54 protein-coding genes and 1 tRNA gene (1 of these 55 running past the window's edge) are annotated in these 57,397 nt (G+C 49.1%); 19 read left to right on the top strand and 36 right to left on the bottom strand.

Annotated features, from left to right (window positions below; all coding sequences use genetic code 11):
• Window positions 1-195 precede the first annotated feature (195 nt).
• On the bottom strand, window positions 196-1,707 hold the full coding sequence (amrB, locus tag JXO48_01720) for an AmmeMemoRadiSam system protein B (protein MBN2282587.1): 1,512 nt from the start codon (window positions 1,705-1,707) through the stop codon (window positions 196-198).
• 263 nt (window positions 1,708-1,970) lie between these two features.
• On the opposite strand from amrB, the gene gap reads away from it, so the two are divergent.
• The 4 genes from gap to JXO48_01700 all read left to right on the top strand — a co-directional run bounded on the left by gap (window position 1,971) and on the right by JXO48_01700 (window position 4,290).
• On the top strand, window positions 1,971-2,984 hold the full coding sequence (gene gap / locus JXO48_01715; GenBank protein MBN2282586.1) for a type I glyceraldehyde-3-phosphate dehydrogenase: 1,014 nt from the start codon (window positions 1,971-1,973) through the stop codon (window positions 2,982-2,984).
• A gap of 1 nt (window position 2,985) precedes the next feature.
• Entirely contained in the window at window positions 2,986-3,744 is a 759-nt protein-coding gene (locus JXO48_01710; GenBank protein ID MBN2282585.1) for a triose-phosphate isomerase, read from the top strand.
• A 23-nt stretch (window positions 3,745-3,767) separates the two neighbouring features.
• A complete protein-coding gene (gene secG / locus JXO48_01705) occupies window positions 3,768-4,124 on the top strand; it encodes a preprotein translocase subunit SecG (GenBank protein ID MBN2282584.1) in 357 nt (118 codons plus the stop codon).
• A 79-nt stretch (window positions 4,125-4,203) separates the two neighbouring features.
• Window positions 4,204-4,290, top strand: a tRNA-Leu gene (locus JXO48_01700).
• Between the two features lie 263 nt (window positions 4,291-4,553).
• Here the strand turns inward: JXO48_01700 and JXO48_01695 are convergent.
• The 18 genes from JXO48_01695 to JXO48_01610 all read right to left on the bottom strand — a co-directional run bounded on the left by JXO48_01695 (window position 4,554) and on the right by JXO48_01610 (window position 26,203).
• Window positions 4,554-5,903: an MmgE/PrpD family protein gene (locus JXO48_01695; protein ID MBN2282583.1), complete on the bottom strand. Its 1,350-nt coding sequence runs from the start codon at window positions 5,901-5,903 to the stop codon at window positions 4,554-4,556.
• Window positions 5,904-5,915: 12 nt separating this feature from the next.
• Entirely contained in the window at window positions 5,916-7,874 is a 1,959-nt protein-coding gene (locus JXO48_01690) for an FAD-dependent oxidoreductase (GenBank protein ID MBN2282582.1), read from the bottom strand.
• Between the two features lie 16 nt (window positions 7,875-7,890).
• A complete protein-coding gene (locus JXO48_01685; protein ID MBN2282581.1) occupies window positions 7,891-9,255 on the bottom strand; it encodes an MmgE/PrpD family protein in 1,365 nt (454 codons plus the stop codon).
• A gap of 686 nt (window positions 9,256-9,941) precedes the next feature.
• Complete coding sequence (dctP, locus tag JXO48_01680) at window positions 9,942-10,973, bottom strand: TRAP transporter substrate-binding protein DctP (protein ID MBN2282580.1); 1,032 nt, start codon at window positions 10,971-10,973, stop codon at window positions 9,942-9,944.
• Window positions 10,974-11,345: 372 nt separating this feature from the next.
• Window positions 11,346-12,338, bottom strand: a complete 993-nt coding sequence (locus tag JXO48_01675; GenBank protein ID MBN2282579.1) for an electron transfer flavoprotein subunit alpha/FixB family protein — start codon at window positions 12,336-12,338, stop codon at window positions 11,346-11,348.
• Between the two features lie 12 nt (window positions 12,339-12,350).
• Window positions 12,351-13,148 carry an electron transfer flavoprotein subunit beta/FixA family protein gene (locus JXO48_01670; protein MBN2282578.1) on the bottom strand — a complete coding sequence of 266 codons (798 nt, stop codon included), beginning with the start codon at window positions 13,146-13,148 and terminating at the stop codon, window positions 12,351-12,353.
• 13 nt (window positions 13,149-13,161) lie between these two features.
• Entirely contained in the window at window positions 13,162-13,431 is a 270-nt protein-coding gene (locus tag JXO48_01665) for a 4Fe-4S dicluster domain-containing protein (GenBank protein MBN2282577.1), read from the bottom strand.
• On the bottom strand, window positions 13,428-14,714 hold the full coding sequence (locus JXO48_01660) for an FAD-binding protein (protein ID MBN2282576.1): 1,287 nt from the start codon (window positions 14,712-14,714) through the stop codon (window positions 13,428-13,430). The genes JXO48_01665 and JXO48_01660 overlap by 4 nt, the downstream gene beginning before the upstream one ends.
• Window positions 14,715-14,845: 131 nt before the next feature.
• Window positions 14,846-16,003: an acyl-CoA dehydrogenase family protein gene (locus tag JXO48_01655; GenBank protein ID MBN2282575.1), complete on the bottom strand. Its 1,158-nt coding sequence runs from the start codon at window positions 16,001-16,003 to the stop codon at window positions 14,846-14,848.
• A gap of 89 nt (window positions 16,004-16,092) precedes the next feature.
• Window positions 16,093-16,506: a methylmalonyl-CoA epimerase gene (gene mce / locus JXO48_01650; GenBank protein ID MBN2282574.1), complete on the bottom strand. Its 414-nt coding sequence runs from the start codon at window positions 16,504-16,506 to the stop codon at window positions 16,093-16,095.
• Between the two features lie 108 nt (window positions 16,507-16,614).
• Entirely contained in the window at window positions 16,615-17,334 is a 720-nt protein-coding gene (locus tag JXO48_01645) for an enoyl-CoA hydratase/isomerase family protein (protein MBN2282573.1), read from the bottom strand.
• Between the two features lie 30 nt (window positions 17,335-17,364).
• Complete coding sequence (locus JXO48_01640; protein MBN2282572.1) at window positions 17,365-18,858, bottom strand: TRAP transporter large permease; 1,494 nt, start codon at window positions 18,856-18,858, stop codon at window positions 17,365-17,367.
• A gap of 602 nt (window positions 18,859-19,460) precedes the next feature.
• Complete coding sequence (gene dctP, locus JXO48_01635; GenBank protein MBN2282571.1) at window positions 19,461-20,471, bottom strand: TRAP transporter substrate-binding protein DctP; 1,011 nt, start codon at window positions 20,469-20,471, stop codon at window positions 19,461-19,463.
• 175 nt (window positions 20,472-20,646) lie between these two features.
• Window positions 20,647-22,146, bottom strand: coding sequence for a hypothetical protein (locus JXO48_01630; protein ID MBN2282570.1), 1,500 nt, complete (start codon window positions 22,144-22,146; stop codon window positions 20,647-20,649).
• A 21-nt stretch (window positions 22,147-22,167) separates the two neighbouring features.
• Window positions 22,168-23,520, bottom strand: a complete 1,353-nt coding sequence (locus JXO48_01625; protein MBN2282569.1) for an MmgE/PrpD family protein — start codon at window positions 23,518-23,520, stop codon at window positions 22,168-22,170.
• A 15-nt stretch (window positions 23,521-23,535) separates the two neighbouring features.
• Complete coding sequence (locus tag JXO48_01620; protein MBN2282568.1) at window positions 23,536-24,000, bottom strand: L-2-amino-thiazoline-4-carboxylic acid hydrolase; 465 nt, start codon at window positions 23,998-24,000, stop codon at window positions 23,536-23,538.
• 47 nt (window positions 24,001-24,047) lie between these two features.
• Window positions 24,048-24,476, bottom strand: a complete 429-nt coding sequence (locus JXO48_01615; protein ID MBN2282567.1) for a cobalamin B12-binding domain-containing protein — start codon at window positions 24,474-24,476, stop codon at window positions 24,048-24,050.
• A gap of 32 nt (window positions 24,477-24,508) precedes the next feature.
• A complete protein-coding gene (locus JXO48_01610) occupies window positions 24,509-26,203 on the bottom strand; it encodes a methylmalonyl-CoA mutase (protein MBN2282566.1) in 1,695 nt (564 codons plus the stop codon).
• A gap of 359 nt (window positions 26,204-26,562) precedes the next feature.
• Between JXO48_01610 and JXO48_01605 the strand changes: the two genes are divergently transcribed.
• The 11 genes from JXO48_01605 (at window position 26,563) to cobO (ending at window position 38,832) form a co-directional block, all read left to right on the top strand.
• A complete protein-coding gene (locus JXO48_01605) occupies window positions 26,563-27,954 on the top strand; it encodes a sigma 54-interacting transcriptional regulator (protein ID MBN2282565.1) in 1,392 nt (463 codons plus the stop codon).
• Entirely contained in the window at window positions 27,944-28,990 is a 1,047-nt protein-coding gene (meaB, locus tag JXO48_01600) for a methylmalonyl Co-A mutase-associated GTPase MeaB (protein MBN2282564.1), read from the top strand. Before JXO48_01605 ends, meaB begins: the two co-directional genes overlap by 11 nt.
• Before the next feature lie 241 nt (window positions 28,991-29,231).
• Complete coding sequence (locus JXO48_01595) at window positions 29,232-30,488, top strand: MFS transporter (GenBank protein MBN2282563.1); 1,257 nt, start codon at window positions 29,232-29,234, stop codon at window positions 30,486-30,488.
• Between the two features lie 335 nt (window positions 30,489-30,823).
• On the top strand, window positions 30,824-31,942 hold the full coding sequence (locus tag JXO48_01590; GenBank protein ID MBN2282562.1) for an acetate--CoA ligase family protein: 1,119 nt from the start codon (window positions 30,824-30,826) through the stop codon (window positions 31,940-31,942).
• Between the two features lie 7 nt (window positions 31,943-31,949).
• Complete coding sequence (gene sucD / locus JXO48_01585; GenBank protein ID MBN2282561.1) at window positions 31,950-32,822, top strand: succinate--CoA ligase subunit alpha; 873 nt, start codon at window positions 31,950-31,952, stop codon at window positions 32,820-32,822.
• A 136-nt stretch (window positions 32,823-32,958) separates the two neighbouring features.
• Window positions 32,959-34,146 carry an acetyl-CoA C-acetyltransferase gene (locus JXO48_01580; GenBank protein ID MBN2282560.1) on the top strand — a complete coding sequence of 396 codons (1,188 nt, stop codon included), beginning with the start codon at window positions 32,959-32,961 and terminating at the stop codon, window positions 34,144-34,146.
• Between the two features lie 8 nt (window positions 34,147-34,154).
• The gene (locus JXO48_01575) at window positions 34,155-34,706 is read left to right on the top strand and encodes a cupin domain-containing protein (protein MBN2282559.1); all 552 of its coding nucleotides are present in this window, start codon (window positions 34,155-34,157) and stop codon (window positions 34,704-34,706) included.
• 39 nt (window positions 34,707-34,745) lie between these two features.
• Window positions 34,746-35,849 carry an acyl-CoA dehydrogenase family protein gene (locus tag JXO48_01570; GenBank protein ID MBN2282558.1) on the top strand — a complete coding sequence of 368 codons (1,104 nt, stop codon included), beginning with the start codon at window positions 34,746-34,748 and terminating at the stop codon, window positions 35,847-35,849.
• 80 nt (window positions 35,850-35,929) lie between these two features.
• On the top strand, window positions 35,930-37,615 hold the full coding sequence (locus JXO48_01565) for a methylmalonyl-CoA mutase family protein (GenBank protein ID MBN2282557.1): 1,686 nt from the start codon (window positions 35,930-35,932) through the stop codon (window positions 37,613-37,615).
• Between the two features lie 25 nt (window positions 37,616-37,640).
• Window positions 37,641-38,054: a cobalamin B12-binding domain-containing protein gene (locus tag JXO48_01560; protein MBN2282556.1), complete on the top strand. Its 414-nt coding sequence runs from the start codon at window positions 37,641-37,643 to the stop codon at window positions 38,052-38,054.
• Between the two features lie 220 nt (window positions 38,055-38,274).
• Window positions 38,275-38,832: a cob(I)yrinic acid a,c-diamide adenosyltransferase gene (cobO, locus tag JXO48_01555; protein ID MBN2282555.1), complete on the top strand. Its 558-nt coding sequence runs from the start codon at window positions 38,275-38,277 to the stop codon at window positions 38,830-38,832.
• A 119-nt stretch (window positions 38,833-38,951) separates the two neighbouring features.
• On the opposite strand, the gene JXO48_01550 is transcribed toward cobO, so the two are convergent.
• Window positions 38,952-39,470, bottom strand: a complete 519-nt coding sequence (locus JXO48_01550) for a universal stress protein (protein ID MBN2282554.1) — start codon at window positions 39,468-39,470, stop codon at window positions 38,952-38,954.
• A 179-nt stretch (window positions 39,471-39,649) separates the two neighbouring features.
• Between JXO48_01550 and JXO48_01545 the strand changes: the two genes are divergently transcribed.
• Window positions 39,650-40,459, top strand: a complete 810-nt coding sequence (locus tag JXO48_01545) for an N-acyl homoserine lactonase family protein (GenBank protein ID MBN2282553.1) — start codon at window positions 39,650-39,652, stop codon at window positions 40,457-40,459.
• 391 nt (window positions 40,460-40,850) lie between these two features.
• On the opposite strand, the gene JXO48_01540 is transcribed toward JXO48_01545, so the two are convergent.
• The 10 genes from JXO48_01540 to JXO48_01495 form a co-directional block, all read right to left on the bottom strand.
• Window positions 40,851-41,870, bottom strand: a complete 1,020-nt coding sequence (locus tag JXO48_01540) for a hypothetical protein (GenBank protein ID MBN2282552.1) — start codon at window positions 41,868-41,870, stop codon at window positions 40,851-40,853.
• A 30-nt stretch (window positions 41,871-41,900) separates the two neighbouring features.
• Window positions 41,901-43,247, bottom strand: coding sequence for a hypothetical protein (locus JXO48_01535; protein MBN2282551.1), 1,347 nt, complete (start codon window positions 43,245-43,247; stop codon window positions 41,901-41,903).
• Between the two features lie 27 nt (window positions 43,248-43,274).
• Window positions 43,275-43,904 (bottom strand): penicillin-binding protein activator LpoB, encoded by a 630-nt coding sequence (locus JXO48_01530; protein MBN2282550.1) that lies wholly within the window; start codon window positions 43,902-43,904, stop codon window positions 43,275-43,277.
• A gap of 28 nt (window positions 43,905-43,932) precedes the next feature.
• Entirely contained in the window at window positions 43,933-45,099 is a 1,167-nt protein-coding gene (locus JXO48_01525; GenBank protein ID MBN2282549.1) for a DUF3393 domain-containing protein, read from the bottom strand.
• A gap of 151 nt (window positions 45,100-45,250) precedes the next feature.
• Complete coding sequence (locus JXO48_01520) at window positions 45,251-45,826, bottom strand: LPP20 family lipoprotein (GenBank protein MBN2282548.1); 576 nt, start codon at window positions 45,824-45,826, stop codon at window positions 45,251-45,253.
• Window positions 45,827-45,944: 118 nt separating this feature from the next.
• A complete protein-coding gene (locus tag JXO48_01515; GenBank protein MBN2282547.1) occupies window positions 45,945-46,217 on the bottom strand; it encodes a DUF3862 domain-containing protein in 273 nt (90 codons plus the stop codon).
• 151 nt (window positions 46,218-46,368) lie between these two features.
• On the bottom strand, window positions 46,369-46,809 hold the full coding sequence (locus JXO48_01510) for a hypothetical protein (GenBank protein ID MBN2282546.1): 441 nt from the start codon (window positions 46,807-46,809) through the stop codon (window positions 46,369-46,371).
• Between the two features lie 149 nt (window positions 46,810-46,958).
• Window positions 46,959-47,465 carry an ankyrin repeat domain-containing protein gene (locus JXO48_01505; GenBank protein MBN2282545.1) on the bottom strand — a complete coding sequence of 169 codons (507 nt, stop codon included), beginning with the start codon at window positions 47,463-47,465 and terminating at the stop codon, window positions 46,959-46,961.
• The gene (locus tag JXO48_01500; GenBank protein MBN2282544.1) at window positions 47,462-47,770 is read right to left on the bottom strand and encodes a hypothetical protein; all 309 of its coding nucleotides are present in this window, start codon (window positions 47,768-47,770) and stop codon (window positions 47,462-47,464) included. The genes JXO48_01505 and JXO48_01500 overlap by 4 nt, the downstream gene beginning before the upstream one ends.
• A gap of 44 nt (window positions 47,771-47,814) precedes the next feature.
• Window positions 47,815-48,198, bottom strand: coding sequence for a carboxymuconolactone decarboxylase family protein (locus JXO48_01495; GenBank protein MBN2282543.1), 384 nt, complete (start codon window positions 48,196-48,198; stop codon window positions 47,815-47,817).
• Window positions 48,199-48,647: 449 nt separating this feature from the next.
• Here JXO48_01495 and JXO48_01490 point away from each other — a divergent pair, with 449 nt between their 5' ends.
• From JXO48_01490 to JXO48_01480, 3 genes are read left to right on the top strand one after another with little or no spacing between them, the layout of a single operon-like run.
• On the top strand, window positions 48,648-49,583 hold the full coding sequence (locus tag JXO48_01490) for a fructose-1,6-bisphosphatase (GenBank protein ID MBN2282542.1): 936 nt from the start codon (window positions 48,648-48,650) through the stop codon (window positions 49,581-49,583).
• 27 nt (window positions 49,584-49,610) lie between these two features.
• A complete protein-coding gene (locus tag JXO48_01485) occupies window positions 49,611-50,999 on the top strand; it encodes a class II fructose-bisphosphate aldolase (GenBank protein ID MBN2282541.1) in 1,389 nt (462 codons plus the stop codon).
• Window positions 51,000-51,022: 23 nt separating this feature from the next.
• On the top strand, window positions 51,023-51,841 hold the full coding sequence (locus JXO48_01480) for a cytidylate kinase family protein (protein ID MBN2282540.1): 819 nt from the start codon (window positions 51,023-51,025) through the stop codon (window positions 51,839-51,841).
• Between the two features lie 221 nt (window positions 51,842-52,062).
• Here the strand turns inward: JXO48_01480 and metG are convergent, their stop codons facing one another.
• The 6 genes from metG to JXO48_01450 all read right to left on the bottom strand — a co-directional run.
• Window positions 52,063-53,955, bottom strand: a complete 1,893-nt coding sequence (metG, locus tag JXO48_01475; GenBank protein ID MBN2282539.1) for a methionine--tRNA ligase — start codon at window positions 53,953-53,955, stop codon at window positions 52,063-52,065.
• A gap of 57 nt (window positions 53,956-54,012) precedes the next feature.
• Entirely contained in the window at window positions 54,013-54,834 is an 822-nt protein-coding gene (locus JXO48_01470) for a stage 0 sporulation family protein (GenBank protein ID MBN2282538.1), read from the bottom strand.
• A 37-nt stretch (window positions 54,835-54,871) separates the two neighbouring features.
• A complete protein-coding gene (holB, locus tag JXO48_01465; GenBank protein MBN2282537.1) occupies window positions 54,872-55,849 on the bottom strand; it encodes a DNA polymerase III subunit delta' in 978 nt (325 codons plus the stop codon).
• Window positions 55,850-55,853: 4 nt separating this feature from the next.
• Window positions 55,854-56,489 carry a dTMP kinase gene (locus tag JXO48_01460; protein MBN2282536.1) on the bottom strand — a complete coding sequence of 212 codons (636 nt, stop codon included), beginning with the start codon at window positions 56,487-56,489 and terminating at the stop codon, window positions 55,854-55,856.
• A gap of 116 nt (window positions 56,490-56,605) precedes the next feature.
• The gene (locus tag JXO48_01455; GenBank protein ID MBN2282535.1) at window positions 56,606-56,779 is read right to left on the bottom strand and encodes a 4Fe-4S binding protein; all 174 of its coding nucleotides are present in this window, start codon (window positions 56,777-56,779) and stop codon (window positions 56,606-56,608) included.
• A gap of 141 nt (window positions 56,780-56,920) precedes the next feature.
• Window positions 56,921-57,397: the 3' portion of a hypothetical protein gene (locus JXO48_01450; GenBank protein MBN2282534.1), read on the bottom strand. 111 nt of this gene lie beyond the right edge of the window; only the last 477 of its 588 coding nucleotides appear in the window; its start codon lies beyond the right edge, outside the window — the gene reads right to left on this strand; it ends in the stop codon at window positions 56,921-56,923.

Genomic DNA, 57,397 nt, shown 5'->3' with positions numbered 1-57,397 from the left:
CTCGAACCCGCAACCTGCTGATTACAAATCAGCTGCTCTACCGATTGAGCTACGCCAGCAACCGAAACCATGTATATTCACGTACTTTTCAACCGGCACGAAAGCGCAAATATATTCCGAGCCAACAAATGGGAAAATCTAAATGCATTGCCCGCATTTGTCAAGGACTTTTTTCCCTTTTCAATAAAACGTGAATTATTCCTCTTCCCCGAAGATGTCGGCCGAAAAGATAAATATCTTCGATTCCTTATCTTTCCAGGCATCGGATGGAAGGCCTGCCTTGTGGCAGGTTTCCTGTAAAAATTTTATTCTGTCCCAATGATGTTCGGTGGCTACCTGGGGAAGAAGGAGTCCGGACCGAAATCCCTTAACGATATAGATACCGTGCGTTCCCACGGTAATTTCATTGGCGTCCTTTATCTGACGCAGCGGCGTCAGCGCCGAGATCTCTATGGTCAGTTCATCCAGTTCCTCCCGGGAAACGGGACGGAACCGGGGATCCTGGAACGCCGCCGCCCGGGCCATTTCCTTCACCGTCTCGAGCAGTGGTTTCCTTCCTTCGATAAAGCCGATGCAGCCCCGCAGCTGCCCGTGCTTTTTGAGGGTGACGAAGGCACCCATGTTCTGTTTCAGGATCTCCGAATCCACCGTGCAGGCGGGAACATCGCCGCCGGTGAACTTTGTTTCGATACTTTTGCGCGCCAGGTCAAGGAGCAGGTCCTTGTCGGTCTCGCTCAGTCCCATATCGACGCCGACACCGCGTTCCGGCTCATCCTCTTTTTCTCCCGCATCGGGCAGGTAAAAGGCGACGGAGCCGTAGCCGACGACACCGCTTTTGTCTCCCGTCACATCACCGGAGTTGGCGTAGTGCAGGATCCTGGCCCGGGCACCCAGCTTTTCCGCTACCATCATGGCCACGATGACGGGGCCGGCCCCGCAGGCCTCGCAGCTGCCGGTGGAGACGCAGCGGGTAAAGCCCTCGATGTCCATGGTCTCAATATTTTCCAGGGCCAGGGAGTCGAGCTTCATGGCCGCGTCGTAACCGTGGTAATGGGACAGATCGGTACTGGCGACCAGCAGCACCCGCCTGCCTGCCGTCGCCGCGAGTATGGCGTCGGCCAGCATCCGGCAGGTACTCATGTCCTGGCTCCCCATCATGACGGGAACGAAGGGAAGCCCCTCAAGGGCCACCTGCAGAAAGGGGACCTGTATCTCTATGGAGTTTTCAGGCGCCGGATCCTTTTGACTGAAAAAGAGCCGGTTGCCGCCGTGATCGATGATCTGTTCCGCCAGGCCCCGGTCGATCTTCGCCACGCCAAGCGGCGTTTCATAACCCCCACCGTCGTAAAGGGCCGCGCCGTTGAAACGGGCCCGGTGACTGATCCCGACGACGATGACGGCATCGTAGTCATTTCTTTCGACAGCCTCGAACCCATAGGCCGCCACCTGGCCCGAGTAAACGATCCCCGCGTGCGGGGAGATCAGCGCGATGACCTTTCCCGGCAGAACGACGGGAGGAACGTTTTCCAGAAAGGATACTATGTCGGACCGCAGAGCGGTCGCGGTGCCCGGATACCAGGCGCCGGCGAGAACGGGTTTACGGATATTTTCATTCATATCGGCACATTCCCCCTTCCCGGAAAACACAAAGAGGGCCAGACAGGCACAGAAGCAGGCGATCCATTCTTTGCCCCGAAATGCTGTCATAACCGCCGGTCCCCCTTGATAATTTTGTGACTGTATAAATGTTTCCCGTTTCTGTCAAGACAGGATTTGCAACGGGGCCTTTGCACGCGGGTCCCTTCCGTTATCTCTCGGCCGTCACCCATCGGGGTGATCCTCTGTATGGAAGAAATGCAAAAAACCGGTTGACTAATACCCGTGATAATACTATCCAACGCCCATATGGGGAAATACCGGCACGGCTCGGTATCTCACCAATGTTAATGTTCTGATCCTGGAGGTTTATGATGACTGTTCGTGCAGCGATCAACGGATTCGGGCGAGTGGGCCGGTATATCATCCGGGCCGCTCTCGGCAGGGGCGATATCGAGATCGTGGCCGTCAACACACGAGCGGCGGCGGAAACGCTTCTCCACCTCCTGAAATACGACTCCGTCCACGGGAAACTCCCCGTTACGGCCTCCACCGACGGGACGGCCCTCATCGTGGACGGCAAAAGGATCCGGATCACCAATGAGACCGGCGATCTCTCGGCCCTTCCCTGGAAAGACCTGGGTGTGGACATCGTCATGGAGTCGACGGGCAAGTTCAGGAAGCGGGACCAGTGCGTGGGGCACCTCGAAGCAGGGGCGAAGAAGGTCATTATCGCCGCGCCCGGCAAGGGCGTGGACGGCACCTTTGTCATGGGCGTGAACGAGGACACCTACGACCCGGCGAAACACCACATCATCTCGAACGCCTCCTGCACCACGAACTGCCTGGCGCCGGTGGTGAAGGTCCTGCATGACAACTTTTCCATCGTCAAGGGGCTCATGACGACGGTCCACTCCTACACCATGGACCAGCGCCTTCTCGACGGCTCGCACAAGGACCTCAGGCGTGCCCGGGCGGCGGCCATGTCCATCGTCCCCACATCGACGGGCGCGGCGAAGGCCGTCACCGAGGTCATCCCCGCGCTGAAGGGAAAACTCGACGGCATAGCCCTCCGGGTCCCCACCCCCAACGTGTCGCTCGTCGACCTGGCCGTTGAAGTGGGAAAACCGGTCACCGAGAAAGACGTCAACGGCGCCCTGAAAGCCGCCGCGGAAGGACCGCTGCGGGGGATCATGGCCTACTGCGAGGAAGAACTGGTCTCCGTGGATTTCACGAGCGATCCCCATTCCTCCATCGTGGACGCCCCCCTGACGAAGGTCATCGACGGCAATTTCGTCAAGGTCTTCTCCTGGTACGACAACGAGAGTGGCTATGCCTGCCGCATGGTGGATCTCGCCGTCTACCTGGGAAGCAAAGAGGAGAAATGACATGGTACACCCCATGATCGCCGCCAACTGGAAGATGCATAAAACCATTCCCGAAGCGGTCGATTTCGCCCGGGCGCTGAAGGCCGAATTTCCGGAAACGGCGGACCGGGATATCGTGCTCGCGCCGCCCTACACGGCACTGTCGGCCGTCGCGGCCGTTCTGAAGGACTCCCCCATCCATCTCGGGGCGCAGAACGTCCACTGGGAAGAAAAGGGCGCCTTCACCGGTGAGATATCGGCCGCCATGCTCGCCGACGCAGGCTGCCGGTATGTCATCGTGGGCCACTCGGAGCGGAGGACCCTCTTCGGGGAAACGAACGAAACGGTGAACAGAAAGCTGCGGTCCGTGCTCGACCATAACCTGCTGCCGATCCTCTGTATCGGGGAAACCCTTGAAGAACGTGAGGAAGAACGAACATTTAGCGTCATCGAAGAGCAGGTAAAAGAAGCGTTGAATAATATGTCGGCAAGTGATATAAGACGGTTCACTTTTGCCTATGAACCCGTGTGGGCGATAGGAACGGGCAAGACGGCAACGGCCGGGCAGGCGCAGGAAGTACATGCTTTTATTAGAAAACTGCTCGGCGATGCGTACGGCGGTGAGAGCGCGGCGGCCATCGCGATCCTCTACGGCGGAAGCGTCAAGGCGGACAATATCGCTTCGCTCATGGCCGAAGCCGACATCAACGGCGCCCTGGTAGGCGGGGCGAGCCTCGATGCGGCGGTTTTCGGCTCCATCGTGCGGTACGACAGACAATAACAGTACAAGGAGACAAATCAACCTTGCATATCCTGGTTACCATCTTACATGTCGTGATCTGCATCATTCTTATCCTCGTCGTCCTTCTCCAGACCGGAAAGGGAGCCGACATGGGTGCGGCCTTCGGCGGGTCGAGCCAGACCATCTTCGGGAGCAGCGGGCCGGGCACGTTTCTGGGGAAAATGACCACCGTTTTCGCCATCGTGTTCATGCTCACCTCCCTGTGGCTGGCTTATTTCGCCACCCACAAGGCACCGTCCGTCGTGGAAGTACCTCCCGCGTCGGGTGTTGAAGAAACGCTCCCAGCGGGACAGACGGTCCCACCGGCGCTCCCCGCCGAGCAGTCATCGGCACCGGAAGCACCGCCGGCTGCTGAGTAGGAAATGCCCGCAAACACCGGGACGAGGGCAATTTTTTATTGACATTGATGGAAGAAGGAAATAACGTAGTCACGCTCTTGCCGAAGTGGTGGAATTTGGTAGACACGCTATCTTGAGGGGGTAGTGGGCCACGCCCGTCCGGGTTCAAGTCCCGGCTTCGGCACCATGAATATATGAAAGGGTCAGCAGGCAATTGCTGACCCTTTTTTCGTTGAGGGGGGAGGGTGGTCAAGGTGTGATCAACGTTTTAATGAGAAGTGATTTTGTTACTCGAAATTGCGAACATTCTCTTACACCAACCCCGTTGATAATGCTGAAAATCCGATACCTCGAGTAAAAAAACCCGCGGGATCCAAGGACAAGGGGGGGGGAAGTGATGAGGGGATGCCCGCGGGTTTCATGCTTCAGCACAACAATGTGCCCGTATGGCTAAAACAGTTCGGCAAGCGAACGGATGGACCGTGTTGTTTCCAGCGTATCTATGGTGCTGACTATTTTGTTTGCCTTGGTTTTACTGACAGTGTTGGATGCCAACAGGATAAACTTCTCTTTTATTTCCTCATCCGTCATGGGATTTTTAACAGAGCCCTTCGGATATAAGGACTTCAATTCGAAGTGCCTTCCTTTCTTGTCCGTAATCTCAACGACAGCCGGCATATCGGGTTTGAATGTATCCAATTCGGGGTCTGGATAAATCGTTATTTTCCCCATGAGTTCCCTTATCCGGGGATCATGAATTTTCTCCATCTCAAAATACTCTAGCTGAACCGCCCTATCAATTATGGCCAGGGCAACGCAATAGGGTATGCTCAACCTCGCGGCCATTGGCGTATCGGGATTATAATTACATCCCTGTCCCTTTGGCAGCGTTACCATTTTAACAACGATCTTTTCGATATCCGACGCTTGAAGATGATTTTCCTCAACTAATTTCAGAGTTGCCTGTACCGGTGTGTGACTGCACAGAATTGTTGGAAATCCCTTGATGTCATTGATCATGATTTCATAGGGAGAGCCCAGATTCTCCGTCATCATATTAATATGCGGTTCATCGGAATACACGTTGCAATACCCTTTATCGTAGTCAAAGAAATCCTTTGGCCCGATGCTCCCTCTTTGAATCAAAAGCCCGGCAAGCATGCCGTTAAAGGCTGCCATCCCCGGGTGCAGACTTTTTGTGAAATCTCCGTAGTCCAGGCAATACCGGCTCCCTGCGGCCTGATCGGCAGCCATACCCAGGGTCATCTCCGTCTTCTCGCTGTTAAATTTCAACAGATTCGCCACAGTTGCCGCTGCAGCGATGACGCCATTTGTTGCAGTGCTGTGCCAGTAGCTATAATGGCTCGGCATGACACTCCGTGCCACCTTGCTCGCCGCTTCAAAACCCGCCACAACAGCCGCTATGATCTCCGCGCCACCGGCATCTATCTTTTCACCCAGGGCAATGGCCGCGGGTACCGTGCAGCATCCGAAATGTGCGAGCGATGGCACATGAGTATCATCATAATCAATGGTATGTGTCATCGAACTGTTGACCAGCGCGGCATTGAGGCAGGATGTCCGGTTGCCGGACCCGATAATTGTTGCTTCCGGTCGCCCGCCGGATTCCATAATCAGATGTAAAAGGGGCGATATCTCATCGGAAGCCAGGGTAAAACCGGCAATTGCACAACCAAGTGTATCAAGAATGGTGGCCTTGGTCTTCTGCACAACTTCCTCGGAGAGAGTCTCATACCGAATTGAAGAAACATGATCCGCCAATATTTTTGTCGCACTCACCCGGTTATCTCCTTATATGCTCGCTGCAAAGTTGAACCCATTCTCGACTGCATTCATGATATCACCCACACTCCCACAATTGCCGAGCATAATGATCACAGAGGCGGCATCTTTGGTCAGGGATTGTATATCGGATCGGTCCGGCGGCCTATAACCGGCAGCGATAACCACGGTATCCGCAGGAATGAGTTTCTTTTTCCCCAACTGTTCTATCACCACGCCCTTGTCATTTATGCTCACAGGGGTTGCCAGCGTCAGGATTTTCACTTTGTGATTTTCAAGATTGAACATAAGAGGCATCCTTGTCTGTGAAGGCATAGTGGCTCCCACCGTACTCGTCATTTCGACGATTGTGACCTTCTTGCCTTTGAGACCAAGGAATTCGCCCGTCTCCAGGCCTAATTCGCCACCACCGATTATCAGTACACGGTTCCCCACATCGACGGTTTCTCTCAGCACATCCTGCGCCTTTACCACGTTCCCGTTATTCACACCCGGTATCTCCGGAATGATCGGCTGGGCGCCAACCGCCATTATTAAAATGTCCGGTCTTACCTTTTTGATGATTTCATTCGTGACGACCGTGTTTAATGTAATCGCGACTCCAGCTTTGGTAACCTGTCTGATCAGGTAATCCGTGAATTTCTTGATTTCCTTTTTAAACGGCAGGAGCGCCGCATCCTTCATCTGTCCTCCCAGGCTCCCACTTTGTTCATACAGCACCACAGTATTCCCTCTTTGCGCACTGATAAGGGCTGTTTCAAGACCGGCCGGTCCACCGCCGACGATCATTACCTTCCTGGGGGGGTCGGCAGGCTCAATGATCTTTTCCCCTTCTCTCCCGACCAGGGGATTCACGGTACATTTCATGGGAAGATCGGCTAATACTCTGTTGATACAACCCTGACAGCAGGATATACAGGGTCGCACATCATCGTACCGTCCCTCTTTCGATTTTTTGGGGAATTCAGGATCAGCAACCAGCGTTCTGCCCATCGCTATCAGATCAGCCTTCCCCTCCTGCAGTATCTGTTCCGCAAACCTGGCGTCTCGTATTTTATTCACTGCAATGACCGGAATGGAAACGCCATCTTTCACATTCTTCGCGAGATGAATTATTGGCCCGTCGGGAAAACGCATCGAGGGGATGGAAGGAATAAACTCCGGGTCTTTGATCGTGGCGGCAAACCCGACCGACACATGGATTGCGTCAACACCTGCCTTTTCCAGCGCCTGCGCAATCCTGCGTATATCTGCCAGGCTGTTGCCTCCTCTGGGTTCCTGTCCATTGATTCTCACAATAATGGGATGATCTTCCCCGGCTTCAGCCCGTATCCGCTCAATCACCTCCAATACGAATCTGAGCCGTCCCTTCAATCCTCTTCCATACTCATCCTTCCTCTTATTCGCCCATGGCGATAGAAATTCCCCACAGAGGTACATATGGGCACAATGGAGTGCAATAAAATCAAAACCGGCTTTTACCGCTCTTCTCGCTCCCTGTCCGAACTGTTCAATTATCTCCCGTATCTCATCTCTGGACAATTCATGAGGCACCACATACCCGGAAACGGGGTGCGCCAGCGCAGACGGAGCGACAGGGATTTTCCCCCTCGTCACTTCCAGGCACCCTGATTTGGCTACCCGACCCGCCCGTCTGCCGGCATGAGCCAACTGCATGACTGTCTTTACATCGTATTGATGTATCGTATCATTCAGCTTTTTCAACATGGGAATGTATTTATCATCACTGATGGCCACGGGGGATTTGACATTGTTTGCAAGAGGATAATCAACAATGCCATCCTCAACGGTGATGAGTCCCACTCCTCCCTCCGCACGTGCCTTGTAAAAGTGTATCGCCTCTTCAGTAACGAACCCGTTATCCGTCATATTGTTTGACATAGGCGCCAGGACCAATCGATTCTTTAACTCAATAGTGCCTATTTTACATGGCTCGAATAATTTCATTTTTCCATCCTTCCCCTTATTTCCGCAGGACTTTCAGCAAGTCCGACAGATCTTCAAGCATGGGAAAATCGCTCAGCATTTCAATTGATCGTTCGATTTTGCCGTCTGGCAAGACCCCCTCCGCACAATGTGTATATTTTTCAAACACCTCAGCTTCGGAAAGAGGGTTCTCCGGAGAACCTTTGGCGTGATCGACCTTGAGCACATACTCATCACCATTGAAAAGGGAAACTTTCAACAGTGTGTTAAACGTCCCTCGATAGCCATACTGTGCCAGTTCGGGAGCAACGGTGAACGTCGTTTTATTCATCAGATCACTGATGGTGGGATTATTGATCCATGGATCATGAAAATGCTCGAGAGTTACCTTCTTTTCCGCCAGTGCCACCGCCAGGCAAAAATGCATGCTGAACTTACCCTCTAAACCATTTCTGGGTACTTCGTATATCAGGACGTCTTTCGCGATTGGAACCGAACCACACTCTATGCTCTTGACGGAATCAGTCAGAATGGCGTTGTCTTCCGCCAGACTGATCATGGCGTCAATACCATTGGAAGTAGCTCCGCATGACGGATACTTCTTAATAGAGAGCCCGGGTGATACCAACTCGTATGGATTACCCAGCGTTTTCAAAGTTTCTTCAATGTCATAGTGGTCGCATGTAGCCCGTAAGAATCCGGCATCGCCCTCAAAGGCCCTGTCCGATGAGTTGAATCCCGTCCTAGCCAGCATGGCTGACAGAAAGCCCTTGGCAGACGCTCTTCCCGCGTGAAACGGTTTTGTCATCGTCCCGAAGTTTTCCCGTATGCCAGAAGCCTCGCTTGCCGCTATGCCAAAGGCATGGGCCAGTTCCGCTTCGCTCACTCCAAGCAGCTTGCCCGCGGCTGCAGTTGCTCCGAAGATACCCAGTGACGTTGTCGGGTGCCAACCCTGCTGATAGTGGCCTGGATTCATAAGCCTTCCCAATGCGCAGGCAACCTCGACACCCAGTACGTAAGCTTCCAACGCCTTTCTGGCACTGATTTTCTGATACTCCCCCAGGGCAAGAATCGTTGGCAGGATAACGGTCGTGGGATGACCGATCAACGAGCTGCTCATGTCATCGAAATCAAGGGCGTGGCCGAGAGTTCCATTGATCATGGCCGCATTATAGATCGATGTTTGTGTTTCGCTACCAAGGATGGAGGCTTGCGGCCTGCCCCCAACTGTGTCTATGTATGTTCCCAGGATACCGGCAAGTGGCTCTCTGGTGCCGGCCAGCATGCAGCCGAGGCAATCGATGATATGGTGCTTCGCTCGCTGCAGGGCCGTCTGTGGAACACTGTCATAATCCGTTTCCAAAACGAAGTTAGCGAGTTGCCGGGATAGCGACATCACCATTCCTCCTATAATTATATTTCTGCTTTGATATGGAACGTTCTCCTTTCGGTTTAGTGAATTCACTGAGAAGAGCGAACTATCCATCTGAACATCGCAGAAAACATGAACAAACTTTCAACATCGAACCCTTTCTCATTAGTTGCGGAGAATGATCATTGAATGTGTGAAAGTGGCAGTTGATTTCGTCACTTACAAGAGCTTGTTTTACAAGAGACGCCAGCAGTATCGGATTTTTCTGGCGTTTAACTTGCATTTTTATAATCGTTAAGTGGCTGGCCAATCTTAATAATGAGAACGGTTCAGCTAGAACATAATCATACAGTTTCATGAACGAGCAATAATGGAGTCGACACCTGAGTCCGTCACCGTTTTTCACCAAGAACACAAGACATTCAGCATGTCCACCCTGTTAACATATTCTTAAACAGCATAATCCTTCAAAATACATGGGCTCAGCGAGAAACTGTTACGCTAAAACCATTAATGAGTCGTTTACTCTTGTACGCTTAAAACAGAGGTCATATATTGCGATTCCACGGCACACAATTACATCAAGCATTTTTTAAGTATAAAAAACATATCACAAGGCAATTCCTTACCGGATTTTGTCTCTTTTGATTATGGACACACACAACCCTTAAAAAAGGCTACCTGGCTGTGTGTGTCCACATTTGGGTGTGATATTTCTATTTATGCTTTTCTAATGCATCGAACATTATATCCACTTTGTCGCTATCATAATTTTCCTTCAAACGCGCTTTCATAACGGGTAAGGTCCTTGCTTTCCAATTGGCAAGTTGTTCATCAGAAATCTTCAGGAACGTTACACCATTATCAAGTAATATCTGACGGCTTTTTACCGTAGCTTCTTTTGCCCGCTCTCTAGTAAAATTTTCTATTTCTAAAGCACCATCATCCAATATTTTCTGAATATCTTTAGGAAGGTTATTGTAGAAATCTAAATTTGCAACAGTACCAAATGCACCAGCGTTGTATGATAGCGTTACATCCGGCACGTACTTTGCCACTTCATATAATTTACGAGAAACGAATGAGGTTAATCCTGACATTGCTAAATCTATGGTTCCCTTTTGCAATGCCTGATACATTTCACTCGAACTCATCATTGTAGGTGCCATCCCAAGTGCCTCCAAAAAATATTGGCACATCTGGCCATAGGCACGTACACGCTTCCCCTTAAAATCCTCAAGAGTAGCATAAGGTTCTTTACTTATAATATCGGCCGTACCATACTGAATCCATCCCAATGTTTTACAGTTAACTTTAAGAAACTCGCCATTTATGATATCTCCGGCTTCTCCATGAGCAACTGCGTAGAAGTGATCCTCACTATCGAAGATGAGTGGCATTGTAAGAAAGCTAACTGAAGGATTTAGACCAGCCCACATGTCTAGGTTTGCAATTGCCATATCAACGGCACCCCTAGGCAGTACACTTACTAAATCTTTGTCATTATAAAGTTGTTGAGCTGGAAAAATCTCTACGATAACTCTTCCTTGTGATTTTTCTTCAACATACTTTTTATAAAGGTTTAAAGCATCGGTCAGGTGATGCCCAACAGGAAGGGTTCCTACCATTCTAATCTTGATAACATCTTTACCTTGGGAGGCGGCATTTGAGTCTTGAAAAGAAATGAGAACTGTCAACAGTGACACCGCAACAATAATGGCAAATAATTTGTTCTTTTTTTCAAACATTATTTTACCCTCCTTATTCCATTTTAAAGTTGAAACAATTAAATTCCAAAAAGTTTGGTTGGATTACTACTACTTACACATCATATTTTTAACCTCCTGCTCATTTTATCTCTTTTTTCAACCAGTTTCTAACTCTCAGTTTTAGATTTCATTGATAATAAGTATTTTCTTACATATATCGTAATCGGCTTTTTAACGGCATTCAGCACCTCATGACAAAACGCTTAGCCACTTGATCATTTTTATGTCTGTGGCAATTTTCTCTCACGATGGTTAAGGTTATAAAAACACCTTTGTGGAGCAAGTTTTTGGTTCAAGAAAACACCATCTTAGAATTATCTATCCTTATTTATAGTAAAGTCCATTTAGCGACTATCTCTCTTGAAATTTTTCTATTAACACGGGCAGAACATCCCGGTAATCACCAACAAGCCCGATATCGGAAATCTTAAAGATGTTTGCATCAGGATCTTTGTTGATTGACACTATTGTTTTTGAATTCAGGCACCCGGTAATGTGCTGTGCTGCCCCGGAAATACCAATGGCAATATACAGTTCCGGATTGACGATCTTTCCCGTCTGACCTATTTCCATGCTCAAGGGAACCCAGTTTTCATCAACCGGAACTCGTGTGGCACCCACTTCGCCCCCGATTCTCCGAGCCAGGTCTTTGATCATGTCAAAGCCCTCGGGTCCACCAATCCCCCCGCCACCGGCGACAATAACTTTTGCATCCTCCAGCTTGATCCCCCCGGATGTGGCTGCCTCCCGTTCGAGAATCCTGATCCTGATCGAAGAGGAATCCGGGCTCTCTTGAACAGCAATTGTTTCGCCCGTTCGCTGGTCCTGCGGCAGAAGAGGTTCCATCGCCTTTGATCGCACGGTATTCACCTGTGGTCTGCCGTTTGTGGAAGCAATTACCGAAAGGGCCTTTCCCCCGTATGCAGGCCTCGTCTGAATAAAACCATTTCTCTCTTCATTCACGTCAACGTGAATGCAATCCATGCAGAGCCCTGCTTCCAGTCGTGCGGCCACCCGCGGTGCCAGGTCACGTCCCAGATCTGTTTGACCGATCAGGCACAGCAGCGGCTTTATCTGACTGCACAGGTGCGTCACGACAAAGACATAGGCGTCAGGGTTCATGTCCAACAGGGCAGGATCTGTGGATACATACACCTTGTCTGCTCCCAGGGTGATTCCCTCCTGACCTGCATTGCCGGGTTCCTTTGCAACCAGAAAAAGCCCGACTTCATCCTGCATCGTATCCGCCAGCCTTCTCGCTCCTCCAAGAAGCTCCCTGGTTAACGAGGACAACGAGCCATTCTCGATTTCTCCAACCACAAAAATACCCTTATAATCACTCATTTTTCCCCTCTCTTACTGAATGATCGCGGCGATTCTCTCAGCCAGCAGTGCGGCCGCTTCCGCAACGTCTTCCTTTTCAATCATCTCGCACTTCCGCTCATAGGAAGGAACATACAGTTTAACGAGACTGTTCCGTGCCGAACTCGCCCCCGCCATTGAAGGGTCGATAGCAAGATCAGCACTGCTCCATACCGGAATTTCCTGCCGCGCGGCCTTGATGATTCCCATCCCTGAAGGAATCCGTGCCTGTCCCAGTTCACTGCTGACTGTCACCACCATCGGTAAGGTGCCTCCGTATGTCTCATATCCGCCGGCGGTTAATCTCTGAACTTCCACTTCTCCATCGCGTATTCTGATCTCCTTTGCCCTTGTAACCACAGGAACATTGAGGTTCTCCGCTAATACAAGGCCTACCATTCCCACATCCCAGTCAGCAGCCTGGCGACCGCAGAGGATCAGATCGTACTGGCCTATTTTCTCTATGGCTTTTGCCAGAATAGAGGCTGTAGCAAATCCATCAGATTCATTAAAAGCCTCGTCAGAAATGATGACGGCCTTATCCGCACCCATTGCCAAAGCCTTTTTTACAACAACGTCAGCAGACGTATCACCGACCGTCAGAACTGTTATATTGGCAGTGTTGTTTTCCTTTATCCTCAGTGCGGCCTCAACTGCCAGGGCATCATAGGGACTGATTACCAGAGGCATACCATCAGGCTGGATTGCCCTGTTCATGCGACTGTCGATTGCAAACTTTGCCGGTGGCAGATCTGGATCCAGAACTTGCTTGATGCAGACAATGATCTCCATTACTCCTCCTTTTTTAACCGTATTGATAGCAGATGCCGAATCCTCCGCGCGGATACACCCAATCTATTGCACCCTTTGGGCACGCAATGCGGCAACTGCCGCACTCAAGGCACCCCTCGTAAGAAAACGTCATATGATTTTCTCTGATTACATAACACTCGGCCGGGCAGACGCTCACACAGGGTTTCAGTTCACATTCAACGCATACGACGTCATTCACCGTGATATGAACATCCCTGTCCACGTCGAACTTATTGAGAGCCAGTTTGTCTTCTACTTTCATAATGCCCTTCCCGCTTTTATCATATCTGAGGCCATCTTCCACATGGATGCTTGTTTTCCAAGGGACTTCCTCAGGACCTTGAAAGTGTTCTCCCGGGGTTTTCCATCACTGCTGAAAATCTTTCTGGCCATGGAACAGGCCAATTCCGGATACAGCTGGTAGATCCTTTCGTTTTCGAGAAACTGCGGAGCCCTGCTGAACGTCTGAAGATCCTTCAGCACAAACTGCTCCCTGAGCCTTTTTTCGTAATTACTCAGTTCGTCCCTGGTAAAGTCTTCTTTCCTGTGTGCTTCAATTACCGTTTCTGCAGCTGCCATACCCGAGGCAACGGCAAAATTCGCGCCTTCCAATATCAACCCCGTCCCGAGAACCAGGGAAGCGGCATCACCAGTAACAAGAACGCCGTTATCATACAGTTTCGGCATCATTTTAAGGCCGGATACGGGAATCAAGTGTGCTGAATACTCTGCCGTCTGCCCTCCTTTGATAAGCTGCGCGATGGCGGGGTGGTTTTTAAAGTCCTCGATGAGATCGGACGCCTTGATCTGCGTATCCATAAGCGCACTTAATTGAACGACAACCCCGAGCGATACACTGTCAAGGTTCGTATACATAAAACCGCCACCCGGTAATCCGCGCGTGCAGGACCCGATGAATTCCATGGCAACACCGGCGGTACCGCTGATATTGAATCGGTCCTCGATCACTTCCCGGGGTAGGCGGATAATTTCCTTGACACCCTGTTTCATGTCGTGGGGTGAATATGCCTTCCGCAGGCCGATTTTCTCCGAGAGAAGCGAATTTACGCCATCCGCCAGGACCACAGCATTTGATGCGAACTGTTCATCCCCGACTTTTACTCCCTTTACCACGCCACCCTCAACGATGAGATCATCGACGGCCAGGCCTGAAGCGACGATTGCCCCTGCCTGTTCGACTTTCTGCGACATCCATTTGTCAAACTTGGCGCGCAATGTTATGAAACCCTTCTTTTCCGCAGGCTCCGTAACGTCTGACTTGTAATCTATCGAGAGGATATCCTGTTCCGTCAAAAAGGAAATCGCATGACGGGTGACAAACCGTTCAAAGGGTGCCTCCTCCCAAAAACCGGGGAAAAGCTCGTTCATGACAGGACCGAAGAAGGCACCGCCCCACATGTTCTTCGCCCCGGGGAATTTCCCTCTTTCCAATACCAATACATTATGTCCGGCTTTCGCCATAACATAGGCAGCAGCACAGCCGGCCGGCCCGGCACCTACCACAATCGCATCAAATTCTTCCATTTTCCACGACACCTGTTATTTCTTTTTTTCATGACATCAATTACGATACAGAGGAATTTAAAATGCATGTAGCAGTCGAAAAATTGCCTTCAATAACGATTTTATGACCTTGTTTCAACACATTGTTGCACTCACCGTGAGATGGCTTCAATCCCGAGCATATTCCGACCGATGATCAATCTCTGTATATTGGACGTACCACCAAAGATCAGCGGTGAGAGCATATCTCGATAATATCGTTCCACAGGAAAATCATCAGTAATGCCATAGGCGCCGTGCATTTCAACCGCGGTCCGAGAAATCTTGGCAGCTTTTTCTGAATTGTGTAACTTTGCGATGGATGTTTCTCTTGAATATTTCAATCCATTATCTTTCAAATAGGCTGCCTGGTAGGCGAGACACTTTGAAGCCTCACAATCAACAACCATATCGGCGATCTGACTTTGCATTAATTGAAAGCTTCCAATGGGTTTGCTGAATTGATTCCGTTCCAGACAATACTTTATGCTCGAATCGATACAAGCCTCCATAACGCCGAGCGTGGCAAAGGAGATCCCGAAACGGGTGTGTTCTATACAGGTCAATGCCAGTTGCAATCCTCTGCCGATATCACCTAATAAATTGGCATTGGGTATGCGACAGTCTCTGAAAAACAATTGCCCTGTATCAGAAGAACGGAATCCCATCTTGTGACCAATCTTCGTTGAAGAGAATCCCGGGGCATCCCTTTCAACGATGAAACATGCCATTCCTTTGACTCCCTTGCTTTTATCTGTCTGGCACAAAACGATTGCCCAATCTCCTTGCGTCGCATTGGTAATCCATGTTTTATTTCCGTTTAGAATCCACTCATCGCCTTTTAATGTGGCTGTGGTTTCCACTGCCACAGCATCGCTCCCGGCATTCGGCTCCACCGCGGCGAACGCAGCGCACTTTTTGCCACTTACCAATTGAGCTATGTAATTTTTTTTCTGTGCGTCATTCCCTCCGGTCAAAATCGGCATTATCTGCAGTGTCGTTCCGATCAGACAATTTATCCCAACACAGAAATCATAATAAGACAGTTGTTCTACAACCAACCCGACGGTCATCCAATCCAGATCCAGTCCCCCCAACTCTCTGGGGACTTTAATGCCGAACAGTCCCTGGTCACCCATTTTCTTCATGATATCGGGAAAGAACTTTTCCTCGCGATCCCTTTCCCGCGCGGTAGGTTGGACTTCTCTCATGGCAAATTCCTTTGCCATATCCCGAAACATCAATTGCTCTTGTGTAAGTTCAAGATCCACGGTATCCCTCCTGTATTTCATGGTTGCATGACACGTCTGACGTGCTGCTTCATCATCAATACCACCATTCCAGCTCGTACCTGATATCGTTATTCATCCATCTTTTTTTTTTGATGCTCGACCAATTCAACCAAAACACCGTATGTATTCCGGGGATTAACAAATGCGACCTTGGAGTTGTGCGCACCTTTCCGCGGTTTTTCATCAATCAACTGGACCCCCTTCGACTTCAGTGTTTCCAGGGCTTTTTCTATGTCATCAACTTCATAGGCGATATGGTGAACTCCCTCCCCTCTTTTCTCAATAAATTTGGATATGACACCTTCGGGGGTTGCTGACTGCAGAAGCTCAATCCGTGTATCGCCGATGGGAAAGAAGGAGGCAGAAAGTTCTCCGTGGACTTCCCGATCCCCTCCCTTCAGTAACAGGACATCGGAATAAAACCGTTCCGCCGCTTCAATATCCCTGACTGCTACACCGATATGGGCTATTTTTTTAATCATTGGGTACCTCCCTTATATTTGTGGCGTTCACTTTTGAAGTGCGGCCTTTATGGCATTTGCTCTTCTCGCAACGGGTTACAACAATCGGTATCGCCCCGTAACTGAAAATTACCCGTGCACGGATGTTAATGCCTCCAACTCCCATTCCAGTTTCTGGGTCATGCCCCGGTGACGTGCCTGGGCCAGTTTTTGTAGCATTATCTTGGTATTCTTCACTGCCTGCGGATGACAGCCCGTGCCAATGCCCTGAGCCAGTGCATATGTCCTCTCTTCCAAAAGGGACAGCGGATAGACTTGATTTACGAGCCCATATTCGACGGCCTGCCGGGCATCTATCTCTTTTCCACTCAGGAGCATTTCTGTCGCCACGCCGAATCCCACCAGGTTAATTAACCGCAGGGCCGCTGTGTGATGATAGACCCTCCCCAGCTTGACCGCATTTATGACAAATGATGCAGTATCTGCCGCGAGGCGAATGTCACACATGGCAGCCATATCAACTCCAAGACCGATCGCACGACCGTTTATCATTGCCATAACGGGAAAGGGGTACTCTAAAAGACTGTTCTGAAAATAGACCAACGCCTTGATGAAATCCTGAAAATCACGATCACTTCTCGCTTCTTCCAGGTCCCCGCCCGAGGAAAACGATTTTTCACCGGCACCTCTTAGAACTAACACTGTATATCGTTCCCGCTCCTTCAATGCATGTATGGTATCGCCAAGCTTCATCAATAGTTCCGTGTTTAATGCATTGGCTTTCTCAGGCCTGTTAATTATCAGCGTGCTGATACAACCATTTTTTAAATGAATAATAAGTTTTTGCATAATACCTATCTGAGGTCTGTCAGAACTAATTTAAAATGAAGTCTGATATCCCATCGTTCCCGGAAGCCACGTAACGATATTGGGAAACATCGCCAGTATAAGAACTAATGCCAACATCAGTATCATATAAGGCCAAGCCCCTTTGACTACTTGCTCAAGTTTTGTTGACGCCACACCTTGTATTACATAAAGATTGAGACCGACAGGAGGAGTGATCATTGCCATTTCCATCAATATGGTAACAAATACCCCGAACCAGAGACCATTAAAACCAAGTTGTATTATAAGTGGATAAACAATGGGGATGGTGATCAATAATATAGAAACGACCTCAAGAAACATGCCGAGAAATATATAACTTACACACAAAATAGCCAATATTATCCAGCGGGACATATGTAACGTGCTGACAAAATCACACAAATTTTGAGGAACTCTCAAAAATGTTACAATAGTTCCCAATATCATGGCACCAACAACAATCAACAAGATCATCGTACTGTTTCGTGTCCCATCTGACATTACTTTATGTAATTGCTTTAACGAAACTCTTCTGGAAAACAAAAGAACTGCCAACGCATAAACCACAACAACAGCTGCCGCCTCGGTTGGTGTAAAAATGCCGGTATAAATGCCGCCGATTACTATTACCGGCGCAAGAAGCCCCCATACAGATTCTTTTAAACTTCTAAAACGTTCAAGCCAACTTGATGGCTCTGTTTTTTCATACATGCCGGAGCGTGAGCACCGGATCACTGCAAAGACCGCAAAGAACAGGGCCAGAATAATACCGGGAATGATCCCCCCGATGAACAGGGCACCTGTTGACTCCTCGGTAACACTGCTGTAGATGATCATTGCGGCACTCGGAGGTATCAAGATGCCAAGTGTGCCTCCAGCCGCGAGAACACCGTATGACTGACTGGGGTCATAATTTCTCTTGAGCATCTCGGGAATGGCAATGATGCCAATGGTTGCTGCGGTCGCAACACTGGAACCGGAAATAGCTGCAAAGACCGCACAGGCACCAATAGTTGCTATCATGGCACCTCCAGGTAAGTGCCCAACCCATCGACTACACACCTTGAATAAATCCTCTCCGATTCCAGATGCCATCAAGATTTGTCCACCTAAAATATATAGGGGTATTGCCAATAAAGTAAAACTATCAAGTGACTTAACACTGATCATACTTATTTGTTGTAAACCGAAATGGCCACCCAAGAGGAAAAATAATCCAAGAGACCCAACTAAACCAAGAGATGCAAAAACAGGCACTCCCGCAAGAAGACTAATTATCAGCAACAATACAAGTCCCAATCCGGGGTTATGTGAATATATCCATATTGAAATTCCGATAAGAATTAAATATATTGGGATTATAAAAAATGGTTTTGTAAAAATACCAATTTCAATATCCCCCTTATACCGTGAAGTTTGTGCAACCGTTTTAATCAATTCTTTAATAGATTGAACAGCTAACAAGCCACTTCCAATTAAAACACCGAGATGCAGTAAACCCATAGGAACTTTTAACATCGTGGAAGATCTCTCTCCCACATGAAATGCATAGTGCATCAAATCCCAACTAAAATAGAAAATGAGCAAGCTATAGAACAAACATAAGGAAAAGTTTATTATATTTAGCAAATTTTGTATTTTGGGTGTCAATCTTGATATCAATATATCAACTTGAATGTGGCTCCCTTCTTTTAAGCCATATGCTGCTGAAAGAAATGCAAACCAAATCAATGAATAACCACTAATTTCGACTACCCAGATTGTAGGACTGCCCATCCAGCGTACAACTATTTCGTAGCACATCATAATAGCGATAGACACCATCCCCCATCCTGCAATGCCACCCATAAAAGTAGAGATATAATCTATGGACTTGAAAATAATATTTCTTTCAAATTTATTAGTACTTTTGACATTACCGTCCATATAAATTCCTTTAACTCAGATTTTCCCAATATTTGCTGCTTGGGAATGAAATACCTATCAAAAACTTAGGCATTTAGCTTTGAGTCCATAAAGATGTTCCAAATTTTGATAAAAACAATATTCCTCCCAAAATATTGCTAATTAACTTCAGAAACAAACAGCCATTCTTGTTAAGAGCTTTAGTTTTCCTTCATATAAACAAACATTCGTTCAGCTTCCTTGGGATCAAAGTTTTCTTTAAATTTTTTCATCAGAATCGGTACTGAAACCTGCCGCCACCTTGCAAGTTCCTCATCAGATATTGCATCAAATACAACACCATTTTTTTCACAAACGTCGCGACTTTTATCATGAGCTTCTTGTGCAGCTTTTTTTGTAAATTCTTCTATTGTTATTGCCCCATCCAGAAATACCTTCTGTAGATCCTCTGGCAGTGAATTCCAAAATTTGAGATTTGCAACAATTACATATGGATAGGGTGTAAATGTTACATCGGGTACGTGCTTAGCAACCTCATACCATTTACGCGCGTCAAAAGATGTTATACCTGACATTGCTCCATCTATAGTTCCTTTTTGCAATGCTTGATAAACTTCTCCCGAACTCATCATTGTTGGTGAAGCACCAAGAGCTTCCTCAAAATATGAAATTGTTTGTCCATAGGCCCGCATCCTTTTGCCTTTAAAATCTTCTATTTGAACAACTGGATCTTTAAAGATCATGCTAATTGTATCGTAAAGACACCACCCAATAGCCTTTACGTTACAATTTTCCAAGTTTTGAGCTAGTATGTCTCCAGGAACTCCATGTGCGGCACGAAAAAGGTCGTCTTCATCTTTAAACATCATCGGTATAAAAAAGAACCCTGCTGCAGGCACTAATCCGGTCCACATATCAAGATTTGCTATCGCCATATCAACAGCACCGCGTGGCAATACACTCACCAAATCTTTGTCATTATAAAGTTGTTGAGCTGGATATATGTCGATCTGTACGCGTCCATTGGAGTTTTCTTCAACGTACTTTTTATACATTTCAAGTGCTTTTGTGAGGTGGTGTCCAACTGGCAGGGTACCTATCATGCTTACCTTAATTACCTCTGCTTGGACATCGGCAATTGATCCCGGCATAATTGCCACAAAGGTAAACATAACCATGAGAATCAATATTGATAATGTTTTCTTAGCCATTCTTTTTCCCTCCCTTTTGATAGAATGTTAAGTAAATATTTTTATGATGATTTTTAAAGATCCGCTTCTCACAACGAATGTTTTCTTACTGTCGCCACCTTTCTTTTTTAATTTCAAAGACACCCCCTAAATTATTATCCAATACTGGTATCATCAATATGATTCATTTCTGATCTTATTTTTCTAACTTCATTGTTTTCTTTTCTTTAAACCGTTGATGGAACAAAAAGGCCTCTTCAAGAATATGTGGTTCATGTCCCCCCACTTCTTTTTCAGCCCTTCTGAGATACTCTCTTAAAAGAGGTTTGTAATCGGGATGCGCACAATTGTTAATTATATTCTCAGCCCTTTCAACGGGAGATAATCCTCGTAAATCAGCAAGTCCAACTTCTGTCACTATTACGTCAACACAGTGCTCCGGGATATCAACGTGACTCACCATTGGTACAATTGATGATATATCCCCTGAATCATTGGATGAAATTAATGCAAAAATGGATAAATATGCGTTACTTGCAAATACATGTAACCCCCCTACACCATTAACCAACCTGGTTCCAAAAACATGGCTTGCATTGATATGACCGTATATATCAGCTTCAATAGCTCCATTAAGAGCTATAAGTTTTAGCCGCCTGACCAACTCCGGATGATCAGTTAGCTCTAATGGACGCAAAATTATTACTTGTTTATATTTGTCGATGTTATCGCATAAAGCCTGCCAACCATCATCCGAAAGTAATAATCCTCCACCAGTCACTGCTGTGCAAACACCGGCATCTATTAAATCCAACACAGCATCTCCAACTACCGCACTGAAGATCTCCACATCTCTGAAGTCATACTTTGACAAATTCTTCAATATCGCTCCCGAAATTCCACCCAGACCCATTTCAATCGGATATAAATTAGGCGGGAGCCTTCCTTCATGTATCTCGTGTTTTAGGAATTTAACTAGATGCTCTGCTAGTTTTTGACTTTTTTCATCGGGGAGTATCGCTTGCACCCCACTTTTTTGAAGATTAGAGATCACTATGTATTTTATTTTTTCTTGAGGTACGGGAATATAAGGGACGCCGATCCGCTGTGACACCTTGCACAAAGGTATTTCCCTTGTGAATGGATATAGTGAAGGCAAATAATGATCGTACATACCTTCAAGTGCTAAGGGTATAGAACAATCAATCTCTACAATTACATGTTCAGCAGCTTCAATGTATGAACTTATATCAATAGCAGTATGTGAAGGAATAATAAATCCTTCCTCATTAATAGCAATGGCGTTGACTACTGCCAAATCTAACTTGCCTAAAACACCGCATCTCATTCGGTACAAGAGCATATCGGCTCTCACATCATCACACAAGACCTGCCTAGAATTAATACACTTCCTCAGAGCAGGATGGCCTTGCGATCCTAATTTTCGTTTTAAGGCGCCACAATCAGCCAGGATGCCATGTATTTCATCGGGCAAACTGGAGGTGCAAAGAGTGAGATTCTTAACCTCGCCCTTCTTCCCCCTTTCGGCTAAAGCGTGAAAGAATGCCGAAGGACACCCTCTTTTTGTTTCTCCAGATGTTCCCAACGTCATACCACTTTTTACAAAGGACGCAGCAACCTCAGGAGAAACAACTCGATCACGTAATAACTTGTTGCGCAGTCGCCGTTCTATCATTGTATCTCTCATATTCATTAATCACATTGGACAAGTTAAGCTGACGAAATACTTTAAATTCTTAATATCGTCTAGTATCGTGACGGAATCAATAATTTGAGAAATTACGTCATTGTTGAGGATATCCTCGGAACACATCCGAAATTTGTCTTTGATTTCATCATAGGTCATGGGATTCTCAGGGGTACCAATGGCATGCAACGAAGCTTTTTCGTAAACTCCCCTGTCCGTTGTAATCCTGACTCTGGATTCGCCCATATGTAAGGAATCATCAGTGACAATTGTCACCCTACGCAACAGGTCCTGTACATCATCAGCGGCTACCCTGTGATCAGTAAATTGTTTTAAGCCCACGATATTATCCAATGCCGCGACAGCAAGGCAGTATTCCATGCTGAATTTGCCTTCTAGCCCACTCTGGGGCCTGTTTCTAATCAAAACATTGGTGACTTCGTGAGCAACGGCACATTCAATTTCTTTAATTTCAGATGCGATTATGTTTTGCTCATGGCAAAGATCAATCATACAATCAATAGCCGCACTGGTCAGACCACAACTCGGATATTTTTTTAACGTTTGACCGGGATTTAAAAGAGACCAGGGTTTATTCAAATTCAGTTTTTGATCAAGTTCGAATATTTTATGATTATCTTTTCCACAGAAGACATTGGGAAAACCGAGAGCGGCATCGAAAATACTCTCGTCTGCGGTAAAACCTGATTTGGCGAGAAGGGCCGCTACCAGACCCCCGCGGGCGGCGTTGCCGGCATGCAAAGGTTTCGTCATCGTACCAAAATTCTGACGAAGCCCCGAGGCATGTGATGCAGCAATACCTAAGGCATTACAAATTTTCTGTGCATCAAGTTCAAGAATTTTTGAACATGCGGCGGCCGATCCGAGAGGTCCAAGAGTACCTGTGGTATGCCATCCATGATGGTAATGGTATTCACTAGTTGCCTCTCCCAATAGAGATTCTACCTCAAATCCCGTAACAAACGCTTCAAGACCCTTCCAACCGGGTAATTCTTTCTCCTCACAGAGAGCAAATATTGCCGGCAAAATCGTGACACTCGGATGCCCGATCATCGGCCAGGAGATATCGTCAAAATCCAGTGCATGCGAGAGGGTCCCCATTGCAAGTGCGGCATCTGAAACCGAGGTTTTTATTGGGGTTCCGATAATCGATACGTTACCTTTGCTACATTGAGTAATCACATAATTATTGATCAGCAACCCGGCTTCTTCTCTCGTGCCGGCGATCGTTACACCGAGCCAATCAAGTACTGCCTCTTTACTTTTTTCAATGATATCGGATTTAAAATCGGAATAATTGATACCAGTTATGAATTCGGCCAACTTCATGCTCACATTCATCAGCGAATTCCTTCCTTAAACAATTCTAATTTCAATAAGGCAGCAGTCATCATCGGCGGCGAGAGTTTTTTCTATTTTCATGTCAACGTCTTTGCCGACCATTCCGCTGACCATCGCTCTGTCAATTTCCATGATAGCCTCGCACAGATTCCTTCCCGCACCAAAAAGACCCAGTCTGCAGGTAAACGCCTTGATGACAAGCTTATTATCCGTAAGTTCAATGAACTCAGCTCGCGGCGGTTGCGCTTTCAATGCGGGGCCGAAAAGGCCCCATGCTGCCGATTTGAAATCTTCACACCCGAGTTTCTTTCTCATTTTTACGCCCTGCACGGCACCCAGCCTCCTGAATATGGATGCTATGAGTGGCAGTGTTTCGGCTCCACCCTTCTCGTACAGCGCTTTCGCCAATGACCCCTGTGCCTCGGGTCCGGACGAGGCCGGATAGTTTTTCTCGAAGTGAGACTTTGTTTTGTCATCCATTGCGCACCTCATGCAGTAGGTCAAAAGTTCAGATCAGGGGGAATGCATCATTTTCTCTGGGTCCTCTTCTCCTCGACAGCCTTACGAACGAAACTGACTATATCCTCAAATGAACTTTCGGTCGGGAATACACCGTTAACCCCCATCTTTTTTAATTCCACAATATCCTCATCAGAGTGGATAGTACCTCCAACCATAATTATCTTTTCACCTGCCATGCCTTCTTTTTTCAACAATTCTAAAACTTTCTTGCTCGCACTCATATGAACACCGGAAAGTACACTTAAACCTATCACATCGACATCTTCATCAATTGCAGCCTGAACTATTTGCTCTGGCGATTGATGCAAACCCGTGTATATAACTTCCATACCGGCATCCTTGAGTACCAATGCCACAACTTTTGCCCCTCGATCATGACCGTCAAGCCCTGGTTTTCCAATTAACACTCTTATCTTTTCATCCTGCATATGCATTCCTCCCGCACTCTACCTTAAGATGTATTGCATCATATACCTGTCGGACATCTGAAAGTGCCGTAAACACTTTTAAGTACACCAATCATTTCACCCATTGTGGCATAGTTGCGCACCGCATCCAGAACATAGGGCATTACGTTCTCGTTATCGGATTCAGCAGCTTTTTTCAGATCATTCAGTAGTTTCTCAACTTTTGCGTTATCCCTATTTTTTCTTATATTATTGAGTTTCTTTAGTTGTTTTTTGTAAACATCGGGATCAACTTTCGATAACTCAATACCTGTCTTCGCATTTTCTCGGCCTGTTTGTGCATCTTTGGATTCACCCATTATATATTTGTTAACTCCAACAACAGTCCGCTCGCCATTTCTGATGGCTTTTTCTTTCTCATATGCTTGTTTTGCCAGTTTCTCATGGATTAGGCCCTTTTCTACACAAGCAACCATTCCTCCGTTGTCTTCAACCCATTTCATTTCTTCTCTTGCTTTTTCCTCAATCACGTCAGTGAGATGTTCGACGTAATACGATCCCCCAAGGGGATCAACTGTACTGCATATCCCCGTTTCATAAGCTATAATTTGTTGTGTGCGTAAAGAAAGACGAGCTGATTCCTCGGTAGGTATTGTATATGCTTCATCATATGACATAACGTGACAAGATTGAGCTCCACCCAGAACAGTAGCTAGACATTCTAAAGTAGCACGAATAATATTGTTCAAGGGTTCCTTTGCCGCAAATGATGAACCATCGCACCCAGCAAAAAATCTCATCATCTGGGATCTGGGATCTTTGGAACCATATTCTTCCTTCATAATTTTTGCCCATAAACGCCTACACGCTCGGTGTTTGGCGGCTTCTTCGAATAACTCTAGACTGCTTGAAAAAATAAAGCTTAAACGGGGAGCAAAATCATCCACGTCAAGTCCCCTTTTGAGAACTTCATCCGTATACGTACGTGCTTCAGACAATGCGTAGGCTACTTCCTGATAAGCGTTGGCGCCGGATTCTCTGACATGATAACCTGAAATACTGATGGAGTTGAATTTGGGTACCTCTTTGGAACAGAACTCAATGACATCCGCAGTGAGTCGGAGAGACGGTTTGGGTGGGAATATATATGTCCCTCTTGCAAGATACTCTTTAATAATATCATTTTGTAAGGTGCCCCGTAATTTTCCCATGGGCACACCCTGTTTTTCACCTGTAATGATATACATAGCCAGAATTACGACAGTCTGAGCGTTACATGTAAATGATGTGGTAATCTGATCAAGTGGTATTCCTTCAAAAAGTTGCTCCATATCTTCCAAACTATCAACTGCGACACCAACTCTCCCGACTTCATCAGCCAATATTGAAGGATCACTTGAGTCAAAACCCAATTGGGTGGGCAGATCAAACGCAACGCTCAGACCGGTTTGACCATGTTCCAAGAGAAACTTGTACCGTCTATTCGACTCTTCCGCTGTCGAGTATCCTGCATATTGTCTAAATGACCATACGTTGCCTCGATACATGGATGGCTGCACGCCCCGTGTAAAAGGATATTCTCCAGGAAATCCAATTTCTTTGAGATACTTTTCCTGAGACCTTTCTTTGGGTACATACAGTACGTCAACATCCATCCCCGCATCTGTACGAACTGGTTTAACTGGTTTCTTGCTCAGGCTTTCATTAGTCCACCGATCTTTTTCTTTCATTATTTTTTTTTCTGAATTATCCATATTCAAATATATCCTCCTTTTTATTACCTGATACGGAAGACCATCAAATTTTAATCTGACATCTTATGTTACATGAATCATGCCAGTTCTACATATGAACGATAAAAACTTACGTTTCATACACACCATCTAATATTATGAAATACAAAACATTATGATCTACCTATACCTATTATCAAAAGAAGCCTCATGTATTGCTATGAACCACTTTCGATATTGTTTATCATCCAAAATGATATGAAGTTGTAAAATTTAATTCATATTTGACTTTGACTCCAAATAAATGTATACATATTGAGGGGATTTATTTTTGAATCAAAATTCATATGTGAATCATAGAGTATATCATAGGGTATATAATGTCACATAATTATAACGATTCCAAATCCTTAAAGATCAACGAATTAAAAAGGGAAATTTCTGAATTAAAATTGATTCTTGAAAATTTAAATAACGGAATATGTGTATTCAATAAAGATGGTTTCCTGATTGAGGTTAATTCAGCTGTATATAGACTGACAGGACTAAAAAAAAGTTATACAATCGGAACACACGTAAATGATTTTATTAGAAAAAAATATATTGATGAATCTGTGGTATTAGCTGTTCTTGAAAACAAGCAAGAAGTTACAATTATGCAATCTTATCCAACAGGAAAAGAATGTATGGTAATGGGCATACCGATCATCGATGATGAGGGAAACATTGAAAGAATCATCTCTATTATAAGTGATGTCACAGAGCTCAAGAAGCTTCAAGATGAACTATTAAACATACGGAAATTCAATCAATTTATCGAAAATAAGAAAAATTATATAATTGCTGAAAGTGAAGAAATGAAGCGTGTCTTGGAGTTGGCTTTTCGATTTGCAAAACTCGACACAACATTGCTCATTTTAGGTGAATCAGGAGTTGGCAAGGAACTCGTGGCTCAATTAATTTATGAAAATAGTGATAGAAAAGAAGAAGGTGATTTTATTAAAGTAAATTGTGCTGCAATTCCAGAACATCTCCTTGAATCTGAATTTTTTGGGTATGAAAAAGGCGCGTTTACAGGAGCTAACAGTAGAGGTAAGCAAGGTGTTTTTGAATTAGCTGATAGAGGTATTCTTTTTCTTGATGAAATCGGCGACCTTTCCTTAACTCTGCAAGGAAAGGTACTCAGAGTCTTACAAGAGCGAGAATTTACGCGTGTGGGCGGCACAAAACCAATTCAAATAAATACAAGAATCATATCGGCAACAAATAGGAATCTGGAACAGATGGTTTATAATAATGAATTTCGTCAGGATTTGTATTACCGACTCAATGTGTTACCATTAGTAATACCACCATTGCGAATAAGACCATCTGATATAATCGCATTAATTAACAAATTCTTGGAAAAATTTAACAAACAATATGCAACTCGAAAAACCTTTTCACCCCAAGCAATGCAATACCTGTTGAATTATAATTGGCCCGGAAATGTTCGAGAGCTAGCCAATTTAGTAGAACGCACAATTTTGGTTTCACATAAGGATAAAATTGAACCAGAAGATTTGCCTAGATCAATTTGTGGTAAAAAAATAAGTGAAAAGGAATATCGAGGGAAATTAAAAGATGCAGTGGAAAACTTTGAAAGAGATATTATAAAAACCACTTTTGAAAAATACGGTAATACTTATGCCGCTGCAGACGCGCTTGGAATAAGTCAACCAACCTTCGTCAGGAGAGTCCATAAATATAAATTAAATAAAAATGCACCATAAATACACGATTTCCAGGTATGAATATTGCAATTTATCAATAAATACGAAATATTCTAGGGAGTATATTACATTGCAAGACTTACTCAAGGAGTTTCGGCAAGGAAATCGACGGGCATTGGCGAAAATAATATCTCAGATTGAAAACGAAAGGCCCGGGCGTGAATACATTCTTAAAAATGAATTCCATTCAACGGGGAAGGCTAAAATAATTGGTTTTACTGGTTCCCCTGGTGTCGGCAAAAGCTCCCTTATAGATAATCTTGTAAATAAAATCAGAAAAAACGATGAAACCGTGGGCATAGTGGCAGTCGATCCAACAAGCCCTTTTACTGGAGGAGCGCTTTTGGGGGATCGGATCCGGATGCAGAATCACTCTCTAGACAAAGATATATTTATACGAAGCATGGGTACAAGGGGCAGTCTAGGAGGTCTTGCAAGAAATTCAAAAGATGTTGTCAAGATAATGGATGCATTCGGGAAAGATTGGATTATTGTTGAAACAGTTGGAGTGGGCCAGGCAGAAGTTGATATAATAAATATTGCAGACTGTATCGTCGTTATCCTTACACCAAATGCTGGTGATAGCATCCAGACCATGAAAGCAGGTATTATGGAAATTGCTGATATTTTTGTGGTCAATAAATGCGATTTACCGGGTGTTGACAGAATTGTTACGGAAATTGAGACGATGCTCAGCATGCATTACAAAAAACAAGATTGGTTACCTCCTATTGTAAAAACCTCATCCTCTACTGATGAGGGAATCGATGAATTATTTCAAACCATTAACAAACACTATGACTATCTCCAAAAGCATAATATCCTCAAATTAAAACAACAAGAGAAAGAAAAAACAGAAGTGCTGGATATATTACATCACCAATGGAAAGATTTAGTTCAAAGATACTTAGATAATAACGGATCTGCTAATGAAGTAATTAATAAAGTTATGAGGCGTGAAATTGATCCCTATTCCGGCGCATCGGAAATTTTAAAATATATAATAAAATCAGAAAATTTTTCTGATGATACGTAATAGGGATATCTGGTATGTAAAATTCGTACTTTAATCTTTTATACATCAAGGATATCCTCCAATCATCAGGAGAATGTATTCCTTTTTTGATATTATTTATCTTTTCCCACCACTAAACCGACATAAAAATGCCTCAAATAAAAATCCAGAGTAAATTTTGATCTCCCGCTTTATTGTTGGTCAGATTCTTGCAGAAATTTCCGGTATCCGCGTCTACAACACATAATGAGGTGCTCCAATCATGAACACTGAACGCTCAGCAGTGAGTGTTTCAAATGGCGATCATTACAGGTGGATGATTCTCGGACTCCTGACCACTGCGCAGTTGGTCATGTCATTGGGAGCGTATTCCTGGGGCCCGATGGCACCCTTTTTACGGGATGCGTTTGGTATCAGTCGTACCCAGATAGGAACTATTGTCTCATCGTTATATCTTTTTTCCGTCATCATAGCGTTACCGTCAGGAATTGCGGTTGACCGGCTGGGATCCCGCATCATGCTGATCATCGCCCTGGCCATCATGGGTGGCTCCTTCATTCTTCTCTCGGCTGCAAATTACTTTTCCATTATCATCATATTGGCCGGAATATCGGGGATTGGTTATGGAATGATCAATCAAATTTCCACCAAGGCAATTATGATATGGTTCCGAAGCACGACCAGGGCTACTGTCATGGGCATCAAGCAGACCGGGGTGACCCTGGGAGGGGCATTGGGAGCCGTATTATTGCCCGCCCTGTCAATTGCATATGGGTGGCGAGTGGCCATGATAACCACCGGTGCGTTGATGCTGATTATCGCCATAGCATCATGTGTCTATTACCGGGAACAGCCGGTTACGGCACCCGCCGCCAATTCCACCAACGCACCATCTCCGCCATCCAATTGGCGAAAAGACTTCTCTGACTTATGGTCCAAAAGGTCCATCAGGCTTCTCTGCTTTGTTTCCATGCTGCTCGCCTCATCTCAAACATGCATAGCCTCTTTTCTGGTTTTATATTTGGAAGAGGACCTCAACCTCTCAATTGCCATGTCCGGCATCTGTCTTTCTCTTTTCATGATGGCGGGAACAGCAGGAAGGATCATCTGGGGCATAATCAGTGACCGGATATTTGGGGGAGACAGGCAAAAACCGATTATTATCCTGAGTGTAATTGCGTGCGCGACCGCTCTCTGTGTCGCATTTTTCTCACCGTCATCCCCGCTTTTCTTGATATTTCTCTGTTGCATATTGCTGGGCTTTACCTTCATGGGCTGGAATGCCGTGTACCTCACGCTGGGGGCGGAAATAGCCGGTCCCAAACTGGCCGGCGCGGTAACAGGCATTACCATTACTGTCTGCTGGACAGGGATAATCCTGGGTCCGCCGATATTTGGAATCATATCCGATACCGTGGGGTATTTCTGGGGGTGGATAATGTTATCACTGTTTGGATGTATCAGTGCCATTTCATTCGCCCGCTTTTCCAAAGTCACCGTTCAGAACATGGCCGAATAGCATTCCTATATGACTCTGTTATTAAGGTGCGCTGCTGTGCCCCCGGAATGTTCCACACATTGCTGATCACTATAATCATTCCTAGTGCAAACACTGCTTCTTGCAGACGATCTGCCTCCTTATATTAATTGACGTGACCGTTTTCCTTCATCCCGGCTCATCGTTTATTACACCGCAGATTTTCATCATGGTATTTAATTTGCATATGATTGAATCACAAAACGGCAGTTATAACGAAGCATCCTCTATTAAAAAATTTCTTACCTACTCAACGATCTCGGAAAAACGAAGAATGACATGGACAAACACGTTTTAATACAAAAGGGAGGAATATTATGAAGTGCAAAGAATACCAAGCCAAGGCCGTCTTTCGTAAATACGACATACCCGTGCCTCAAAGTGTGCTGGTCAGCAGCCCCGGTGAATTGGCAAGCGCCTTTGAGAGTATTGGATTCCCTTCGGTACTGAAGGCACAGGTCCTCACGGGAGGAAGGGGAAAGGCCGGCGGAATCAAAATAGTTGAATCCCCGGAAGAAGGAATAACACAGGGGGAGAAACTTCTTAAGTCTGAAATCAAGGGATTGAAGGTAAAACAGGTATTACTCGAAGAAAAAATCAATGTCGCTCGTGAATACTATGTGGGGATCATAACGGATCGTGACGCATACTGTCCAATGGCAATCGTCAGCTCGAGAGGGGGAATGGACGTCGAGGAGGTCAGCAAAACCTATCCGGACAAGATCAGCAAGAAGCACGTCGATTTCCTTTACGGGCTTCAGGAGTACGATGCGCGTGATCTGGCATATTCCTGCGGGATCGCGAAAGAAGACATCAACAGTGTCGTCCAGATCATCACGAAACTGTATGCGCTGTACAAGGGATGTGACGCGGAATTGACGGAAATCAATCCCCTGGTTGTCAGCACGGACGGCCTCATCATGGCTGCAGACGGGCGGCTGAACATTGATGACATGGCGCTGTATCGGCAACCTGAACTGGCCGCATATAAAGAGGTTGAAAATGAAAAGGAGGCGGCAATCAAATATATCGATGTCGGAGGAAATGTCGGGATCATAAGCAGCGGTGCGGGAATGACCATGACGGTCATGGACCAGGTTGCCGCGGTTGGTGGAAAACCGGCAAATTTCCTGGATGGTGGCCTCGGGCTGTTAAGTAATGCCTCGAAGATAGGCCTGGAAATATTCGCGGAGCGCGGCGTTGATTCGATCTTGTTCAGTACCTACACGGGGGGGCGAAGTGATGTCATGGCCCAGAAATTCGTGGAAGCGATCGAGAGCATGCCTGAACTCAATATCCCCATCATCGTGAGATTTCAGGGCTTGAACCAGGAAGAGGCGGAAAAAATCGTTTCCAACTGTACATACGACAACATTCACATCGCACACGGTATTGATGAATCAGCCAAGATGGCCGTAAAACTGGCAAGGAGGTAAACGGGTAATGAGTATTATAGCGAACAAAGATACCAAACTGATTTTCCAGGGAATGACGGGAAAGTGGGGGCAATATTATTCCAAGCGTATGATCGACTATGGAACAAACATTGTGGCTGGCGTGACCCCTGGAAGAAGCGGAGAAACGGTCCATGAGGTACCGATATACGACAACATACGAGAAGCGCTCGACCATGAGTCTGCAGACGCTTCCATAACCTTCACACCTGCGTCGACAACGAAGAACGCGATTCTCGAGTCAATCGATGCCGGCTTGAAACTGATAATCTGCATCGTCGAAGGCGTGCCGGTCCACGACATGATGATCGTTCGCAGAAGACTGCGGGATTCAGACGCGATTCTGATCGGTCCGAATAGCCCCGGGATAATCACTCCCGGTGAATTTATCTCAGGATTCATGCCGGCAAACGCCTTTAAGAAGGGTAATGTTGGAATCATGTCGAGGAGCGGAACGCTCACCTATCAGGTAGCCCACCTGTTGAGCGAAGCCGGGTACGGCCAATCGACCTGTCTGGGCCTTGGAGGGGATCCCATCGTCGGCTTATCCTATATTGATGTATTGAAAATGTTCGGTGACGACCCTGAGACGGATCTCGTTGTACTCATCGGGGAAATCGGCGGGGCAAAGGAAGAGGAGGCAGCAGCGTTTATCCAGAAGGAATACAAGAAACCAGTCGTGGCGTTTATTGCCGGACGAAGTGCGCCGGAAGGAAAAACCATGGGACACGCGGGGGCAATCGTATCTGAAGGAAAGGGTACATATGGTTCCAAGGTAACAGCGTTTAATGATGCCGGCGTGCCCGTGGCGGCAATCATTACAGACATTCCCAGGCTGGTCGGGGAGAAGCTGGGGAAATAAAGCTGCACATACAAAACAAGCAAACCCATTTTTCTAATTACCAGAGCAGAGGATGAAAGGATGCATGATTTAGAATGATACCATAAAAAAGGCTCTCTAGTCGAAATACCATTCCACACTGACAAGAGGAACTTCTATGAAACGCGCCGAAGATGTTGTGATTATAAGCTCCTGCAGAACGCCCATGGGAATATTTCAGGGGGGATTGAGTCACCTTCCGGGCACAGAACTTGGTGCCATTGTTATCAGGGAAGCAATAAGACGAGCAGGTCTCAGCAATACCGATATCGACGAAGTCATCATGGGCATGGTCCTTCCATGCGGGTATGGCCAGAATCCTGCACGCCAGGCATCAATCAGGGCAGACATTCCAATCGAAAAAGGTGCCATCACCATCAATAAGGTCTGTGGATCGGGCCTTATGGCGGCGGTACTGGCGTCTCAGTACATACAGACCGGCTTTGCTGACATTGTGGTAGCGGGAGGCATGGAAAATATGAGTGCCGCGCCCCATTACCTCCCACATTCGCGGCTCGGCATACGAATGGGGAACGGAAATCTCGCAGATCATATGGTGCATGATGGTCTCTGGGATGTCGTCAATGATTTTCACATGGGACTGACCAACGATATTGTATCCAGCAAATGGGGGATAAGCAGAGAAGATCAGGACGCTTTTGCCTGTGAATCCTATCGAAGAAGCGTCATGGCACAGGAATCAGGAAAATTTATCGAGGAAATAGTTCCTGTGACATACCTGGATCGAAAGAACCAGCGTATTACCATCGATACCGATGAAGGCCCTCGGCCGACGTCCATGGACGTTCTCTCTCAAATGAAACCGGCATTCCAGAAAGTCGGGTACGCTACAGCCGGGAACTCCTCGATTATCAGCGATGGAGCGTCGGCACTCGTCATTGCATCGAGAAGGCTCGCCAAAGAGAGAGGGTTGCCCGTACTCGCCAGGATCATCGCCTGCGGAACTGCCGGTATTGAACTCGAACATGTTCTCATGGCACCCGCACATTCCATTCCCAAAACACTGAAGAAGGCGGGACTCGCTCTAACCGACATCGAGCTGCATGAAATCAACGAGGCCTTTGCCGGGTCCACCGTGGGAGTCATGAGAGTATTAGGTATTGATCACGACAAGCTCAACGTGAACGGCGGTGCAATAGCCCTCGGTCATCCCATCGGGGCATCGGGTGCGCGGGTAATGACAACGCTTATTCACGAAATGAAGAAAAGGCATCTTCAGCTTGGTCAGGCATCGCTCTGCCTCGGAGGAGGTGAAGCGGTCACCATGATTATCGAAATGGAGTGATGACGACTATGCCGAAAAAAGAAAAGAAGTGGAAATCATTCGGTCAGAGGATACGCGTTCTGCGCGAAGAGCAGGAATTGAGCCTGGAAGAACTGGCTCACGAAACGGGATATACCAAGGAAATACTGCAGCACGTCGAAGCCGACGAGACCGTCCCGCCCGTTTCACTCGTCCTGCAGCTCAACCGGACTTTCAAAATCGACGTTGCCCAGCTTGACACGGAAGAGGAAAAACAGGCTTCACGCCGCCGAGTGAAAAGCCATAAAAAAAGGGTTGATTCCTATGCCTATACTTCATTGACCCGTCCGGGAATGGATAAGCATCTGAGGGCATATCTCGTAACCATTGATTCCCGGACAAAGCATAAGGGTGTTGAATACCATCATGAGGGAGAAGAATTCATATATGTCCTGAAGGGGGAACTCACCATCCAGGTTGGTGAAAACGTAACAAAACTGAAGCCGGGAGGGAGCATACACTTCAACTCGGCGCTCCAGCACAAGCTTAGTAATCCCTCAAAAGAGACCACGGAGCTTCTGGTCATAATTTATGTTCCATAGGAGGACTGCCCGTTGTTTCAACTCACAAGCGAACAGGAGATGGTCAGATTGATGGCTCGGGACTTCGCCAAGAAGGAACTGGAGCCTTACGCCGGCGAATGGGATGAAAAAGAAATATTCCCCCAGAGCGTCATAAAAAAGATGGGGGGACTGGGACTGATGGGCATGATGGTCCCTCCTGACTACGGAGGAGTTGGAGCGGGAGCGGTCAGTTATTCCCTGGCCCTGCAGGAAATTGCCTACGCCTGTGCCTCCACGGCAGTTACCATGTCCGTGGCAAACCTTTCCACCGAACCTCTTCTGAAATTCGGGAATGAGGCGCAGAAGGAACAACATCTGCTGCCCCTTGCTGGTGGAGAAACGCTCGGTGCCTTTGCCATCACAGAGCCTGACGCCGGTTCAGATCCGGGAAGCATGAAGACACGCGCGGAAGACAAGGGAGATCACTACCTGGTAAACGGCACGAAGGTGTTCATCACGAACGGAAGCTATGCCGATCTCATCAATCTTATTGTCCGAACCGACACACAGAGGGGCAACCGTGGGCTCTCAGCACTGGTTGTTGAAAAAGGCACCCCCGGTTTTTCCATCGGTAAAAAAGAAAAGAAAATGGGTCTTAAGGCCTCGGATACGGTGGAACTTGTCTTCGACGACTGCAGGATTCCGAAAGAGAATTTACTGGGCCGGGAAGGTCAGGGATTCAAAGTGGCCATGACCGCTCTTGACAGTGGTCGGATAGGCATTGCTTCACAGTCGGTGGGAATTGCCCGGGCTTGTCTGGATGAAGCGGTTCAATACGCTCAGGACAGAAAGCAGTTCGGACGGCCGATCAGTTCCTTTCAGGCAATACAGTGGATGATAGCCGACATGGCAACCCAGATCGAGGCAGCGAACTGGCTCGCTCTGTCAGCAGCCGATCGGAAAGATAAAAATCTCCCGTTTACGAAAGAAGCCTCGATGGCAAAGCTCTTTGCCTCGGAACTGGCAAACAGGGCAGCATACAAGGCTCTGCAGATCCATGGCGGATACGGTTATATATCAGAGTATAAGATAGAACGGTTGTATCGCGATGCACGGGTAACCGCCATCTATGAAGGCACGTCTGAAGTTCAGCGGATCGTCATCGCCCGGAACATTGTATGATGACCATAAGCAGCGAATACGGCTTTGATTCGACACTCTGAAGAATTCAATACCATATTGACACTTCACAAGGAGTAGAAATGGGGTACTTCACCAAGAACACACCCGATCAATCCGGCGTATTGAAAAAGAAATGGGAGGATGAGGTCAAAAAGGCCGTTGCCAGGCAGGCCGACCAGAAGGAACGCTGGTCAACGGTTTCAGATCTTGAAATCAGGCGACTGTATGGCCCTGAGGATATCGCGGGCATGGAGTTCGAACGTGACATCGGATATCCCGGACAGTATCCCTACCTTCGCGGCAACCAGGTAACGGGATATCGCGGCCGCTATTGGACATTCCGAATGTTCTCCGGGATGGGAAGCGCCAAGGACACCAATAATCGGTGGCATCTCCTTCTCAAACAGGGGCAGACCGGCCTCAGCACGGCCTTCGATTTTCCCACACTCATGGGTTACGACTCCGATGATCCCCACGCCCGGGGAGAGTGCGGCAAATGCGGTGTCGCCATCGATACGCTTGAAGATTTCATGCAGCTCGTTGACGGCATCCCGATGGATAAAATCACCACATCGATGACGATAAATCCTCCCGCATCCGTATTATGGGCCATGTACTGCGCGGCAGCGCAGATAAAGGGAGTATCTCTCGATAAAATCGGTGGGACGATCCAGAACGACATGTTGAAGGAATTCATTGCTCAAAAGACTTTCATGTGCCCACCGGAACCATCAGTGAAACTGATCAGTGACACCGTTGAATTCGGCACGAAATACGTTCCAAAATGGAACACCATAAGTATCAGCGGGTACCACATCAGAGAAGCCGGCTCCACGGCAGTGCAGGAACTGGCCTTCACTCTTCGTGACGGCATCGAGTATGTGGACTATGTAATGAAACAGAAAGGCCTTGACGTAGATGATTTTGCACCACGACTTTCCTTTTTCTTCAATTCCCACATCGATTTCTTTGAAGAAATTTGCAAAATGAGAGCCGCCCGGCGCATTTGGGCCAAAGTGATGCGCGAACGGTTCAAGGCAAAAGACCCCCGTTCATGGTGGATGCGATTTCATACTCAGACGGCAGGCTGCTCACTGACTGCCCAGCAACCGTACAACAACGTGGTCCGAACGGCTTTTGAGGCCCTTGCGGCAGTGCTTGGCGGAACACAGTCGCTCCATACCAACTCCCTCGATGAAGTCTGGTGTCTTCCTACCGATCACGCCGTGGAGATTGCACTGAGAACACAGCAGATTCTCGCAGAAGAAACGGGTGTGGCCAATACCATTGATCCCCTGGCAGGATCATATTTCATAGAATCCCTGACAAACGAAATGGAAGAAAAGGCATGGGAATACATACACAAAATAGACAACATGGGCGGTATGATCGCTGCTATCGAAAAGGGCTTCCCACAGATGGAAATTGCAGACGCCGCATATCAGTTTCAGAAGCAGCTCGAAGCAGGTGAAAAAGTGATGGTCGGGGTAAATAAATATCAGACGGAAGAAACCGGGGAAATTCCATTTCTCGAAATAGATGACGGCATGGAGAAAAAACAGATTGAACGCTTAAACCACGTGCGACAAAAGCGCAACAGCAAGGCGGTCAAAGCAAGCCTGAACGATATCCGCACAGCCTGCCATAAGGGAGAAAATGTCATGCCGCACTGCATCGAGGCGGTCAAAAACTTGGCGACCCTCCAGGAAATATGTGATGTGTATCGGGAAATATACGGCGAATATGCGGACCCGGCCATGTACTGAAGAGAGCTGAGAGGAGGTTGAGGCAATGGCGGAAAGAAAACTTCGTATCATGGTTGCCAAACCGGGACTTGACGGACACGACCGCGGTGCCAGAATCTTATCGCGCTTTTTACGTGATGCCGGGTTCGAGGTCATTTATACGGGCTGTCACCAGACACCCGAACAGATTGCAGAAGCCGCCATACAGGAAGATGTTGATATAGTCGGGCTCAGTTGCCTTTCCGGTGCTCATCGATATCTCTTTCCCCGGGTAGTGGAATTACTGCGAAATAAAGGCGCTGACGATATTACCGTTATAGGCGGAGGGATCATCCCGGATCAGGATTCTCAATTAATGCATGATGCGGGGATCAAGGCGATCTTTACCCCCGGCTCAACGCTGGAATCAATTGTGGAATGGATCAGAAAAAATGTGTCCATTGAGGAGAGAGCAATCTGATCCGGGGGAAAGCACCTGCGATCAATTCAGAGAATGGGGGCAGCAATAGCATGAATAATGTTGAGAAAATCAGGGAAGGTAACAGACACATAGCTTCTCGTGTCATATGCAACATTGAGGATAATATCCCGGAAGCAAAGGTTGCCATCAAGAATCTCTTTCCTTTGTTTATATTACATACCTCCCAGGTTTTTTCTTCTATTCATGAGGAGTCTTTGAAATGAACGAACGTGTTAAAGAGGTAATAAAGACGCATGAGCAGCATGGACTAGTAATGGTGATAACGGGGAATGGGAAAGGTAAAACAACCTCCGCCCTGGGACAGGCACTGAGGGCCATCGGCCATGGGTTCACGGTCCACATGATTCAGTTTATGAAAGGAAGAAAGTACGGTGAAGCAGTTGCGGCAGAGACCCACCTTCCGGGATTTACCATTGAAACATTTGGTCTCGACAGTTTTGTCATAAGAGATAATCCCGCACCCGTGGATATTGAACTTGCCCAAAAAGGCCTTGAGCGAGCGTATGAGGTGGTCGGGGCCAATCAACATAACATGGTCATCCTCGATGAATTAAATGTAGCTCTCGATTTCAACCTGGTCGATCGTGATAAAGTACTGGAGTTGATACGCACAAAACCACCGGAAATGGATCTTGTGATAACCGGTCGATATGCCCACCAGGACGTTATCGAACTGGCTGATATGGTAAGTGAAGTAACTGAAATCAAACACCATTATGCAGCAGGGATAAAAGAGCGTGCTGGCATAGAATTTTAGGTTTCACGCAATCAATTTTTTACGAGGATACGTTCATTCTCATAGTGCGTTATCGCTTCAATACATTGAGCGCACGTAATCTTGCAGATAGGCCTCCCTGGTTTTCAAGACCGAACCAATCAGATTTCTTTAAAACTGATGTCGATATCGCCTTTCGGCAAGGGGATGATATAAACGGGTTTTCGAATACGACGGAGTACCTTTTCTGCAACACTACCTAAAAAGGTATGAGTAACGGTCCCCTTTCCATGGGTTCCCATAATAATCGTGTCACAGCCAAGCTCATCCGTCTTACTCAAAATCTCTGAAACTGGATCTCCGTAAACAACGTGAATGCCTACAATCCGTTTTAGTGTCTCAGGCTCATCTTTCAATTCTATTTCTGCGAATTTTGCTATACGTTCCTCTATTTTCTTGCGCAATTCTTCCTGCAATCCCTGACGTGTTTGAGCAACTTTCTTCTTCCCGAGGTTCAATAGAAGAAATGTTTCAGCTGTTGGCGGTAGTGCTTCAATCACATGGAGAATATGGATTTTTGCGTTATGCTGTCGAGCCGTATTGATAGCATACCGAAAGGCATAGGCAGAGTTCTTTGAAAGATCCGTTGTATATAAAACTTTTCTTATCCTGGGTATCATGCTTCACCTCTTTATTGTGAAATGAGATAATGCTTATCCGCTTCAGCTTCAGCGGATAATATTCTAAATATATTGCAACAACTACGCCATTTAATTTATTTTTTCAACAGTCATTTAAAAAAACATGACACACGATTCATGATAAGTGCGGCCATATCACTAATAAAAAGAAAGGGATAATGGTAATTGATACTCTTTTAGAACCCGATTCAAATGCAGGTTTTATGATGGAGGGGAAAATGACATCAGAATATTTGATCCACCCGATTCCGCTTATGTCAGTCAGTACAGATATGCCCAAGTTGACTCACCTGCAAAACTACGGGCAGAAAGTCGATTTGACGGTATACGTATGGTACATAGAAGGTGGTTCCAAGAAAGTGTGCGTTGATGCTGGACCGAACGCCGAAATACTTGCTGAACGAGGTTTTCCCGGGGCCAAAACTATTCAGAGTTTGGAAGAGGGTCTTGGAAAGTGGGGGGTAAGGCCAGATGATATTGATATTGTTATCTTAACTCATCTTCATCACGATCATATAGCACTGGCGCCCAAATTTCAAAATGCTACCTTTATCGTTCAAAAAGTGGAGTTGGAAGAGGCACCGAAATGGAATGAATTTCCTTTATTCAAGGGCTCATATCCCGAGGACCTGATAGGTGCTATTAACAACATGGAAACAGTTGAAGGCGATACTAACATTATGGATGGCATAGATGTATTACTGACTGCGGGACACACGACAGGCACACAATCAGTAAGTGTTGAAACCGGCAAAGGAAAAGCGATAATTTACGGAGCTTGCAGTTGTCTGGCTAATTTTAGGCCGGATGTCGCTTTAATAAAAAGAGGAATGACTGTTATTCCGCCAGCGATACATCTTGATCTAGTTGAAACATATAAGAGCCAGGCTCGAGTAAATGAGATGGCTGACATAATAATACCGATTCATGAACCGAGTTTCATAAACGTAGATACAATACCTTCTTGATATGTCGACAAGGGTAACAAGAAAAAGGTTATCCAGTTTCCTTATTGTATGGCTTGTAAAGAAGATTGTTGTTTCAGTCTCACGACTGGAACAGCGGTTTATTTTTGAAACACATTCTCATTAGTCGGGTTTATGTGATTTTAAGCCTTCTCTCAGAAGAAAAAACTGGTTTTTCTTGGGGTCCTTTTGGGTCCCCTTTGGTTCATTTTTGATGCAATTATTGAACGTATTTCACATATTGAAGAACTCAAAAAGTCTCTTTAACATACTGTAATAAAAGGAAAAGGTCGGAATACCTGCGTTTTTGAATTTTTGATTTCCGAGCATTCAAGTCCCGGCTTCGGCACCATGAATACATGAAAGGGTCAGCACCAGAATGCTGGCCCTTTTCTTATTCAGAAGCCGGAAGAAACACAAAGGCCGACAGTTGATCGGCGATCTTCGGCACCGCCTTTTTTTCTATATCTAGAAGTGCCCGCTTTTCGGCCATGGGTGTGGTCAGATGCGCTTCCTTCCCTGTTTCGCTGACACTTCCGATTATCGAACCGCTGTCGCGATCGATGATCATGAACATGACATGCCACCGCACAAATTTCCAGTCAACCACGCCGGTGGCCGGCAGGGGGCTGATCTCACAGGTTCCCCTGATCTCCGCATGGGCAGCGGCAGGATCTTCCGTTACCGAAAACCCTTTCTTTGCCAGTTCCTCTCTGATCATCCCGCCGAGTTCATCACTGCCCGCACCGTCAACGGTAACGACTATCAGATATTCTCCCAGTGCCGTGCCGAGACGCTCTATTATGCCGGCACTGTCCAGGTCCGTCGCGATCCCCCGGCCGGAGGCGTTCACGATCCTCAGCTGCTGGTCATAGACCTGCCGCAGGGCCCAGTCGCTGAGGACGGCATGGAGATAGCGGATGCGCGGAAGGAGGGCGGCCTGCTTTCCCGCGATATCCAGAAAGCCGCTAATCCGGCGGTCCATCTGTGTGATCCGTGCCGAGAGGATCTCCGCCGACTGTTGACGGTCAAGGACGGCAAGCGCCATGTATGGCGGCGCATAGTTGATATCATACCAGTTCTCGGCAATCCTGATTCCCGACATGACCATGTTTGTGGAAACATTCAGTATTTCGCTGACATCGACCCCACTGGTGCTCGAATCATAGATCTGATGGCTCCAGTCGATCCTTGAGGAAAATATCTTCGCGATCTCGGCACGTGCCCTGTCTTCAGCCGTCTCAGGGTCATCCCCGCCACCGGTGCCCGTAAGATACAACTGAGCAGGGTACATCCGCTCCCAGTCCTTTATCTGCAGCGCCGCTTTTTCTGCAGGAGATATTTGAAAATGGGCGCACCCGGATATGACGAGGACGAAGACCAGACAGAACGTTTGTAATTGCCGTATTCTCATATTCGATATAACCCGCTTCAACAGAACCTGTTATTGAACGGTTCGACAGGGAAGAAACCGCGTTTCAGAGGGCTTCACCGTGAACCGTTCGATGTGATGCTCGAAGACAACATTCCCCCGCGAATCCACAAAGGTGACGATACCTTCATAGGTTCCCGGAGGTACCTGGACATGGCCGATCCGTATCTCCGCGGGCAGCAGTTTCCAGTGGCGTATATCGGCCCGCTCTGTTACCAGTACCCCGATGTTCCCGATCGTCTTGACAAGCTGTTCGCCCCGCGTGCCCGATTCCTTCTTTGCCGCTTTTGAGGCTTCCTTTACAAGCAGGTACTTTGCCGTTGCCCGGGCAATGGCCTTTGCCTTGATCCTTCCCAGCCGGTTCTCAAGATTCTCGATGGCTATTTTCTCAATATCCTCGGCCCGCCATGTAGCACACTCATAGGTTCTTCCACCATTGATATCACGTAATGAAACGTTCGAATCCCTTATGCTGTAAAACTGCATTTCAAAAGCCGGGTATGCGATCGGCATTATGTAGCCGTCGGGCATGGGTATCATCCATCGCCGTTCCGTTTTCTCCGGGCCCCTTCCATTATAGTGAAGGACATACACATCGGCGTCACCGGCCTTAGATCCCGTCTGCCCGGACAGCGCTTCCCCATAGTTCGACCGGATCGTCTTCGCTTCCTCCTGCAGGTGCAGTCCTTCGGCCGCGGAAAGCAGGTTACTCACCACCACTGGCGGAACGCTGAGGCCATAATTGTAGCGGTAATCGGTCTGATATATCGCCGCCGCCTTCTTGAATGAGATATAGGCATCGTTAACCTCACCCCCTGCTTCATAGAGAACACCCATGATGAAGCGGATAAAGGCATCATCGCGGTACACGTTTTTTTCTTTCTCACCATACCGGCTGTTGATGACGTGAAGCTTGCTGTCCACTTTGCGCGCCTCGACCAGCGCATCCTCAAAACGGCCCAGAAACGAATAGTTCAGGGCCATGAAGACATTGGTCATGGCGTTCTCGAAATCTTCACCCTGATAGGAAATGACGTTATCGTTAATGAGGAATGATGCCGCATGCTGGGAGACCGACTGCGTGTAGAGCTTCTCCATGAGTTCCTCAGCCTGGGCGAGGTACCGGTTGCTTTCATCGTAGCGCCCCGCGTAGTGCTCGATGATCCCCTTTTCCAGGCAGTAGATGACCCGGTCCCGTTCGCCGAAATCATCCCTGCTCTGTTCTATGACTTCCAGTGCCTGGGAATAATCACCCTGCTGAATATACTGATTCGCTTGTATGTGGTACTGAGACGATGCCGCGCAGGATATGAAAAGAAGGCACACCGAACAGACAACAAACGGTCGGAATCGCTTCATCAGGAATCCTTGCGCATGATAACGTCATCACCACCGGAATTTCGGCTGCTCGATCAGCTTTTTGATCTTCTGCTCGCCGATCCATACTTTCAGGTTGTTTTCAAGATCTACAAGTTCCAGGTTTGTCTGGTAATACATAACCGCTTTCCCATCGACGGCATCCCTGATCGTGTTGATCGAGCCTATCAGCATGAAATCCGCGCCGATCTCCTTGCCGGCGGTCTTCATCGTCTCGTCCGACGCGTGAGTCGCCATGTCAAGCCGTTCCTCCCTGACCTGCTCCCGCTCACCGGCGGCGGCTACAAACCTGACCCGTCCCGAGTTTATCAGGTTCCGCTCCAGGTCTTTCACGAAGGTCTGCATATTGATGTGCTCATGGCTGCGGTTCACTACCTGCCCGACGATCACCGTCGGCGTCTCTCCCTGGTGATTTTCTTTGAAATCTTCGATCCAGGGCCGTCGCAGGCAGTCTTCTATCATCGCCTTCGAAACCATTTGAGAATCCGTATCGTTCCAGTGCCCGCTGAGGTCAATGGTCGTATCAATGTCCTGCCGCTCCACCCGGGGTGCCGAGGAACAGCCGAACAGAACGAACAGCACTGACAGGCACACAACTGACATACATACCACTCTTTGAGATCTCTTGATCTTGCTCATGTCTACACCACACGTGTCATCATGACGGTTATTGCCACTCCTGGTATAAACTCGACCGGTCCCGTACCTTCTTGAGATAGTCCCGTGTTTCCTGGTAGGGCAAGTTGATGCGCAGGTGTTCGTACAGCTCATCGGGCGTCATTGTATTGATTCTCTCCACAGCGCTCGCCACGTGTTTACTGCCGCATACGGCCCTGCTCACATTGCCCGGCCCCGTGTTGTAGGACGCGACAATGCAGTAAATGGTGTTTTGAGGATCCTGAACATTGCGGAAAACGATGTCCTTCAAAAACCCGAGGTAGGCGCATCCCAGTTCGATATTGTTTTCGGGAACATAGAGGTAATCGGCCGTCACGACCCGGTCTTTCCCGTACACGTACCGGTATGCGTCACGGCCTCCTGATGTGGGAACAAGCTGCATGAGTCCATAGGCGGGCGCCGGGCTCGTCGCTTTTGGATTGAAGTAGGACTCGGTGTGAATGACCGCGAAGGCAAGGGGTACGGCAAGGTCGTGCCGGTCCGTATTATCCTTCACAGAACCCAGATACTGCTCGGCACGGACGCGAAGATGTTCCGGCACCAGTGTGAATTGAACCGTTGCCTTCACCACATCACCCTTCTCCGTCGAAAGCGTTTCTGTGTGTACCGGCTGTGTGTGGATAACCTCCTGGGCAAACTCTTTTTTATTATCCTCAGTAACCGGTTCCCCTGCCGTGTTTTCCAGCTGTCCTTCAAGCACGGGAGACGGCAGGAGCGGTTCGGGAGCATTTACTTTTTTCTCTTCAGGTTCCCCGATCACCACAGGTTCGGGCGGCAGCGGCACCTCGTAATCCCTGTTCTTGCCGTGGTCAACCACGAGCCGCTCGATCTCCTCGGCGAGTTTCTCCTCCGCCACTCCCGGTTCACTCAGCGTCTCCGCTTTCGGGACTATCACTTCAACGACCACAACGCCGGTTTCAAAATCGACCCGGCTCCGTCCTGTGCGGTCTTCCGAGTATTCCACCCAGTCCTTTTTCGTGGAGATCACGAAATCTCCCCACATGGCTTCCACGTCCCGCTTGAATTGCGCGAATGCTTCCCGCTCGAATTTCGCGTATTCATCTTCCATGCTCCGGGCACCTTTGAAAAATTCCTGCTCAAGATCTTCACCAAAGGAAAGAACCTGTGCGGGCATGCCCAGGAGAACGACGAACATTATACTCAGACATATTCCCCACAGAGAATATGCACTTCCGTAAAATATGTTTTTTCCATTCTTTCTCATAGATCAACCGCCTGGAAGACAATGACGGCAACACGCATAAAGGAGCATATCCGGTCACGGGAAGTGTTTGATCAGCCGCCTTCTATTCATGTTTTGCTTCTTCAGCCTCAAGATCTTTGAAAGCCTTTTCGGCATGTTCGATCACCCTTTCACGAACCGCATCGCTCAGATCCGCCGATCGTTTGAGGTAATCTTCAAATACGCTCAGATCCATGCGGGCAAGTGCGAAGAGTTCCCCTGTTTCATAGTTCTTCCAGTGATCAACGATCTCCACGCCGGCAAGCTCGGCCTTCGTGAAGGTCTTTATCGTCTGTTCAACATGCTGTTCCTCGCTGGTCACGTTCGGATCACCGGCCATGGTCGAAGCCTGATAATCTTTCATGAGGGCGGCGACATATATCTTGAATACCCGGGCAACTTCGGTCCTGGCCCGGTTGTCGGCGGTACTTCTCTGAAGCGAGGGGCTCTTGATCCCCCACGCGCTTCCAACGCCATAGAATACCTTGCCCCGATCACCTTCAAAGGCGCCACTTCCCTTCTCTACCCAGTCCGGTTTGGGCAACTGTTCCTCGACAATTTCTTTTCCCGCACAGGCACAGAAAAGCCCGATCACCATCAGCAAAACACACAATACCGCTACGGTCCTGAACTGTCTCATGACGCCACCTCCTTTTTTTTCATATCAATATACTGAAAAACGGGTCTTCATGCACGTGGATGTCGTCACCTGAAGAATAACGAACCCTGCTGTTCCTATTACCATCAACATGATAGTCCTATTTAAGCCCGGTATTTGACATCCAGACAACCTTATCCACAACGAACTTGACCTTGATATTCACCTCATCATCTCCCCAGAGGCAGTTTTTTGCGCCCATCGTCTCGCTGCAGTTGTCTGGGGCACCAAGTATGTCGGTCACCTCTGTATAGGTCATGCCCATCTTCAGTTTATCGTAATTTTCCTTGTTCACGTTGCTGCATCCGGTCAACAGAAATACCACAAGCAACATGACAACAACGATACCGAATATTCTCTTTCTTCTGCACATGATAATTACCTCCACCCATTTTTCGTTCCATATACAAAGGTCTTGCAAAACACCAAAAACAGCTAGAACGTACCCTTGATTGTAATACAAGACAGATGCCGACACGTGACGGATTTTCACCTGAAACGGCGGGACCATTGAATAAACGATGCTATCTCCTTGTTCCGATCACAACGAAGGTCGCGTCATCATGGATGTATGCATTGTAGATATACCCGTCGTAGGATGCTCCCTGTGAGCCGCCCCAGCCGCCGACGATCTCGTCAGCCTCGCCGAACTCCCGGGGCCAGACGATCTCTCCGCCGTCCTCTGTAAGCCAGGTCATCGACTGGGCGGAGATATCCGTGACGGTGAAGACCCGCGTACTCGCCCGGAACAGGCTGTCGGAGGGATATTCGGTCCCTTCAATATACAGGGTCAGCGTGTCCTGCACATAGGTATAGGTGCCGTAAGCGCCATACTGGTCGGTTGGGTCGGCACCCTTTTTGTCACCCACCTCACAGCCGACAGAAAGCAACGGGATCAGAACTGCTATGATAATAAGGAAAAGACGCCCTGTGGTTCTTCGCCGGATGTGCCTTTCTGTGATCATACGGATCGCCTCCCTTATTCCTGATCGTCCTGACACGGGATCACGTGTTTCGATCCTGAGGAGTGTTTTCAACTTAAATGAATCCGCTGGAAAAAGCAACGCAAAGGAGGAACGAAATGGGAGCGGATAATTAGTAAACCACCGTTTCTTTATTTCAACAGTTCCGCCCCTTTCCGGGCACCGGCCCTCATGAGGATGTTCATGACCTCGGCGCGGTTTTCCTGCTCGGCATAATCCAGGGCTGTTTTATTGTTGCTCTCGATGGCGTTCACGTCGGCGCCCCGGGCGATCAGCAGCTCGACCGTCTCAATCTGGCCCGTGTATGACGCGGCCATGAGCGCCGTGTAGCCGGTCGTGGAGCCGACATTGACATCGGCACCCCTGTCCAGCAGGGCTTTGACGATATCCGTGTGGCCGCTGTAGGAAGCGAAGAAAAGGGCCGTCCAGCCGTCGATATTCCTTTTGTTCACATTGACGCCCTGGTCCAGCAGGCTTTGAACGGTATCATAGTTACCTTTCGACGACGCGATCATCAGGTCCGTCTGGGCCACACAGGAAAAGAGGGAAACGACAAGCGCCAGCAGCACCAGCGATCGAAGGCTGTGATACGCCAGACTTGTGAATCTCTTTTCCTCCTTCCCGCATATGTATTTCATCGTTTGGGTACCTCCCGTTGAATGTGATTCACGTCTGATAACGGCGGCATCGCCTCAAGTAGCTCCCGCAGGGCCGGCCGGACATAGACGGTTTCCAGGTCGAAATGTCGCAATGCTTCGGCGAGTATCATAATTTTTTCCCCCGTCGTGGCCTTTCGGTCGATGATTATCACATAAGCGCCCTTTACCCGGCACAGACCGCCGCCGGGAAGAGGCTCATCCCCCGTAAGCCGGTCGTACCGGACCTGGATGTCCAGTTGTTCCGCCAGTGCCTCAAGCAGGCTCAGCGTCACTCGTTCATCCACGGCCCCGCCTCCGGTATTTTACAAGGAAAGTCGGTATGTTCCCCTTATTTTGAGAACACATCCCCCATTACCTCGAGGGCGAACCGGGTGGAAACCGTGGCGGGCCCGCCGCCCATTTCGATACCCACCTCCACGGCTTCAAGGACCTCCTGTTGAGAGGCCCCGGCCTGGGCCGCCTGTTCGATGTGCCACTGCATGCATGATTCACAATTGATGACGACGGAAATGCCGACGGCGATCAGTTCCTTGTGCTTCTTCACCAGGGCGCCGTCGGAAAAGGCGGCCTCTTCCATGGCAAGGAACGATTCGTATACGTTCGATCTGAGCGCGATCAACTGCTCATGCGCCTTTTTCCTTCTTTTCGACATCTCACGCAGCTTTTCCACAGTAAATCCTCTCTTTGAAGCAGGTTTCTGTATTAACGTCATGTTGCTCAGACGCACATCCCTTTTGAAGCGGCCATTGAAACGGTTTTATGGGGTCCAAGGGTTTTTCTCTTCCCTTTGTAAAAGGATACCGGGAGGGATTTTTATATGTAAAATCCCCCCAACCCCCCTTTATCAAAGGGGGGCTTTCGGAACGGCACTTTGTCAAAGGGGGGCTTTTCACTTTGTCACTCTGTCGCTTTGCCCCTTTGCCACTGACTGCAGATGTATGACAAAAACGCTTCAATGGCCGCTTCAAAAGGGATGGAATCTGAGCAACACGCCTTACACCCCGATCCCTCTTTTGCTATCTATTCGTATTTACGGTGAATCATAGACTTTATATTGCAATTATGCAATAAATTATATAATCTTCGGAACTTGGGAGAGGAAAGCGGCGGAGGCGGAATTTCGATGACAACGAACATGGCAGGACACCGAAGGAAGTGACCATGAGAAACATTTCCGATGCGACAAAGGAATTTATCGACCTGAGGCGGCACATGTGGATGGCCGGTGTCGAAGTGGACCTGAGGAGACTGATATGGCAGATCGCCGTCACGGGAAAGTACATATCGGCAAAGATACATGAGTCGAACCGCAAGCTTGCCGGGTTGAAGAACATTTACGGCGAAGAACAGCTCGCACTGGACAGGAGCTCCGACGAGATCCTGCAGAACCAGCTGAGGTACTCCGGGTTCGTCAGGGAGTATGCCTCGGAAGAGCTGGATTCCATCGTTCGGATCGGCGATGGGAGCGAGAAATACTGTGTGACGGCGGACCCCCTGGACGGTTCCTCGCTGGTGGACACCAATCTCGCCATCGGCACGATCATCGGGATCCACAAGAGCTTCTTTCTGGAACCGGGGAAGGAAAGCATGGTGGCGGCCCTCTACATCACTTACGGCCCCCTCATCACCATGGTCTATTCGGCCGGCAAAGGGACCCATGAGTTCGTGCTGAACCGCGAGGGCGAATATGTCCTTTCAGAAGCGAACATAACGCTCAAGGAACGGGGTTCCATATACAGCCTGGGGGGATTGCGGAAAGACTGGACCCCGCAGCATACCCGGTTCGTGGAATTTCTCGAGGGAGAGGGCTACAAGCTGCGGTACAGCGGCGGATTCGTCCCCGACATCAACCAGATCATCATCAAGAAGGGGGGTATCTTCACCTATCCGGCGCTCAAAGGAAGCGAGCGCGGCAAGCTGCGGCTCCTCTACGAACTGCAGCCTATGGCGTTTCTCGCGGAGCAGGCGGGCGGCGCGGCAACGGACGGTATGCGGGACATCCTTTCCATCAAACCTGAAAATCTTAACCAGAGAAGTCCCGTCTATATCGGAAGCCGCTTCGAGATAGAAAAGGCCCGGGAATTCCTGACAGAGTGATAGAGCAGAAAAAAATGGGGAATTGTTATGATCTACGGTGACATGAAACAACTGAAAAAGGGCATTGAGGGAGTACTGAACATCGACGGCGATAGGGTTACCGTTCTTGACGAAGAGAAACTGAAGGCGGACCGTATCGACGCCCTCATATACACCGGTGTTTTTAATCCCGACGAAGCGGTCAGGGAGGCGGCGCGGTGGTTGATCCGGCGCGCCGGCGCGTCCCTGGGCATCCTGTCCCAGTCCATCCAGCCGCTCTACAATGCCATGGGGAAAAAGGAAGTATCGGGGTTCACCGTCCCGGCCATCAATATCCGGGGCATTACCTATCATTGCGCGCAGGCTGTTTTCCGGTCGGCCCTCAAGGACCGTGTCGGGCCCGTTATTTTCGAGATCGCCCGTTCCGAGATCGGCTATACGGACCAGAGACCCGCCGAGTACACGGCAGCCATCACGGCGGCGGCGATCAAGACCGGATACATGGGCCCGCTCTTTCTCCAGGGAGACCATTTTCAGATAAACGCGAAGAAGTACGCCGCTGATCCGGCGGCGGAAGTCGACGCCGTGAAGGCCCTGATCCGTGAGGCCATTGCGGGCGGGTTCTACAATATCGATATCGATGCCTCCACCATCGTTGACCTGTCGAAACCGACGATCAAGGAACAGCAGGAAGGGAACTACTCGATAACCGCCGAGATGACGGCGTTCATCAGGGAGCTCGAACCGGAGGGGATCACCATATCGGTGGGCGGCGAGATCGGCGAAGTGGGGACCAAGAACACCACGGTCGAAGAATTCGAAATCTTCATGGAGAATTATCTCGACACGTTGCGCGGGAAGGGACCGGGGCTTGCGGGGATCAGCAAGATCAGCATTCAGACGGGGACCACTCACGGCGGCGTGCCCCTCCCCGATGGTTCCATCGCCGATGTGAAGATCGATTTCGACACCCTGAAAGATATCTCCGAATCGGCGCGGGTCGGCTTCGGTCTCTCCGGAGCCGTGCAGCACGGAGCCTCGACGCTGCCGAACGAGGCTTTCCACCATTTCCCCCGGACGGGAACAGCGGAGATACACCTGGCCACCGGTTTTCAGAATATCATCTACGACAGCACCCACTTTCCCGGGGAACTGAAGGACAGGATCTACGGGCACATCCGAACGAAACTGGCCGGCGAGAAAAAGGAGAAGGATACGGAGGAGCAGTTCCTTTACAAAACGAGGAAAAAAGGCTTCGGCCCCTTCAAGAAAGACCTGTGGGAGCTGCCTCCGGACATCCTCAACGCCCTGTGCGCCGAGTTGGAAAAGCAGTTCTCCTTTCTGTTCGACAGGCTGAACGTCCTGAACACAGAGGATATCGTCGACAGATACGTGAAACCCGTGGATGTCCCCCTGAAAAAACCGGCTTCTCTCTGAGGGGGAGAGAAAGGAGGGACGTCATGTCCCTGATAACGATCACCTCGGGAATCGGCTGCGGGGAAAATGCCATCGCGAGGATCATCCAGGAGCGTCTCGGATTCACCATTTATGACGACCGCCGGCTTCAGGAAGAGGCCGTGGCGATGGGGATTTCCTCCGAGGAATTACAAAGCCTCAATGAAACGGCACCCGGTCTTCTCAACCGGCTTGTCAGCACGAAACCCCGGATCTACCTGGATATCATGGAAGCCGTTGTCTACCGCGTATCCGGCAAGGATAACGCCATCATCCTCGGGCACGGAGCCCCCTTTCTTCTGAGGGACTTCGGCTGTGCCCTCCATGTACGTGTCTACGCGTCCGAGACTGGACGCATCGAGCTGTTACGGACCACACAGGGCATCAGTGAGGAAACGGCAAAGAAGCTGATCCAGAAGAGCGACCGGGACCGCAGGCATTTCATGCAGTACGCCTTCCACATGGAGTGGGAAAACCCTTCACTGTACGACCTGATCGTCAACCGTGACAAGCTGGGGATCGAAGGGTGCGCCGACATCATCATGGAGGCCCGCGAATCGGAACAGGCCGGCGTGTGCAGTATCACCATGATGGATGAGATCGAGCGGCGGGCCTTGCAGAAACAGGCGGAAACAGCGATCCTGAAGAACGCCCTCAACCCCGGGGATATTCATGTCGACGTACCGGAACAGGGAATCGTCGTCATCACGGGGATCATCAACCCCCTCGAACCGGAGGAGAAACTCGTCAACGCCGTCAAGGCCGTTCCGGGTGTCCGTGACGTGAAGGTCGACCTGGCCTACGAGAAGATACATGACATTTAGGAAAAGCAGTGCCTGAGTGCGATTCGGGAAACGGGATTCGGGATTCGGGATTCGTAAATCGGGATTCGAACATCGTGATCCGGGAAAGGAAACTCGTGAACCGTGATCTGTTTTTTGTAGTTGCCCGATTCATCGGGTGCTTTTCAAAAACGCCGATAAATCGGCATACTACAAAAACGAATTACGTATCACGAATCACGATTTGCGAATAACGAGTCCTGTCACTGGACCTTTGCCCCTACCTTCGCGTCCCCGTCGAAGGTGACGAGGGTGTAACCGTTGTCGTCGGTCTCCGCGGCAAGGAGCATGCCCCGCGATTCAACTCCCATGAGCTTTGTGGGTTTCAGGTTGACCACGACGGCGATCTTTTTCCCCACCAGTTCCCCGGGGGTGTAATCGTTGCCCATGCCGGCAACGATGATCCGTTCCTCACCCACATTGATCTTCATTTTGACGAGCTTGTTCGACTTGGGGACCATCTCGGCCTCCAGGATCTCGGCGACCCGGATGTCCAGTTTTTCGAAGTCATTGAAGGTTACTTCTTTTTTCACGTCCGTCAACCTCGGCGCCGCGGCCTCTTCGGCCTTTTCAAAGACGACCCGTGGGAAAAGGGACTCACCCCGGACCAGTTCGCTGCCCGCCCGGAGGCCACCCCAGGTCCTGACATGGGAGAAATCCTGCTGTTCTGATATGCCCAGACGGCGCAGCATCTCCTCGGCGGTCCCGGGCATGAAGGGAGAAAGGATCACGGCGATGATCCGCAGGGCTTCGAGAATGTTGTACATAACGGCTTCGAGACGCCCGCGTCGGGATTCGTCCTTGGCCAGCAGCCACGGCTCCTGCTCCACGATGTATTTATTGGTCATGTTGATGAAATCCCAGACCGATATCAGCGCCTTGTGAAACTGCAGGGTCGAAAAGGAACCGGTCACCTCGTCGATAAGGGATTCGCCCCGCTCGATGAGGGCCGTATCCCCGCCTTCGGCATGCCCCGCATCAGGGACCTTTCCCTGACAGTACTTGTCGGCCATGGAGAGCGACCGGCTCACCAAGTTGCCCAGGTCGTTGGCCAGGTCCGAGTTAAGCCGCTGCACCATGCCTTCCTCGCTGAAAGCGGCATCCAGCCCGAACACCATGTCCCGCATAAGGTAGTACCGGAAAGGATCGAGACCGTATTTGTCCTTGAGGTCCAGGGGTTTGACCACCGTTCCATGACTTTTTGACATCTTCCCGTGCTCGATGTTCCAGTACCCGTGAACATCGAGATTCCGGTAGGGTTCAACGCCGGCGGCCTTCAGCATGGTGGGCCAGTAAATGCCGTGCGGTTTCAGGATATCCTTCGCGATAAGGTGCTGTACCGCGGGCCAGAAGGTCCGGTAGGTTTCCCCGTCGGGGTACCCCACGCCGGTGAGATAGTTTATGAGCGCGTCGAACCAGACATAGGTAACGTAATTTTCATCGAAGGGAAGGGTGATCCCCCAGGTCAGCCGCGTCTTGGGCCGCGAGATGCACAGGTCTTCGAGGGGCTCCCGGAGAAAGGCCAGGGCCTCGTTCCGGTACCGCTCGGGCCTGATGAAATCGGGATTGTCCCTGATATGACCGATGAGCCAGTCCTGGTATTTGCTCATCCTGAAAAAGTAATTGCTTTCCTGGCGGTACTCGGGCTCCGTCAGGTGGTCGGGGCACTTGCCGTCGACCAGTTCCGATTCACGGTAGAACCGCTCGCAGCCGACACAGTAAAAGCCCTCGTATTCACCGAAATAGATATCGCCGGCGTCATAGACCTTCTGCAGGATCGACCGCACAACCTCTATGTGCTGCGCGTCGGTGGTCCTGATGAAGAAATCGTTGGTGATCCGTAGCTCCGGCCAGAGGTCCCTGAAGAGGGCGCTGATGCGGTCCGTATAAGACTGGGGCGTTTCCCCCGCTTCCCGGGCCGCCTCGGCCACCTTGTCGCCGTGCTCGTCGGTGCCCGTCAGGAAATATGTTTGATACCCCGCAAGCCGGTGGAACCGGGCCATGACGTCGGCCACAATGGTCGTATATGCATGCCCGATATGGGGTGACGCGTTCACGTAATATATGGGCGTCGTTACATAAAAACTTTTGTCCATGAATGCTGCTCCTGTTGCCTTCCGCTCTCTGTTCCGTCTCTGCCGGTCACCGGCGGTTCAGTTATACTTCCGGTATTCGTCGATGCTGATCTCTATTTCCTTTCCCTCTTCAAGGTAGACACAGATCTTTTCCTCGAGAACGTTCTGCCGGACCACCTTGCCCTTCCCCGCCGGCGTTTCTATGTTCTTGCCGCATTTGGGCATTCTTTTCTTTACTTTCGTATAGATGTCATTCTCAAAGGCCAGGCAGCACATGAGCCGACCACAGAGTCCCGATATCTTTTCGGGATTGAGCAGCATGTTCTGTTCCTTGGCCATCTTTATCGACACCGGGGCAAAGGTGTTGAGGAAACTCGCGCAGCAGAGCTCACGGCCGCAAATACCGATCCCCCCGCAGAGGCGGGCTTCGCTCCGCACCCAGATCTGTCGCAGTTCTATCCTGGTCTTGTATTTCTGGACCAGGTCCTTTACCAGTTCCCGGAAGTCGACCCGGTTGTCGGCGACGAAGAAAAAGATGACCTTGCTCCGATCCAGGAGGCATTCCACATCAACGAGCTTCATGGGGAGATTCCGTTTTTCTATCCGCTCGCCGCAGAAATTAAAGGCCTCCGCTTCGAGTCCCTTGTTCGATTCGTAGGCTTTCAAATCGTCACCGGTCGCTTTCCGTTCGACCTTTTTCAGATTTTCCGGCAGTTTCCCGTCGGGAAGGACCATGACATCCGTCACGACCGTGCCGACGGCGAGACGGTCCTCAGCGTGGACGACCACAAAATCATCCTTTTTCAGCTGAAGTTCACCGGCCGCGAAGGTATAGACCTTTCCCCTGTCCTTGAACCTAACGCCGACGATGCTGATCGTCTGTTCGGTGCTATTATCCATTCAATACAAACTTTCAGGGGCCGAGGCCCCTTCATTTTTACCGGAGAAGCTTAAACACCATCGACTCCAAAGTCAACTGTTTATTGGCATTCTGGGCGATGGCACGGCAGGCCCGGCCGACGGTTTCGATGTTCTCCAGGATGCGCCGGGTCGTCATATCCTCGGCCATCTGTTTCGTTGCATCGGCCAGGTCGCGGTGGAGCAGACCTTCACGGCTGCCCGTCTCGCTGTATACCAGGACATCGCGGTACCAACTCCGCAGGATATCCAGTTTCTCGGGGAGCGACTTTTTGTCCGCGTCAAGATTTCCTGAGAGCATGACCATTGATCTTGGGGTCCTGTCGCTCCGGGCGGCAAGGAGTATCTCTATCAGCTCCGTCTTCAGGGCCCGCCGTTCCCCCTGTTCCATGGCGATGGCGGCGCCGATACTGCCCCATGACGCCGATGCCAGTTCATCGGCCTCATCGTCGGCAACGGACCGTTTCTCCTTGAGAAACGACGCCACCACGTCGGTACGGATCGGATTGAATCGGATCTTCTGGCACCGTGACCGGATCGTCTGGTTCAGATCGTGCAGGTTCGCCGTCAGCAGGATAATGACGTTCGAGACCGAGGGTTCTTCAAGGGTCTTTAAAAGGGCGTTGGCGGCGGGTGCGTTCATCCTGTCGGCCTCGTCAATGATGAATACCCGGACCCGCCCTTCAAAGGGCCGGTACTTGATCTGGCTCCGCAGGTCCCGGACCATTTCGATCTTGATGAATACCCCGTCGGGTTCCATGAAAACGATGTCGGGGTGGTTGCCGTGGTCTATCTTCAGGCAGGAGGGACAGTGATCGCAGGAATCGTCGGTTCGTTCCCGGCAGTTCAGTGCCTTGGCCAGGACCCGGGCGGTGGTTCGTTTTCCCACACCGTCCATGCCGTGAAAGAGGTAGGCGTGGGGCACCCGCCCGCGGCGAAGGGAATTCCGTAGTATTGCGATGGGTATTTCCTGTCCGTATATATCCTGGAACGACATGGTTTCACCGGGCAAGCAGCCGTGCGATATGGCCGCGAATCTCTTCGTGAATGGCATCGATACCCCGGGTTCCGTCGATCAGGCGGAACCGGTCGGGCTCCTCCCCGGCAAGCCGGAGATACCCCGCCCTGACCCGGCGGTGAAACTCCACGCGTTCTCGCTCGAACCGGTCATCAGGCGTTTCCAGCCGTACCGAGCGGTTTTTCGCCCGCTCAAGCCCCACCTCCACCGGAAGGTCTATCAGGATCGTCATGTCCGGTGTGGCGGACCCCGACGCCCAGCGGTTCACGGCCCGCACAACGTCGATATCCAGTTCCCGTCCATAACCCTGGTACGCGACGGTGGCATCGGCGAACCGGTCACAGAGAACCACCGTTCCCGATCGCAGGGCCGGAAGTATGACCTCCTCAACGTGCTGTATCCGGTCCGCCGCGAAGAGGAACAGTTCCGTCATCTGGTGGATGCGGAGGGATACCTTGTTCAGAAGGATGTTTCGCAGTTCCTCGCCGACCCCGGTTCCACCCGGCTCAACGGTGCACAGGAAGGGGATGCCCCTCTTCGTCAGATAATCCGCCGCCTTTCCGACCTGTGTGGTCTTTCCGCAACCTTCAATTCCTTCAAAGGCAATGAACACACTCATAGGCGGCAACCCGGACGCTCCTGGATACGCGGGGAAACAGTATTATCGAGGCAGGCAGGGAAACGGGGGTACAGGGACCCTCTTGCTGTACAGGGGATTCGGATCCGGTGTCGCTCTCAATCTCCCGGCACGATCGCTTCGACAGGGCAGATATCGGCACAGGCACCACAGTCCGTGCACGTATCCGGATCGATCACGTACTTATCATCCCCCTCACTGATGGCCCCCACGGGACATTCGTCTTCGCAGCTTCCACAGGCGATGCATTCATCGGTGATTACATATGCCATGTTCTCATTTCCTCCATATCAAGAATTTCAACAAGACTCCGTTACTGCTCCCTCCCTTTGACGGTATCGATGCCGGCATCGCCGGAGCACTCGGTATCCGCTCGTTCGTTCCCCGTTTTCCGGTCCCTCTCAACTGCCGCTTCAATGCGGCATTTCTTTGATAATCATTTCAGCCAGTTCAACGGCGACTTCGGCAAGGTCCGGTTTTACTATCCAGTAATCTTCGACTTCGTGATGACCGGCCTTCCAGACAACCCGCCCCGTCGGCGATTCCACCAGCTTCAGGCTGAACCCGACCTTTGCCACCTTGTCATCGTCTTCCATCGTAAAGTTCCAGAAATCGACGGTGACCACCAAAAACGCGTCGACGCCCAGGGTCTCTCCGATCTTCCCGCTGAGGACCGGATCGGAATAATTGACCTTGTCCAGTTTTGACAGGTAATCAACCAGCATGTCCCGGAAGGTCTCATTCGTTGCTATCTGGGTCTGAACGGTCTCGACCGGCACAACCGTGGCAAACCACTGGGTATCGATCAGTGCCTGCACCAGGATCGCGTCCGCCGTCCCGGATGCCTCGCCATAGGCCCCGGCGTCAACGGGAAGAACCGCGATCCGCGT

The organism is Deltaproteobacteria bacterium (genome assembly GCA_016933965.1).
Taxonomy (GTDB): domain Bacteria; phylum Desulfobacterota; class Syntrophia; order Syntrophales; family UBA2210; genus JAFGTS01.
The sequence above is the reverse complement of the archived record's forward strand: the minus strand, read 5'-3'. Positions and strand labels throughout refer to the sequence as shown.

Coding starts and splice junctions, on each gene's coding strand:
- metG (MBN2282539.1), bottom strand. CDS start 53,955: ATGGACAAAAGTTTTTATGTAACGACGCCCATATATTACGTGAACGCG.
- JXO48_01590 (MBN2282562.1), top strand. CDS start 30,824: ATGAAGTGCAAAGAATACCAAGCCAAGGCCGTCTTTCGTAAATACGAC.
- JXO48_01495 (MBN2282543.1), bottom strand. CDS start 48,198: ATGACGTTAATACAGAAACCTGCTTCAAAGAGAGGATTTACTGTGGAA.
- JXO48_01665 (MBN2282577.1), bottom strand. CDS start 13,431: ATGAAAGTAGAAGACAAACTGGCTCTCAATAAGTTCGACGTGGACAGG.
- JXO48_01610 (MBN2282566.1), bottom strand. CDS start 26,203: ATGGATAATTCAGAAAAAAAAATAATGAAAGAAAAAGATCGGTGGACT.
- JXO48_01615 (MBN2282567.1), bottom strand. CDS start 24,476: ATGCATATGCAGGATGAAAAGATAAGAGTGTTAATTGGAAAACCAGGG.
- JXO48_01540 (MBN2282552.1), bottom strand. CDS start 41,870: ATGAGAATACGGCAATTACAAACGTTCTGTCTGGTCTTCGTCCTCGTC.
- meaB (MBN2282564.1), top strand. CDS start 27,944: ATGCACCATAAATACACGATTTCCAGGTATGAATATTGCAATTTATCA.
- JXO48_01455 (MBN2282535.1), bottom strand. CDS start 56,779: ATGGCATATGTAATCACCGATGAATGCATCGCCTGTGGAAGCTGCGAA.
- JXO48_01645 (MBN2282573.1), bottom strand. CDS start 17,334: ATGCAAAAACTTATTATTCATTTAAAAAATGGTTGTATCAGCACGCTG.
- JXO48_01460 (MBN2282536.1), bottom strand. CDS start 56,489: ATGAGTGTGTTCATTGCCTTTGAAGGAATTGAAGGTTGCGGAAAGACC.
- mce (MBN2282574.1), bottom strand. CDS start 16,506: ATGATTAAAAAAATAGCCCATATCGGTGTAGCAGTCAGGGATATTGAA.
- JXO48_01560 (MBN2282556.1), top strand. CDS start 37,641: ATGGCGGAAAGAAAACTTCGTATCATGGTTGCCAAACCGGGACTTGAC.
- gap (MBN2282586.1), top strand. CDS start 1,971: ATGACTGTTCGTGCAGCGATCAACGGATTCGGGCGAGTGGGCCGGTAT.
- JXO48_01685 (MBN2282581.1), bottom strand. CDS start 9,255: ATGGTGATGTCGCTATCCCGGCAACTCGCTAACTTCGTTTTGGAAACG.
- JXO48_01570 (MBN2282558.1), top strand. CDS start 34,746: ATGGTCAGATTGATGGCTCGGGACTTCGCCAAGAAGGAACTGGAGCCT.
- holB (MBN2282537.1), bottom strand. CDS start 55,849: ATGTCGTTCCAGGATATATACGGACAGGAAATACCCATCGCAATACTA.
- JXO48_01630 (MBN2282570.1), bottom strand. CDS start 22,146: ATGATAGAACGGCGACTGCGCAACAAGTTATTACGTGATCGAGTTGTT.
- JXO48_01565 (MBN2282557.1), top strand. CDS start 35,930: ATGGGGTACTTCACCAAGAACACACCCGATCAATCCGGCGTATTGAAA.
- JXO48_01660 (MBN2282576.1), bottom strand. CDS start 14,714: ATGGAAGAATTTGATGCGATTGTGGTAGGTGCCGGGCCGGCCGGCTGT.
- JXO48_01520 (MBN2282548.1), bottom strand. CDS start 45,826: ATGAGACAGTTCAGGACCGTAGCGGTATTGTGTGTTTTGCTGATGGTG.
- JXO48_01675 (MBN2282579.1), bottom strand. CDS start 12,338: ATGAGTGATTATAAGGGTATTTTTGTGGTTGGAGAAATCGAGAATGGC.
- JXO48_01510 (MBN2282546.1), bottom strand. CDS start 46,809: ATGATCACAGAAAGGCACATCCGGCGAAGAACCACAGGGCGTCTTTTC.
- dctP (MBN2282571.1), bottom strand. CDS start 20,471: ATGGCTAAGAAAACATTATCAATATTGATTCTCATGGTTATGTTTACC.
- JXO48_01605 (MBN2282565.1), top strand. CDS start 26,563: ATGTCACATAATTATAACGATTCCAAATCCTTAAAGATCAACGAATTA.
- JXO48_01480 (MBN2282540.1), top strand. CDS start 51,023: ATGTCCCTGATAACGATCACCTCGGGAATCGGCTGCGGGGAAAATGCC.
- JXO48_01545 (MBN2282553.1), top strand. CDS start 39,650: ATGGTAATTGATACTCTTTTAGAACCCGATTCAAATGCAGGTTTTATG.
- JXO48_01505 (MBN2282545.1), bottom strand. CDS start 47,465: ATGAAATACATATGCGGGAAGGAGGAAAAGAGATTCACAAGTCTGGCG.
- cobO (MBN2282555.1), top strand. CDS start 38,275: ATGAACGAACGTGTTAAAGAGGTAATAAAGACGCATGAGCAGCATGGA.
- JXO48_01525 (MBN2282549.1), bottom strand. CDS start 45,099: ATGTTCGTCGTTCTCCTGGGCATGCCCGCACAGGTTCTTTCCTTTGGT.
- JXO48_01580 (MBN2282560.1), top strand. CDS start 32,959: ATGAAACGCGCCGAAGATGTTGTGATTATAAGCTCCTGCAGAACGCCC.
- JXO48_01535 (MBN2282551.1), bottom strand. CDS start 43,247: ATGAAGCGATTCCGACCGTTTGTTGTCTGTTCGGTGTGCCTTCTTTTC.
- JXO48_01470 (MBN2282538.1), bottom strand. CDS start 54,834: ATGGATAATAGCACCGAACAGACGATCAGCATCGTCGGCGTTAGGTTC.
- JXO48_01575 (MBN2282559.1), top strand. CDS start 34,155: ATGCCGAAAAAAGAAAAGAAGTGGAAATCATTCGGTCAGAGGATACGC.
- JXO48_01515 (MBN2282547.1), bottom strand. CDS start 46,217: ATGTGCAGAAGAAAGAGAATATTCGGTATCGTTGTTGTCATGTTGCTT.
- JXO48_01620 (MBN2282568.1), bottom strand. CDS start 24,000: ATGGATGACAAAACAAAGTCTCACTTCGAGAAAAACTATCCGGCCTCG.
- sucD (MBN2282561.1), top strand. CDS start 31,950: ATGAGTATTATAGCGAACAAAGATACCAAACTGATTTTCCAGGGAATG.
- JXO48_01640 (MBN2282572.1), bottom strand. CDS start 18,858: ATGGGTTTACTGCATCTCGGTGTTTTAATTGGAAGTGGCTTGTTAGCT.
- JXO48_01550 (MBN2282554.1), bottom strand. CDS start 39,470: ATGATACCCAGGATAAGAAAAGTTTTATATACAACGGATCTTTCAAAG.
- JXO48_01670 (MBN2282578.1), bottom strand. CDS start 13,148: ATGGAGATCATTGTCTGCATCAAGCAAGTTCTGGATCCAGATCTGCCA.
- JXO48_01690 (MBN2282582.1), bottom strand. CDS start 7,874: ATGAAATTATTCGAGCCATGTAAAATAGGCACTATTGAGTTAAAGAAT.
- JXO48_01595 (MBN2282563.1), top strand. CDS start 29,232: ATGAACACTGAACGCTCAGCAGTGAGTGTTTCAAATGGCGATCATTAC.
- JXO48_01530 (MBN2282550.1), bottom strand. CDS start 43,904: ATGAGCAAGATCAAGAGATCTCAAAGAGTGGTATGTATGTCAGTTGTG.
- JXO48_01625 (MBN2282569.1), bottom strand. CDS start 23,520: ATGAATGTGAGCATGAAGTTGGCCGAATTCATAACTGGTATCAATTAT.
- JXO48_01490 (MBN2282542.1), top strand. CDS start 48,648: ATGAGAAACATTTCCGATGCGACAAAGGAATTTATCGACCTGAGGCGG.
- JXO48_01485 (MBN2282541.1), top strand. CDS start 49,611: ATGATCTACGGTGACATGAAACAACTGAAAAAGGGCATTGAGGGAGTA.
- amrB (MBN2282587.1), bottom strand. CDS start 1,707: ATGACAGCATTTCGGGGCAAAGAATGGATCGCCTGCTTCTGTGCCTGT.
- dctP (MBN2282580.1), bottom strand. CDS start 10,973: ATGTTTGAAAAAAAGAACAAATTATTTGCCATTATTGTTGCGGTGTCA.
- JXO48_01710 (MBN2282585.1), top strand. CDS start 2,986: ATGGTACACCCCATGATCGCCGCCAACTGGAAGATGCATAAAACCATT.